Source organism: Blastococcus sp. SYSU DS0828 (assembly GCF_054050975.1).
The window spans coordinates 1-56,383 of the sequence record NZ_JBJHAK010000013.1; the positions used below are offsets into that span (position 1 = coordinate 1).

The window sequence follows — 56,383 nt, forward strand, 5'->3', positions numbered from 1 at the left end:
GCCCAGGACCCCGGGGTCCTGGGCCACCGGTCGTTCAGTCCTTGAGCAGGCCCTCGCGGAGCTTGGCCAGCGTCTGGCTGAGCAGCCGGGAGACGTGCATCTGGGAGATGCCGATGTCGGCGGCGATCTGCGACTGGGTCATGTTGCCGAAGAACCGCAGGATCAGGATCCGCCGCTCCCGGGCCGGGATGGTGGCCAGCAGCGGCTGCAGCGACTCGCGGTACTCCACGCCCTCGAGCGCCGCGTCCTCCTCGCCCAGCGTCGCCGCCAGGGTGGGGGAGTCGTCCTCACCGGAGAGCCGCTCGTCCAGCGAGCTGCTCCGGTACGCGTTGGCGACGGCGAGCCCCTCCAGCACCTCGGCGCGGGGGATGCCCAGATGCTCGGCCAGCTCGCTGGGGGTCGGGGCCCGGCCGTTCTTCTGCGCCAGCTCGCCGACGGCGGCGTTCAGCGACAGGTGCAGCTCCTGCAGCCGGCGCGGTACGCGCACCGACCAGCCCTGGTCGCGGAAGTGCCGCTTGATCTCGCCGGTGATCGTCGGGACGGCGAACGAGAGGAACTCCACGCCCCGTGTCGGGTCGAACCGGTCGATCGCGGCGATCAGCCCGAGCGTGCCGACCTGCAGCAGGTCGTCGAAGGGCTCGCCGCGGTTGCTGAACCGCCGGGCGAAGTGCCGCACCAGGGGCAGGTGCTCCTCGACGAGGATCTCGCGCAGCCGTTCCCGGCGGGGGTCGTCCTTGTCGAGGGTGGCCAGCTCGGCGAACAGCGGCGCCGTGCGCTCGGCCCGGCGCCGGTTCTCCGACAGCGGTGGCGCATCGGGCTCGGGGGCGGCCGGCGGGCCGGGGAGGCCGGGCGCGGGCTCGTCCGGGGTCTCGACCGGCTGCTCGGCCGAGGGGTCGACGGGCGTGCCTTCGGTGGCGTCCAGGGGTTCCTCCTCGATGGAGTCGGCGGCGGCGGCCGACCTGCTCACCGGGCCACCGAGAGGTTCTCGTCGCCCACGCCCGCCGGGTGCTGCCCCGGCAGGTACTTGGCGAGGGCGATCACGGCGACCGGCGAGTCGCTGCCGGTCCCGCCCGGGACCTCGCGCTCGGTGGAGCGCCGGCCCTCGACCGAGTCGACCAGGGCGGCGAGGACCGCCCACCCGAAGCCGTCGGTGGGGACCTCCGTGCCGTCCGCGGTGGGCACCCAGGCGTTGATGTGCAGGCCGGCCCGCGTGGTCTCGAAGACGACCGTCAGCGGCGCGTCCCCCTGGACGATCGTCGACAGGGTGGCGCAGGCCTCGTCGACCGCGAGACGGAGGTCCTCCACCGCGTCGAGGTCGTAGTCCATCCGCATCGCCAGGTCACCGGCCATGGCCCGGACCGCGGGCAGCTGGGTCGCGGTGGTGGGCACCCGCAGCTCCAGTCGCTCCGCACGCCGTCCGTCCTGCGCGAGGGGGGCCCTCGAATCGACCATCCGTCGTCCGCTCCTTCGTTCCCGGCGCACTCGACCTTCGAGCCGCGGTGGTGCCCCGTGCCGGTCGGCCCGGCCACCGGTGGCGGCGCGGACCGGCACCGATCGGTGCACAAGACTGCTGCCTACCCGACCGGCGCCGGCGCCCAAACGTGGCCTGGACCACGGCGTTCGCGTGCCGGGCACGCGGTTGCCGCCACCCGCAGCCTGTTGTTGGCTGGCCCGAGATGAGCACCGGTTCCGGCAGTCTGCCACCCACCGACGACGGCGCCCTGGACGAGGGCTCCGCCGTGCTGCTCGCTGCCATGGAGACGTCGCCCGACGCGCTGTTCTGCCTGGCGGCCGACGCCGCCCGACCGCTGTGGGCCAACGCCCGAGCCCGCGGCCTGGAGGCCCGGCGCGGCGGCCTGCCCGAGGTCTCCGGGCGCCCGCTGGCCGACCTCGTCGAGGCCGCTGCGCGCAGCGGGCACACCGAGACCCTCAGCGGCGCGCTCGGGCCGGAGGGGCCGATGGTGACGGCCACGGTGCGGCCCATGACGGTCGCCGGCGAGCCGGGTGCCTTCGTGGTGATCGAAGCGCTCGCGGCCGACGACGTGCACCGCGCGCAGCAGGCGCTGCTCCCGCCGTCGCTGCCGATGCTCCCCGACGTGGTCCTGTCCGGCAGCTACCACCGGGCCACCGAGCTCTCCGCGGCCGGTGGCGACTGGTACGACGCCGTGCCGCTGGGCAAGGGCCGCGTCGCCCTGGTGGTGGGCGACGCCGTGGGGCACGGGGTGGCCGCGGCCGGCGCGATGAGCCGGCTGCGCGGGGCGATGCGCTCCACGGTGCTCGGCGACCCGGAGCCGGCGGCCGTGCTCGCCGCTCTCGACGCGTTCGCCGCCCAGATGGACGACGTCGAGGGGGCGTCGGTGTTCTACGGCGTCCTCGATGTCGCCACCGGGCGGCTGGTCTACAGCGCGGCCGGTCACCCGGCCCCGCTGGTCGTGCACGCCGACGGGAGCAGCACGTTCCTCGAGGTGACCGCCCGGCCGCCGCTCGGCAGCCTCCCCGGGGCGCCGGCGCCGCTGCACGAGGCCCAGCTCGCCCAGGGCGCGACGCTGGTGCTCTTCTCCAACGGTGTGGTCGCGGGGCTGGACGAGCCACCCGCCGAGGCGCTCGAACGGCTCGGTGCGGCCGCGCGCGAGGCGCTGGACGATCCGGGGGCCCTCGGCGTCGATGCCGCGGCCGGGCTGGCCGGGGCGATCGCCGAGGGCGTGCGCCGGCCGCACGGCTGGCTGGACGACGTCGCCGTCCTGGTCGCCCACCGGCGGGCCACCGCGCACGAGGCCCTCCAGCTGGACCTGCTCGCCGTGCCCTCCGCGCTGCCCGGCGTGCGCCGGCGCCTCAACGCCTGGCTGACCGACCTGGGCATGGGCGAGCAGGACCGGGTGGGTGTCATGGTCGCCGTCGGTGAGGCGTGCGCGAACGCCGCCGAGCACGCCTACCGGGGTACCGAGCCCGGGCCCATGTCGGTGACCGCCCAGGTCGACGTGGACGGGGTGCTCACCGTGACCGTGCGGGACCAGGGCACCTGGCGCCCGCCGGACCGCGACCCGGGTGACCGTGGCCGCGGGCTGCTGATCATGCGCCAGCTCGTCGACGGCGTGACCCTGGCCGAGGACCACGGGACGACGGTCACGCTGAGCTTCCGGCTGCGGCGGACCCCGGACGAGGAGATCGACGCGCACCGCGTCGTCGACGGTGCGGACGTGGTGGTCGAGCGCGAGGGTCCGCGCCCGGTCGTGCGGGCCCGGGGGGCCGTCGACGCCGCGGCCGCGGAACAGCTGCGGATCCGGATGCTGGAGGCCAGTCACGGCGGCGCCACCCCGATGGAGCTCGACCTCTGCGACGTCGGCCTGTTCAGCAGCGCCGCCGTCCGCGTCGTCCTGGCCGTGGCCCGCATCGCCCGGGACGAGTCCTGGCGCCTCGTCGTCCAGGCCCCCGCGGGCGGCGTGACCCGGCACGTGCTGGAGATCAGCGGTCTGGACGGGCTGGTCGAGCTGCGCTGAGGCGTGACTCTCCGTCCCGGGGGGTTTGCGGAGTGCCTGCGGTGCCCATTCCCCGCCCGTGAGACTGCGGCGCAGCGACGTGCACGGGCCCGGCTACCGACGCCGCAGAGCCGGGCGCGGCTTCGCGTACTACGACACCGACGGCAGCCTCATCAAGGACGAGCGGCTGGACCGCATCCGGGCCCTCGCCGTCCCGCCGGCCTGGAGGGACGTCTGGATCTGCCCGTGGCCCAACGGGCACATCCAGGCCACCGGGGTGGACGCCGCCGGGCGGCGGCAGTACCGCTACCACGACGCCTGGCGTGCCCGGCGCGACGCGGAGAAGCACGAGCGGGTGCTGGAGATCGCGCGCCAGCTGCCCGATGTGCGCGACGCGGTGCGGGCCGGGCTGCGCACCCGCGGCCTCACCCGCGAGCGCGTCCTGGCCACCGCCATCCGGCTGCTGGACCTGGGCGCCTTCCGCGTGGGCAGCGAGCAGTACGAGGAGGAGAACGGCACGTTCGGCCTGGCGACCCTGAAACGGGCGCACGTGTCGGTGCGCGGCGAGCGGACCTTCTGCTCCTACCTCGCGAAGGGGGGCATCGAGCGGGAGGTGGAGATCACCGACCGGTCCACGGCGACCGTCGTCCGCCAGCTGCTCGAGCGCCCCGCCGACGCCGGTGAGGACCTGCTCGCCTACCAGACCGAGGACGGCACGTGGCGGGACGTGACGAGCGCGGAGATCAACGCCTACCTCAAGGAGATCAGCGGCGCGGAGATCTCGGCCAAGGACTTCCGCACGTGGACGGCGACGGTGCTGATGGCCGCCGCGCTCGCCGAGGTGCCCCCGCCGACGTCGAAGACGGCCCGCAAGAAGGTCGTCAGCGCCGCCTACAAGCGGGTCAGCGAGCAGCTGGGGAACACCCCCGCCGTCTGCAAGGCCAGCTACGTCGACCCGCGCGTCGTCGACCGGTTCGAGCACGGCGAGACGGTCGCCGAGGCCCTGCGCGACGCCGACGAGGTCCTGTCGTCGGGGGGTGTGGCCGACCGGGACACGCAGAAGGTGCTGGAGGAGGCCGTCTGCCGGCTGCTCTCGGCCTAGTGACGACGGAGGCCCCGCTCCGGTGTGGAGCGGGGCCTCCGGACGAGGTCCTTCTTTAGCGGGCGTCGGCGATGGTGAAGAGGTCGATCAGCCCGGTCACCTCGAGCGGCCGGGTGACGGCGCGGGTCGTGGCGATCAGCCGCAGGGCGACCTCACGGCTGCGGGCGGACTTCTGCGTCTCGACGAGCACGGCGAGACCGGCCGAGCCCAGGAACTGGACACCGGACAGGTCGATCACCAGCTCACGCGGCTGCTGCTCGAGCTGGCTGTCCAGGGTCGAGCGCAGCACGGGAGCGGTGAAGGTGTCCACCTCGCCGACGACCGTGACCGTGACAGCGCCGTCCTCGTCGGTGGAGGTCGAGAGCGTGATCACGTCGTCGAAGGGTGCCTCGGTGCCCTCGGTCGACACGTCGGGCTGCCCCTCGGCGGGCAGGTCGGAAGTGGTCACGGACAGTGGCTCCTCTCGGCGGAACCCGGACGACGGGCCGCCCGGACAATCTACCGCTGCACATCTCCGGGGGCCCGGGCCCCCGGCTCGCGGTGGTCGAATGTGTTGCGTGCCGGACCACCGGCCCAGCACGTCGCGGCTACCTGCTGAACCGCTGACTCAACGTAGACAACCTGCCGCGCGCGCGCCAACCCACCCCCCGGACGGCACCCGAAGGGGCGCCGAGGGGTGGGTCGCTGGTGTGCGGGGGAGCGTCAGCCGTCGGTGACGTGGACGGCGGACTCCTCGGGGCCCTCGCCGCCCACGGGCTGGTCCGCGGTGGCCTCGACGTCGTCTGCGGTGCGGTTGGTGCCGGAGTCGCTCTCGGGCGTGGTCGAGGTGTCCTGCTCCAGCTGCGCGTCGGCCCGCTGCGGGTCCTCGGCGGGGCGGACGTCGGCCGCGTCGTCGGGGAGCTCCCGATCCAGCCGGCCGGCGAGGGACTCGCCCTGGGACTGCTCGAAGGCGGTGGTGCCGAAGTCGACCGTGGCGGTCGCGCTCTCGTTCGGCATCGGCTGGAACTGCGGGTCCTCCTTCCACGCCTGGGTGGGGGAGTCGTCCTGCGCGACGTCCGGGATGCCGTCGTCCGAGGGGAAGATGTCCCGGGCCGTCTGCCCCTCGGTCTGGGTGGTGCCGTCGTACGTACCGGGGTCGGTGCCGTCGTTGGCGGGGTTGGTCATCGGGCCTCCGTTCGTCGGCGGGCGTGCCCGCGCTCTCGCCCCCGGAGGGGCCGTGGGCCGGTCGGGGGACCGGCGTCGTTCCACCGCCCTACCCGGGGGCCGTGCGGCCATGCGCCGGTGTGCGTCGCGGCACTGCCGCCCGTCGGCATGGGAGCGCGCCCGCGGGGTAGCGGGGGACCATGGCGATCGCAGACGAGGTCCAGCGGGTCGGGGCGCCGCTCCGCCGGTGGGTGCGCACCCAGAAGCGCGAGTACACCAACGGGGAACCCAGGCCGCTGGGCGGTGACCTGGGCGCCATGGGCGTGTACGCGGGCGTGGTGGCCGGTGGCGCCGTGGCGGTGCGGGCCGCGGGCAAGCAGCTGCCCGAGCGGATCCCGCTCGGTGACGCCGTCCTGCTCACCATCGCCACCTTCCGGCTGGCCCGCCGCATCGCCAAGGACCCGGTGACCAGTCCGCTCCGCGCGCCGTTCGTGCGCTTCGAGGGCGCCTCGGGGCACGCCGAGGTGGCCGAGGAGGTGCGGGAGCACGGCGGCGTGAAGCACGCCGTCGGTGAGCTGCTCACCTGCCCCTTCTGCCTGGCCCAGTGGGTGGGCACGGCGTTCGTCTTCGGGTACGTGACCGCACCCCGGGCCACCCGGCTGGCCGCGCTGACGATGACGACGGTCGCGGGCTCCGACGTCCTGCAGTTCGTGTACGACTCGATCCAGAACGGTGCCCTGGCCCCGGCCGACGAGGGGGCGGACGAGCAGGGCTGAGGAGCCGGCGGTCCTCCGTCGGGGGGAGCGGCCGCGTCGTTCGCCCTGCCGCGGAGGGCGCTCCGGACCTATCCTGCGATCTTGACCCGGCTCCGGGTCGGGGACGCCCGGCGGAACGGGTGCGAGGGAGGGCGGCATGCGATCGATCTGGCGAGGCGCCGTGTCGTTCGGCCTGGTCAGCATCGGCGTGAAGCTGTACTCGGCCACCGAGGACAAGGACATCCGCTTCCACCAGGTGCACGCGGCCGACGGTGGCCGGGTGAAGTACCGGCGGGTGTGCTCGATCGACGGCGAGGAGCTCGAGTACTCCGACATCGCCAAGGGCTACGAGCTGCCCAGCGGGGAGGTGGTCATCCTCACCGACGAGGACTTCGAGGGGCTGCCGCTCACCACCCGCCGGGAGATCGAGGTGCTGGAGTTCGTCGACCAGTCCGAGATCGACCCGATCATGTTCGAGAAGACGTACTACCTCGAGCCCGACGGTCCCGCGGCGCGTCCCTACGTGCTGCTGCGCGACGCGCTGGAGAACGCCGGCCAGGTGGCGATCACCAAGATCGCGTTGCGGCAGCGGGAGTCGCTGGCGGCGCTGCGGGTGCGCGACGGCGTCCTCGTGCTGCACACCATGCGGTGGCCCGACGAGATCCGCACGCCCGACTTCGCCTTCCTCGACGAGGACATCTCGGTGCGGCCGCAGGAGCTGAAGATGGCCGAGGCCCTCATCGGCTCGATGACCACGGACTTCGACCCGGGTGAGTTCACCGACGACTACCGCGAGGCGATGACCGCCCTGCTGGAGGCGAAGCAGACCGGAGGCGAGGTGGCCCAGCCGGTGGAGACCCCCGACGACGGGGCCGCCGTCGTCGACCTGATGAGCGCGCTCCGGCGCAGCGTCGAGCGCGCCCGGGGCGGCGCGACCGCGGACGAGGAGCCCACGGCGCCGCCGGCGAAGAAGCCGGCGTCGGCGCGGAAGGCCGCGCCCCGCAAGGCCGCCGCCGACAAGGCCGACGCGAAGGCTCCGGCGAAGAAGGCCGCCGCGAAGAAGGCCGCGCCGAAGAAGGCGGCCGGCCCGGCGGAGAAGACGACCGCCCGGGCCGCCGGCGACGACAAGCCGCCGGCCAAGCGGGCCCGCCGCAGCGCCTGAGGTGGTGGCTCCCGAGCCGGCCGACCTCCCGCTGCCGATGCTGGCCGTCCCCGGCGACCTGCCCGCCGACGACGGCGGGTGGGGCTACGAGTTCAAGTGGGACGGCGTGCGTGCCCTGGCCGCGGTGCGGGACGGGCGGCTGACGCTGGCCTCGCGCAAGGGCACGGAGATCACCGTCCGGTATCCGGAGGTCGCCCGGCTGCCCGGCACGCTCACCGGTCGGGACGCCGTCGTCGACGGGGAGATCGTGCTGATGGACGGGCAGGGCCGCCCCGACTTCGGTGCGCTGCAGAACCGGATGCACCGCACCGGTCCCGAGGTGCCGCGGATGGCGGCCGCCGCTCCGGTCAGCTACCTCGTCTTCGACCTGCTGGAGCTCGACGGGCGGGACCTCCGCGGACGCCCGTACGCCGAGCGCCGCTCGCTCCTCGACGAGCTCGACCCGGCCGGGCGCCGTTGGGTGCTCACGCCGTGGTTCCCGGGCCGCGGCGCCGACGTGCAGGCCGCCAGCGAGGAGAACGGGCTGGAGGGGATCGTGGCCAAGCGGCTGGACTCCCCGTACCGCGACGGCGTCCGCAGCCCCGACTGGCGCAAGGTCAAGAACTTCTCCACCCAGTCCGCCGTCGTCGGCGGGTGGCGGCCGGGCCAGGGACGGCGCGCCGGCACCATCGGTTCGCTGCTGGTCGGCGTCCCCGACGACGAGGGGCGGTTGGTCTACGTCGGGCACGTGGGCACCGGGTTCACCGACCAGGGGCTGCGCGACCTGCAGCGGCTGCTCACCCCGCGCCGCACCTCGCCCTTCGCCGGCGCACTGCCGCGCGAGGTCACCCGGGACGCGCGCTGGGTGGAGCCCGACCTCGTCGGCGAGGTCGCCTACGCGGTGTGGACGGCGGACGGGCGGCTCCGGCACCCGGTCTGGCGCGGGGTCCGCGACGACCTGGAGCCCGACGACGTGGTGCGGGAGTCGTGAACGGCCGGCGCCGCGGTAGCGGACCGTGAGCCCCGCCAGGCAGCGGGTGGAGATCGCCGGGCGGCAACTGGCGGTCTCCAACCTGGACAAGGTTCTCTTCCCCGAGGTGGGTTTCACCAAGGCCCAGGTCATCGACTACTACGTGCGGATCGCCCCGGTGCTGCTGCCGCACGTGGCCGGCCGGCCCGTGACCTTCACCCGGTGGCCCGACGGGGTCGAGGGCCCGGCGTTCTTCGAGAAGAACAGCGCGCGGCACGCCCCGGAGTGGGTGCGCCGGGTGACCCTGCCGAGCCCGGGCAGCTCGCGCGGCCGCGAGACGCTGGACATGGTGCTGCTGGCCGACGTCCCCGATCTGGCGTGGGCGGCGAACCTGGCCGCCCTGGAGGTGCACGTCCCGCAGTGGCGGGTGGACGACGACGGGGTGGCGCAGCTGCCCGACCTGCTGGTGCTCGACCTCGACCCGGGCCCGGAGACCGGCATCGCCGAGTGCTGCGAGGTGGCCGAGCGGCTCGGCGTGCGGCTGGAGGCCGACGGCCTGGACCCGGTGGTGAAGACGTCGGGCTCCAAGGGCATGCAGGTGTACGCGCCGATCGAGGTCACCGACCGCGAGCAGCCCAGCCGCTATGCGAAGAAGTTGGCACAGGAGCTGTCGGCCGAGACCCCCGACGACGTCGTCTGGCGGATGGAGAAGGCGCTGCGGCCGGGCAAGGTGCTCGTCGACTGGAGCCAGAACAACCCGGCCAAGACCACCGTCGCCCCGTACTCGCTGCGGGCGCGGGCGGGGGCGACGGTCTCCACGCCGATCGGCTGGGACGAGGTCGACGCGGTCCGCGACGGCTCCCTGGATCCCGCGGCCCTGCGGTTCACCACGGAGCAGGTGCTGGCCCGCGTCGAGGAGTACGGCGACCTCTTCGACGTCGCCGGCGCCCGGCGCGCCCCGCTGCCGGAGGTCTGACCTCGGCCTACTCCCCGGAAGAGGAGCGGCCGGCCGGTGCCGCGGTCCGGTCGATCCACGTGCGCACTGCGGCGCGCGCGTCCTCGACCGAGTAGCGGTGCGGCCAGGTGACCAGCTGGAAGGCCAGCCCCTCGCTGAGCGCCTGGAGCTCCCTGACCGCCGCCTCCCGATGCGGATCGGGCGCGTCGGGGAGCACCAGGCGGACGACGAGGGCGTGCAGGCGGCGCAGGTCGTCGTCGACGGTGTCGGCCACGGCGCGGAAGGACGGGGACACGCGGGCGCGGGCCAGGAAGGCGTAGTAGACCGCGGCCTCCTGTCGGGTCTCCTCCGTCAACGGCATGGCCGCGGTGAGGAGCTGCTCGGCCACCTCTCGAGGCGACCCCTGCGGATCCAGGCGTGCGACGCGCGCGGCCGTGCGCTCCACCACGAGCCGCATCGCGAACAGGTGCAGCGCCTCCTGGCCGTCGAAGAAGGGCGTCACCGCGCCGAGCGACAGCCCTGCCTCCGCGGCCACGCTGCGCACGGTGGCCGCGGCCAGGCCGTCGCGGGCGACGACGCGCCAGAGCGCCTCGGCGATGGTCCGCCGGCGCTCGTCGGGATCCACGGACCGGGGCATGCGCCGATGTTAGTGGAACAGATGTTCCGCTACGCTGCCGGGCATGGCGGACCGCGACCGGAGCCCTGCCGCACGCCGTGAGGCGGGCGCGCTGGCGGCCGCCGCACTGACCCGCGGGCCCGCCGAACTGCTCGACTTCCTCCTGCCGCTGTGGGCGGGCGCCGCCCTCGGGGCCGCCCCGGTGGAGGTCGGCCTGCTCGTGGCGACCGAGCTGGCCGTCTCCGTGGTCGCCAGGCCGCTGGCCGGCGTGCTCGCGGATGCGCGGGAGCGTCGGACCGTCGCCGCCGTCGGCGCGCTGCTGTACGCGCTCTCCACCGCCGGGTACGCGTTCGCCGGCGCGCTTCCCCTCGCGTTCCTGGCCGCGGTGGTCGGCGGAGTGGGAGGTGCGCTGCTGTGGGTGCCGCTGCGCGCCATCGTGGGTGAGCGGCTGGCGGTGGACCCCGCCGTCTTCGCGCGGCTGCTCTCCTGGCAGGAGACCGGCGTCTGGGTGGCCTTCGTGGCCGGGTTGTCGCTGCTGCCGGCGCTGGGCTACCGGGGGCTGTTCCTCGGTTGCGCCGCGGCCTGCCTGGTGGGTGCCGGCTTCCTGTACTCCGCGCCGATCCGGCCGGGCCCGGTGGCCGGTGCCGGGCCGCCTGCCGCCCTGCGGCGCACCGGCCGGAGACTGCGCCCGCTGCTGCTCACCGTCGCGGCCACCATGGCCGCGGAGTCCGCCGTCGGCATCCTGCTGCTCCTGCACCTGCAGCGCGGGCACGGCCTGGAGCCGGTGGAGATCGCGCTGGTCTACCTCCCGGGCGCCGTCGTCATGGGCCTGCTGCCCGGGCCGCTGCACCGCCTCGCCGTGGCGTTCGGCCGCCGCCGGGTGCTGGCGCTGGGATCGGTGGCCAGCGCGCTCTTCGCGGTCGGGTTGTCCTTCGCACCCACCCCGGGCGTGCTGGCGGCGGCGTGGGTCCTGAGCGCGGCGGCCTGGGCGGCGGTCATCCCCGTGCAGCAGGCGGTCGTCGCCGAGGCCGCGGGCGCCGGCATCGGCCGCGGCATGGGCCTGTACGAGGCGGCCGCGCTGGTGGGTGCCGCCGTGGGTGCGGTGCTGGCCGGCGCGCTCTACCAGGGCGGGTCGTGGACGACGGCCTGCCTGGTCCTCGCGCTGCCCAGCCTGGCCGGCGCGGTGCTCGGGCCGTGGGCGGTGGGCCGGCTGGGGGTGCGGGACCGGCCCGTCGCCACCCCGCCGGAGGTGGCGGCGGCTCCCGTGCCCGCCGGCGCACCCGCCGTCCCGGATGCAGCCGCCACCGCACCGGCGGCCGCCGTCGGGGACACCGCCGGGTCCGACGGCCGGACGGCGGGCCGTCGCACGGGCAGTGCGAGCTCCCGCGACCCGCGCCGGCAGCTGTCGCTCCTGGCTGCCCACGCGGTGTTGTTCGTCCTCGTCCAGGTGCTGCTGGCGCTCGTCGACCTCTCCTGGGTGGTCGACGTGGCCTCCGCCGAGCAGGGGTGGGACGCCCTTCTGGGCGGCGCTCGGCCCGGGCTTGAGGGCCTGCCCGGCTTCGTCCACGGGGTGGGCCGGATCTGGGTGATCGTGTTCGCCGTCGACGTCGTCTGGACGGCGTGCACCGTGCTCGCGGCCCTCCGCCGGGGCGGCCCCGACCGCGCCTCGCGCGGGTCTGGGACGATCTAGCACCGTGTCTGCTGCCCGCCCGCTCGACGACCGCACCGCCGACCTGGGACGACTGGTCGTCCGCTGCCCCGACCGGCCGGGGATCGTGGCGGCGATCAGCGGCCTGATGGCCGATGTCGGCGCGAACATCACCGACTCCCAGCAGCACTCCTCCGACCCGAGCGGTGGCACCTTCACCCTGCGCCTGGAGTTCGTGCTGGCCGACCTGGCCGCCCGGCGGGCGGAGCTGGAGCAGCGGCTGGCCGAGCTGACCCGCACGTGGCAGCTCACCTGGCGGCTGGTGGAGGCCGCGCACCGCCCGACCGTCGCGGTCTTCGTCAGCCGCACCGACCACGTGCTGCAGGAGCTCATCTACCGGGTGCGCGCCGGTGACCTGCGGGCCGACATCACCACTGTCATCAGCAACCACCCGGACCTGGAGCCGGTGGCCGCCGCGGCCGGCATCCCGTTCCACCACGTGCCGGTCACCCCGGGCACGAAGGCCGAGGCCGAGGCGCGGGCGCTGGAGATCGTGGGCGACGTCGACCTGGTGGTGCTGGCCCGGTACATGCAGATCGTCTCGCCGGAGTTCTGCGCCCGGTTCCCCGAGCGGCTGATCAACATCCACCACAGCTTCCTGCCGGCCTTCGTGGGCGCGAACCCGTACCAGGCCGCCCACGACCGCGGGGTGAAGCTCATCGGTGCCACCGCGCACTACGTGACCGCGGAGCTGGACGCCGGGCCGATCATCGAGCAGGAGGTCGCCCGCGTCGACCACCGCGCCACGGTGGAGGACATGCGCCGGGTGGGCCGCTACGTCGAGCGGCAGGTGCTCGCGCAGGCGGTGACCTGGCACGTGGAGGACCGCGTCATCGTCGAGGGCGACCGCACCATCGTCTTCGCCTGACCCGCAGGACGATCAGGTCACCTGATCGTTCGGGGTCCTGGCTCAGTGCTGGAAGTGAGCCAGGACCCCTGATGATCAGGTGACCTGATCATCAGGGCCCCCGCAGGGGGACACGTCCGCGATCGTTCACCCGCTTGTCTTGACTCGTTCAAGAAAAGCGCGTTGGATGGTTCTCGATGGAGACGACCTGGGCGCACGAGCTGCGGGAGGCCGGGCTGCGCGTGACGCGGCCCCGCCTGTCGGTGCTGAGCGTGCTGGCCGATCATCCCCACGCCGACGCCGACACGATCGTGACCGGCGCGCGGCAGCTGCACCCCTCGCTGTCCCCCCAGGCCGTGTACGGCGTGCTGAAGGCCCTCGTCTCCACCGGCATCGCCCGCCGGATCGAGCCCGCCGGGGCGCCCGCGCTGTTCGAGCTGCGGGTGGGGGACAACCACCACCACCTGGTCTGCCGCTCGTGCGGCGCGGTCGCCGACGTGGACTGCGTCGTGGGTGCGGCCCCCTGTCTGAGCCCGTCGGACACCGCCGGCTTCGTCGTGGACGAGGCCGAGGTCGTGTTCTGGGGGCTCTGCGCCACCTGTCGGAGCCGTGACCGGGAGGTCGCGGCAGGCACCGACTCCATGCAGGTCGAACACCAGCACCACATCCGAGGAGGAGCAGGAGCATGACCGACGTCGCATCGCAGGGCACGGCGCCCAGCCAGGCCGGCAAGCCGGTCCTGACCAACCGTCAGGGCCACCCGGTCTACGACAACCAGAACCAGCGCACCGTGGGCGCCCGTGGCCCCGCGACCCTGGAGAACTACCAGTTCCTCGAGAAGATCAGCCACTTCGACCGGGAGCGCATCCCGGAGCGCGTGGTGCACGCCCGCGGCGTGACCGCCTACGGCTACTTCGAGGCCGACGGCACCGTCGGTGACGAACCGGTCAGCAAGTACACCCGCGCCAAGCTGTTCCAGGAGAAGGGCAAGCGCACCGACGTCGCGCTGCGCTTCTCCACCGTCGCCGGTGGCCGGGACTCCTCGGAGATGGCGCGCGACCCGCGCGGCTTCGCCGTGAAGTTCTACACCGAGGACGGCAACTGGGACCTCGTCGGCAACAACCTGGGTGTCTTCTTCATCCGGGACGCCATCAAGTTCCCCGACTTCATCCACTCGCAGAAGCCCGACCCGGTCACCTTCGAGGCCAGCGTCGCCGAGCGGGCCTTCGACTTCTTCAGCCAGACCCCCGAGGCCATGCACATGGTCTCGCTGGTCTTCAGCCCCCGCGGCCTGCCGGCCAGCTACCGGCACATGCAGGGCTTCGGCGTGAACACCTACAAGTGGGTCAACGCCCAGGGCGAGACCGTGCTGGTCAAGTACCACTGGCTGCCCAAGCAGGGCGTGAAGTCCTACACCGCCGAGGACGGCGCCAAGATCCAGGCGCAGACCCTGGGTGCCCACACCAAGGACCTCTACGACTCGATCGCCGCCGGCGACTTCCCGTCGTGGGACCTGCACGTGCAGATCATGAGCGACGACGAGCACCCCGAGCTCGACTTCGACCCGCTCGACGACACCAAGGTGTGGCCGGAGGAGGTCTTCCCGCTCCGCAAGGTCGGGACGATGACCCTCAACCGGATGCCGGAGGACTTCTTCTCCGAGAACGAGCAGATCGCCTTCGGTACCGGCGTCCTGGTCGACGGGCTGGACTTCTCCGACGACAAGATGCTGGTCGGCCGGACGTTCTCCTACTCGGACACCCAGCGCTATCGGGTGGGTCCGAACTACCTGCAGCTGCCGGTGAACCGGCCCAAGGTCGAGGTCCGGACCAACCAGCAGGGCGGCCCGATGTCCTACGGCCGCGACATCGTGGGCGACAACCCGCACGTCAACTACGAGCCGTCGATCACCGGCGGCCTGCGTGAGGACACCTACCCCACGCACGACGAGCAGGGCCCGGTCATCACCGGCCGGCTCACCCGCAAGCGGATCCCGCGCACCAACGACTACAAGCAGGCCGGTGAGCGCTACCAGCTCTCCGAGCAGTGGGAGAAGGACGACCTGGTCACCAACCTGGTCGGCGCCCTGCAGCAGTGCCGCCGCGAGATCCAGGAGCGGATGGTCTGGCACTTCTTCATGTGCGACGACGAGTGGGGCCAGCGGGTCGGCGAGGCCCTCGGCATCTCCGCCGACGACGTCCGGGGCCTGGAGCCGCTGCAGACGCAGACCCTGTCCGAGGAGGAGCTGCAGCGCGCGGCCAACCTCGGCAAGAACGGTCCGCGGGACGTGACCGGTCACGTCATGACGCACTGCGTGCCGAACGAGCGCGTGGTCGTCGCCTGACAGGCACCACAGCACCATCGCGGCCCGTCGGCCTTCTGCCGTGCCGAGTCGTCCTGGGACGACGGGGCGTACCGCTCAGTCGCGCTTGCGGTCCTGGTCGGCGAGGAACCGCTCGAACTCGGCGCCGAGCTCCTCGGCGCTGGGCACCTCGCCGGCGCCGCCCAGCAGGTCGGTGCCCTCGCGGGCGGCGGTGAACGAGTCGTACTGCTGCTCCAGGGCGGCGACGACGGCCACGTTGTCCGCCGAGCGGGCGATCTGCGCGTCGACCTCCGAGCGGTGGAGCTCGGCCGCCTCGCGCAGCGACTCGGTGGGCAGGCGCAGCCCGGTGAGCTGCTCCAGGTGCTCGAGCAGCGTGAGCGAGGCGGCGGGGTAAGTGGCCTGCGCGAGGTAGTGGGGGACGTGCGCGGCCACGCCGAAGGCGTCGACCCCGGCCTCGCCCATGCGCAGCTCCAGCAGGGCCGAGACGCTGCCGGGGATGCGCATCTCGCCCCAGTACACCGGATAGGACTCGATGAGCTGCCGTCGTGTGGCGTGGGCGGTGACGGTGACCGGCCGCGTGTGCGGCACCGGCATCGGGATCGCCTGGAGCGCGGCGACGGAGGTGATGCCGAGCCGCTCGACGAGCATGCCGACCGCGGCCACGAACCGTTCCCAGGCGTAGTCGGGCTCGGCGCCGTGGAGGAGCAGGAACGTCTCGCCGGCGTCGTCCTCGACGGCGTAGAGCGCGATCTCCGGGGCGGTGAAGCCCTCGTACCGGTCGGCGTTGAAGGTCATGCGGGGACGTCGGGCCCGGTAGTCGATCAGGCTGTCGGCGTCGAAGCGGGCGATGACCTCGTGCGGCAGCCCGGCCAGCAGATGGGCGCCGGCGAGCGTGCCCGCCGACGCGGCATCGAAGTCTCCGGCGAGGTCGTGCACCAGCACGAGGCCCCGGCGCTCGGCCGGGTCGTCGACGGTCGCCTCGCGGGTGAGGAACGGCTCCGCCGCCGGGAGCAGTTCGACCAGGTCCTCCGGTCGCTGGGCCACGGGGGCACCTCCTGTCGGGTCGTCCGGCGCGAGGCCGGGTCGCGCTGGCCGCTACAGCCGCGCGACGGCCCGCCGCATTCCCGGCGGGCCGTCGCCACCACCCGTCCGGGCGCTCAGCGGGTGGCCGCGTCCTCCTCGCTGGCCTCCGTACTGGTCGCGCCCGTGCCGCGCGGCTGCGTGGCGCTGGGCTCCTGCCCGCCGTCATGACCGGGCGGGTCGGCCTGCTCCCGGGACAGGCGGGCACCGGCCGGGTCGTCGACGATCTGCGCGCGCGTGCCGTCGGGGAGGACCTCGGGGGACTTCCCGTCGAGCTGGTCCCGCGCGTACCGGTAGCAGACGGCGATCAGCGCGGTCACCGGGACGGCGAGGAAGGCGCCGATGATGCCGGCCAGGCTGGCGCCCGCGGTGACGGCCAGGATCACCACGGCGGCGTGCAGGTTGAGCCCGCGGCCCTGCAGGATCGGCTGCAGGACGTTGCCCTCGATCTGCTGCACGAGGATCACGATGCCCAGCACGATCAGCGCCGTGGTGAAGCCCTGGTCGACCAGCGCGATCAGCACCGCGAAACCGCCGGCGACGAACGCACCGATGATGGGGACGAACGCGCCGAAGAAGGTCAGCACCGCCAGCGGCAGCACCAGCGGGACGTCGAGGATCCACAGGCCCAGGCCGATGAACAACGCGTCGGCGAACCCGACGATGGCCTGCTGGCGGATGAACTCCGAGAGCGTCGACCACGTCTTGTAGGAGAGCGCGGCCACGTGCGGGGCGGCCGGCTGGCCCGTCTGCGCGGCGAGCCACGGCACCCAGCGGGGGCCGTCCTTGAGGAAGAAGAAGGTCAGCACGAGCGCCAGCACCAGGTTGATCAGCAGGCCGCCGATCGCGGTGGCGCCGGTCACGGCGTAGCCGGCGATGTTCTGGGCGTTGCCCTGGATCGTGTTGATCGCCTGGTCGACGGCGCTGCCGATCTGCTCCTCGCCTAGGTTGAACGGCGGCCCGGTCAGCCAGTCCTGCAGCTGCTCCAGGCCGACGCTGACGCCTTCGGCGAGCTCCTCGACCTGGCCCACGACGGGAGGGGCGATGAGCGCGATGATCCCGCCGAAGGCGGCGAAGAAGGTGAGCAGGACGGTGATCGCGGCCGGCGCGGCCGGCCAGCCGTGGTTGCGCAGGAACCGGGTCGGCGGCCACAGCACGGTGGTGAACAGCAGGCCCAGGACGACCGGCAGCAGGATGACCCAGAGCTTGCCCAGGACGTAGCCGAGCACGATCACCCCGCCGACGATGAGCAGCAGCTCGCCCGAGGCGATGGCCAGCCGTCGGCTCGCCCGCTGGAGGCGCTCGCCCCGCTCGGTGGTCGGCACCGGCGCGTGCGTGGCCGGCACGACCCCGGCGGAGGGGGTGGGCTCGTCCGGCTCGACGTCGTCGGCCGTCTCGTCCGGTGGCGGCTCGGTGCGACCGGGCAAGCGGATCCTCATGCTGCGATCTCAACACAGATGCACGCACCTGACCGGGCGGGAAACGATCATCACACCCGCGTCGTAGCGTGCAGGCATGCCGAAGATCGCGACCACCGACCGGGTCGACCGGGCGTCCCTCGTGGAGTTCCTCCGCCCCCGGCACCGTGCGGTGCTGCTTACCCGACGGCGGGAGGGTGGGGTCCAGCTCTCGCCGGTCACCTGCGGGGTCGACGCCGAGGGCCGCGTCGTCGTGTCCACGTACCCACAGCGGGCCAAGGTCGCCAACGCGCGACGCGACCCGTCGGTCTCCCTGTGCGTCCTCTCCGACGAGTGGGACGGCCCCTGGGTGCAGCTGGACGGCGAGGCCGAGGTGCTCCAGCTGCCCGAGGCGCTGGAGCCGCTGGTCGACTACTACCGGTCGATCAGCGGGGAGCACCCCGACTGGGCGGAGTACCGCGCGGCCATGGCGCGGCAGGGCAAGGCGCTGCTGCGCATCACCGTCACCGGCTGGGGGCCGATCGCCACCGGGGGGTTCCCGGCCGATGTGGCCGACAAGCTCTGATCCTTGCTTCATCCAGAGAAAGGTGTAAGGCTTTCGCGGTGCCGTACGTGCTGACCATCGACCAACGGGCCAGCCGGCGGGGGCCCGACCGGGTCGGCGACGTCCTGGCGCAGCTCAACGCCGACGTCCCCACCGTCCTGGCCTTCGAACGGACGGCGGGGGACGAGTTCCAGGGCGTCCTCGGCGAGCCCGACGCCGCCGTCGACGTCGCCCTGCGCCTCGTCCGGCTGGGCGGCTGGAGCATCGGCATCGGTGCGGGGGCGGTCCAGGAGCCGCTGCCGGCCAGCACCCGGGCCGCTGCCGGGCCGGCCTTCCTCTGCGCCCGCCGGGCCGTCGACGCGGCCAAGCAGCGGCCGGTGCGGCTGGCCGTGCGCGGGGCGGTCCCGGCCGACGCCGGCGACGCACAGGCGGTGCTCGGTGCGCTGGCGGTGCTGGTGGGCCGGCGTAGCGAGCAGGCGTGGGAGGCGATCGAGCTGGTCGAGGCCGGACGGACCCAGGCCGAGGCGGCCGCAGCCCTCGGCGTCTCGCGGCAGGCGGTGGGCCAGCGCCTGGCTGCCGCCTCGTGGGAGCTGGAGCGCGAGCTGCGGCCGACGGCCGCCCGGCTCCTGGCGAGGGCGGCCGGATGACCACCGCGGTCCTGCTGCTCCTCGGGCTGGCCGGGTTGGCCGGCCTGGTCCTGTCCTTCCGCGGCGAGCGGACGCCCGGCGCCGCCGGCGCGATCGCCCTGGTGGTAGCGCTGGCTGTCGCCGCCGCCTTCGCCTGGCCGGCCGAGAGCAGCGGTGGCCCGGCGCAGGCCGGCGCCCTGCTCGCCGCGTTGGCGGCGGTCACCGGTGGGGGACCGGTGGCGACGGCGGTGCTGCACGCCGCCGACCCGGCCGCCGCCGGGGTGTCCGGGGGCCCGCAGGATCCCGACATCCTCCGCGGCGGGGCATGGATCGGCGTCCTCGAGCGGGGGGCGATCGCGAGCACGCTGCTGGTCGGCTGGCCCGAGGGGCTCGCCGTCGTCCTCGCGATCAAGGGGCTGGGGCGGTTCTCCGAACTGCGCGCGCCGGCGGCCGCCGAGCGGTTCATCGTGGGCACCCTGGCGAGCGGGCTGTGGGCCGCCGGCTGCGTGGGGGTCGCGGTCCTGCTCCGCGGCTGAGCGCACCCCGTCGTCCCCCCGGGGTGACGGGAACGGAGGCTCCGTGCCGATCGTCGGACCGCACGTGACGAGTGCGGCCCGCGGGCGCGTCGACCGGCTGCTGGCCGTCCTGGCGGTCACGCTCGCGCTCGGTGGCTGCGGAGGCGAGGTCGTCCGGGCCGGGGGAGCGACCGTTCTCGTCGCCGAGCGCGCAGAGGCGGGCATGGACGCGCTCGGCGGCGGCCGGCTGGAGGTCGTCGGCGGCTGCCTCGGGGCGAGCGGCTACGTCATCGTGTGGCCGCACGGCACCGAGGTCGTCGAGGACGATCCCCTGACCGTCAGCATCCCGGGCCACGGCACCGCCGCGCTCGGCGACCAGGTCGAGGTGAGCGGCGGTTTCGTGCTCGAGCACTCGTCCGGAACGGTCGAACCGGGCCCGCACGAGGTCGCCGGTGTCACGGTCCCCGCGGAGTGCGCGGAGCACGACGTCTTCCTCGCCCACTGAGCGGCCCGCTGCTGCGTGCAGCGCCCGCCCAGCGGGGGAGCGGCGGGACGGCGAGGATGGCGGTCGGCCACCGTCGGCCACCGTCGGCCGGTGCGACCCGGCGCCGGCCTCCGGCGGGTGAGGACGCCGGCCACCCACGGCCGGGAGCTGGACGGAGGAACACCACATGTGCCACGACCACGACAGCCGTCCGCCCGCCCCGCCGCGCAGCGGGCCGGTGCGCGAACGCGCCACGACCACGCTCACCGCCGCTGACGGCGCCTGCTTCACGGCCGCCACCGCGCTGCCCGCGGAGCCCGCGCGCGCGGGGGTGGTCGTGCTCCCCGACATCCGGGGCCTGCACCCGTACTACGTCGCCCTGGCCGAGCGGTTCGCCGAGGCGGGGCTGGCGGCGGTCGCGATCGACTGGTTCGGGCGCACCGCCGGCGTCTGCGCCGACGGCGTCGGCCCGAGGACTTCGACTGGCAGGCGCACATCCCGCGCACGACGCCGGAGGGGATCGACGCCGACGTCGCCGCCGCGATCGACCACCTGCGCGAGCGGGCCGGCGCGGAGCTGCCGGTGGTCACGGTCGGCTTCTGCTTCGGCGGCAGCCACTCGTGGCGGCTGGCCGGTGGAGACCTCGACCTGGCCGGCTGCGCCGGCTTCTACGGCCGCCCGTCGCTGGTGGGGGACGCCGCCGACCGGGCGCGGCTGCCCACGGTGATGCTGGTCGCCGGCGCCGACAGCGTGACGCCGGTGCCGGAGCAGCGGGCCCTGGCCGACCGGCTGCGCGCGGCCGGGGCAGAGGTCGACCTCGTCGTCTACGAGGGCGCGCCGCACTCGTTCTTCGACCGGTCGCACGACGCCTGGGCAGAGGCCTGCCGCGACGCCTGGGCGCACGTCCTGTCGCTCACCGACCGCGTCGCCCGGCCGTGACGAGGCCGGCGTGGGGACCGCTGCCCGGCAGCACCGTACGGGTGCGGCCGGCGACGGCAGCCGACCTCCCGGCCCTGGTGGTGCTGCTGGCCGACGACCCGATCGGCGGGGCACGTGAGCGGGCCGCGGACCTGGCGCCGTACCGGGCGGCGTTCCGACGGATCGAGCGCGATCCGGCGCAGCTGCTGGTGACGGCCGCGGACGGCGACGCGGTCGTCGGCACCCTGCAGCTCTCGGTCATCCCGGGCCTGTCCCGCGGAGGAGCCCTGCGCGCGCAGATCGAGAGCGTGCGCGTGCGGCCGGACCGGCGCGGCACGGGCCTCGGGACGGCACTGTTCGGGTGGGCGATCGCGGAGGCGGGCCGCCAGGGGTGCGCGCTGGTGCAGCTGACCACCGATCTCGCCCGCCGCGAGGCGCACCGGTTCTACGAACGGCTGGGCTTCGTCCACTCGCACGCGGGCTACAAGCTGGCGCTCTGACGTGCCCGGCACAGGATCTGGCGCACGACGGCGGACTTCCCCTCGGCGTAGTGGTTCATGTCCGCCCACCGCCGGGTGGCGAGGTCCCGCTTGGTCCGCTCGTACAGCTGCCGGTCGGCCGCGGAGCGGAGCAGCCGGTCACGGAAGAGCAGGTGGTCGGTGACGGCCGGGTCGCCGGTCGCGCGCACGTGCAGGTGCACGTCCCGGGCCGGGGTGCGGAGCATCCGGTGCCCCGGCTCGACCACGCGCAGAGCGAATCCTGCTGCCCGCAGGGCAGGGACGTAGGCGTCGTCGTCCGCGACGTCGGGAACGGTGACCAGCACGTCCACCACCGGCTTGGCGGCCAGCCCGGGAACCGCCGTGCTCCCGATGTGGAGGACGTCGACCACCCGGTCACCGAGGACGGCCAGAACCTCGTCGCGGACCTGGCGGAAGCGGGCCGCCCAGGCCCGGTGGTCCTCCTGGAGCACGATCACCGCGGGTTCGGGTGCGCCCACCAGCACCGACTCCAGGTGCGAGTCGGCCGCCACGACGGTCAGCGTAGTGCCGGCGGAGACGGGCCGGGCCGCGTCCGGGGCGTCCGGGACGGCGGGGACGGACTGGCCTGCGGAGCCGTCGGCCGCTCGTCTCCTACCCTGGGTCGGGTGAGCGGCCAGCCGATCGATCCCGGAGTCATCGAACTCGCCGGACGGGTCTTCGACCTCGCCCGCGGCGGGCACACCGAGGAGCTCGTGGCGTACGTGGACGCCGGCGTCCCGGTGAACCTCACCAACGACAAGGGCGACACCCTGCTCATCCTCGCCGCCTACCACGGGCACAGCGGCACGGTCGCCGCCCTGCTGGAGCGTGGCGCCGACCACGGCCGGGCCAACGACCGCGGCCAGACGGCCCTGGCCGCGGCGGTCTTCAAGCAGTCGGCCGAGACCGTGCAGCGGCTGCTCGCGGCCGGGGCCGATCCGGACGCGGGTGGCCCCAGCGCCCGCGAGACGGCGGCGTTCTTCGACCTGCCGGCCATGACCGCGCTGCTGGCCGCCCGCGACTGACCGGCGGGTCGGCGGAGCCGGTGCGCCCGGGCGCGACCGAGGGGGAGGCGGGCATGCCAGCACGAGATGACCTGCCGGAGACGGGGCCGCTGCCGCTGATCCGGCCGGACCGGCAGGACGCGGCACCGGCCGGCGCGCCGGAGCCGGCCGGGCCCGACCCGGCGGCGGTGGTCCCGGCACCGGAGCCCGGGCTGCCGCGCTGGCTGCTCCTGGTGGGCGGTGCCGCCGCCGCCACCATCGCCATCGCCGGGTTGCAGGCGATCGCCTGGCTCGTGGCGCCGGTGTTCCTGGCCCTCGTCGTCGTCATCGCCCTGACCCCGGTGCAGGGGTGGCTGCGCCGCATCGGCGTGCCGCGCTGGCTGGCCACCACCGTGCTGCTGCTGCTCGTGTGGACGGTGCTGCTGGCGTTCGTCGCGCTGCTGGTGGCCGCCGTCGCCCAGTTCGCCGCGCTGCTGCCCGACTACGCCGACCGGGCGCAGCTGCTGATCAACGACGTGGTCGCCGACCTCAACAGCCGGGGGATCGTCTCCGGTCAGCTGTCGGACCTCGTCGAGCAGATCGACTACGGCTCGCTGGTGGGGCTGGCCACCGACCTGCTGAGCCGGCTCACGGATGCGGCGACCACCCTGCTGCTCCTGCTGTCGGCGCTGGTCTTCATGGGCATCGAGAGCAGCGGCTTCGGCAGGCGGCTGGCCCTCATCGGCGCCGAGCGCCCCCACCTGCCGGTGGCGCTGCGGCTGTTCACCCGGGGCACCCGCAGCTACCTGCTGGTGAGCACGGTGTTCGGGGCGATCGTCGCGATCGGCGACACGATCGCCCTGGCGCTGCTGGACGTGCCGGCCGCCCCGCTGTGGGGGCTGCTCGCCTTCATCACCAACTACGTGCCCAACATCGGGTTCGTCCTGGGGGTCGCGCCGCCCGCCGTGCTCGGGCTGCTCGCCGGCGGCTGGGGCGACTTCATCGCGATCCTGGTCGTCTACTCGCTGCTGAACTTCGTCGTCCAGACCCTGATCCAGCCCCGCTTCGTCGGTGACTCGGTGGGCCTGTCGATGACGGTGACGTTCGTGGCCCTGCTCTTCTGGGGCTGGGTCCTCGGCGCGCTGGGCGCGCTGCTCGCCATCCCGCTGACGCTGCTGGTCAAGGCCCTGCTGGTCGACGTCGATCCCCGGGGCCACTGGCTGGACGCCCTGCTGCGGGAGGAGCCGCGCGCCCCGCGCACGATGCGGGCCCGGCGGCGCATGGCCGACCGGCACGCCGCCCTGGCGTCCATGCGGCGGCTGCACCACCACCCGCACCGCCGGTCGTCCGCCGCCGAGGCGGAGGAGACCGACGACGCGGCGGCCACCCCGGCGGGCCGGGGCTGACCGGGCAGGAGCTGGTCGTGCTGGCCGGTCTGCAGGGCAGCGGGAAGAGCACCTGGATCGCCCGCCACCTGGCCGGCAGCCACGTCGTCGTCAGCAAGGACCAGTGGCCGAACGCCCGGCGCCGGGAGGCGCGCCAGCAGCGGGTCGTCGCCGAGCTCCTGGCCGCGGGGCGCAGCGTCGTCGTCGACAACACCAACCCCTCACCGGCGGAGCGCGCACCGCTCGTCACCCTCGCCCGCGAGGCCGGCGTGCCCGTGCGCGCGGTGTGGCTGGACACGCCCCTGGAGGTCTGCCTGGCCCGCAACGACGCCCGTACCGGTCGGGCCCGCGTGCCACTGGTGGGCGTCCACGCCACCCGGGCGCGGTTCGTGCCGCCGTCGGTCGCCGAGGGGTTCGACCGGGTCGACGTCGTCCGGGCGGGTGCGCAGGACCCGGCACCGGACCTTGTGACCGTGGCCGCAACCGGCGGCCGTAACGTGTCGGGCGCAGCCCGCCGCGGACCGGGGCCCTCCGCCCCGGTACCGCCGGCATCCGAGACGAAGGGAACTCACATGAGCGAGGCAGGCACCACGGGCGCGTCCCGCGTGGCCATCGTGACCGGCGCGGCCCGCGGCATCGGCGCGGCGACCGCCCAGCGGCTGGCGCAGGACGGATTCGCCGTCGCGGTCCTCGACCTGGACGAGGGCTCGGCCAAGGGCACCGCCGAGGCGATCGAGGCCGCCGGCGGCCGGGCGCTGGCCGTCGGCGCCGACGTGAGCGACTCCGCGCAGGTCGAGGCCGCCGTCGAGCGGATCGCGACGGAGCTGGGCCCGCCGACCGTCCTGGTCAACAACGCCGGTGTGCTCCGCGACAACATGCTGTTCAAGATGAGCGACTCCGACTGGGACATCGTCATGAACGTGCACCTGCGGGGCGCCTTCCTCATGACCCGCGCCGCGCAGAAGCACATGATCGACCAGAAGTGGGGTCGGATCGTCAACCTGTCCAGCACCTCCGCGCTGGGCAACCGCGGCCAGGCGAACTACTCGACGGCGAAGGCCGGTCTGCAGGGCTTCACGAAGACCCTCGCGATCGAGCTGGGCAAGTTCGGCGTCACCGCCAACGCCATCGCCCCGGGCTTCATCGAGACGGACATGACCAAGGCGACCGCCGACCGCATGGGCATCCCGTTCGACGACTTCATCAAGGGCGCGGCCTCGCAGATCCCGGTGGCCCGCACGGGCAAGCCGGAGGACATCGCCCACCTGGTGTCCTTCTTCGTCAGCGAGGGCGCCGGCTTCGTCTCCGGCCAGGTCGTCTACGCCGCCGGCGGCCCGAAGGCCTGAGCGGACCCCTCTGCCCCCCACCGCTCGCTCCGCTCGCAGTGGGGCCCTGCAGAGGGGCCGTTCCATCCGCTCAGCAGGGGCCGGGCAGCCGCACCGGCTGCCCGGCCCCGCGCCGCTTCTCCCCATCGCCGAGGAGGCGTCATGGTCGACGACGACAAGGTCCTGGTGGAGCGCCGCGGCGCCGTCCAGGTGATCACCATCAACCGGCCGTCGGCGCGCAACGCCCTCGACGCCGACGTCGCCCGGGCGGTCGCGGCCGCGGTCGACGAGCTGGACGCCGACGGCGGCCTGCGAGCGGGGGTGCTCACCGGCTCGGGCGGCACCTTCTCGGCCGGGATGGACCTCAAGGCGTTCCTGCGTGGGGAGAGCCCCGCGATCCCCGGTCGCGGGCTGTGCGGCATCACCCGCACCCCGCCGCGCAAGCCGCTGCTGGCCGCTGTCGAGGGCTGGGCGCTGGCCGGCGGCTTCGAGCTGGTGCTCGCCTGCGACCTGGTGGTGGCGGGCCGGGGCGCCCGGTTCGGGGTGCCGGAGGTGAAGCGCTCGCTCGTCGCGGCCGGCGGGGCCGCACTCCTGCTGCCGCAGCGGGTGCCCCGCGCGGTCGCGCTGGAGCTGCTGCTGACCGGTGAGCCGGTCGACGCGGAGCGCGCGGCCGCGGTCGGCCTGGTGAACCGCGTGGTCGAGGACGGCTCGGCGGTCGCGGAGGCCGTCGCCCTGGCGGAGGTGATCGCCGCGAACGGTCCGCTGGCGGTGGCAGCCACCAAGCAGGTCGTGCAGCAGGCGCCGGGGTGGGCGCCGGACGAGGCCTGGACGCGGCACGACGAGCTCGTCGCGCCGGTGTTCGCCTCCGAGGACGCCCGGGAGGGTTCCGCGGCCTTCGCGGAGCGCCGGCCCCCGGTCTGGCGCGGTCGCTGACCGAGCCCGGCCCGGCATAGCCGGCCTCCCGGTCCTGTTGGACCCGGTGTGGCCCGCACTCCTCTCCGCCTGGTCGTCCTCGGCGACTCGCTCGCCTCCGGTACCGGGGCCGCCCGCCCCTCCGACGCCCTGGGGCCGCGGCTGACCCGCGTGCTGACCGACGACGGGTTCGACGTCGAACTGCACGTCATGGCCGTCCCCGGCGCCGTCTCGGCCGGGCTGGCCGACCAGGCGCGCCGGGCCCAGCCGCTCTCCGCCGACCTCGCCGTCGTCGTCATCGGTGCCAACGACCTCGCCCGGTTCGTGCCGGTCGAGCAGGCCGCGAGCGCGCTCGCGGCCGCGGTGACCGCGCTCCGCGCGGGCGGCACCGACGTCGTGGTGGTCCCGGCGCCGGACATGTCGATGGTCCCGTTCGTGCCGCCCGCGCTGCGGGCGCTGGTCCGGGGAGCCTGCGCGGTCCTCCAGCGGCGGCAGTCGCAGGTGGCCACCACCGGCGGTGCCACGGTGGCGCCGGTCGCCGCCGAGGTGGCGCGCGCCTTCTCGGCCGACCCGGCGCTGTTCTCCGCCGACCGGTTCCACCCGTCCTCGGCCGGCTACGCGGCCATCGCCGCGGTGCTCGCGCCCCACGTGCTGGCCGCGGCCCGCGCCCGGCGGGACGGCGCCGCGGCCTGAGCGCTCACGCGCCGACCGGTGCCCGGACGAGCCGGGCCGCCACCGGCTCCACGAACCGGGTGAGCAGCGGACCGGTCACCGCGAGCAGCAGCACGTAGCCGGTGGCGACCGGCCCGACCGCGGGGATCCCCGCGCCGACCGCCAGCCCCGCGATCACGATCGAGAACTCGCCGCGGGCCACCAGCGCGGTGCCGGCCCGCAGCCGGCCGGGGACGGCCACGCCGTCCCGCTTCGCGGCGAACCAGCCGGTGCCGATCTTCGTGACGGTGGTGACCGCGGCCAGCGCGAGGGCGGCGGGCAGCACCGGCAGGATGGCGCCCGGATCGGTGGCCAGGCCGAACGCGACGAAGAAGGTGGCGGCGAACAGGTCGCGGAGGGGGCCGAGGATGGCACGGGCCCGCTCGGCGAAGGACGCCGGCAGCGCCAGCCCGACCAGGAACGCCCCGACCGCCGCCGAGGCCCCCAGCGCCTGCGCAGCGCCGGCGACCAGCAGCGTCAGCCCGATCAGCCGGAGCATCACCTGCTCGTCGTCGTCGTGGGTGAGCCACCGGCCCAGCCGCGGGCCGTGCCGCTGCGCCGCGAGGAGCACCACGAGCACCGCGCCGACGGCCAGCCCGACCCCGGCCGCGGCCGACATCGGCCCCTGGCCGGCGAGGGCCACCACGAGCAGCGGCAGGAACAGCGCCATCGCGAGGTCCTCGAGCACCAGCACCGAGAGCACCGCCGGGGTCTCCCGGTTGGCCAACCGCCCCAGGTCGCCGAGCAGCCGCGCGATGATCCCCGACGACGAGATGTAGGTGACCCCGCCCAGGGCGAGCGCCCCCTCCCAGGGCAGCCCCAGCAGCAGCCCGGCGACGAACCCCGGTGGGCCGTTGAGCACCAGGTCCACCAGCCCCGAGGGCGCGTGCCGGCGGAACGACGCGAACAGCTCGGTGGCGGAGAACTCCAGGCCGAGGGTGAGCAGCAGCAGGACGACGCCGATCTCCGCGGCCGCCTCCAGGAACGGCGCGGCGTTCTCCACCGGCACCAGGCCACCCTCGCCCAGCGCGAGTGCGGCCAGGAGGATGAACGGGATGGGGGAGAGGCCCAGGCGCCGGGCCAGCAGCCCGAGCGCGGAGAGGCCGAGGAACAACAGCCCCAGCTCGAGCAGCAGGGCGGCGACGTGATCCACCGCGGGCTACTCGTGGCCCGCGATCCGCCGGTCCAGCTGCTCCAGCCCGGCCGAGGAGCCGATGGCGACCAGCACGTCGCCGGCGGACAACCGGTCAGCGGGTGACGGGGAGGGGACCACGTCGGCGCCGCGGACGATGGCGACCACCGAGCAGCCGGTCAGCGTGCGGGCCCGGGTGTCGCCCAGGCTCCGGCCCGCGTACGGGGAGCCCTCCCGCACGGTGATCCGGGCCGACTCCAGCCCGGGCACCTCGCGGGAGAGGTCGGCGAACCGCTGGGTCAGCCGGGGGGCGCCCAGCACCTCGGCGAGGGCGTCGACCTCCTCCGGGTCCAGCCGGAACGTCTCCCGTGCGCGGTCGGGATCGCGCCGGTCGAACACCGCGATCTCCGCGCCGCCCTCCCGCTGCACGACGATGCCCAGCACCTGACCCGACCGGGTGTGCATCTGGTAGCGGACACCCACACCGGGCAGCAGCGTCTCCTCGAGCTCCACCGGGGCATCGTCGCAGACCCGGATCAGGCCAGTCGCTCCGCCAGCAGCTCGGCGAGGTGCCGTCCGCGCCGCCCGGCGAGCTGGTCGAGCTGCGTGCGGCAGGAGAACCCGTCGGCCAGCACGACGGCGTCCTCGGGCAGGTCGCGGACGGCGGGCAGCAGCTGCTGCTCGGCCACCGCCACCGAGACGTCGTGGTGCCCGCGCTCGACGCCCCAGTTGCCGGCCAGCCCGCAGCAACCGCCGAGCCGGTTCATCCGGGCGCCCGCGTCCTGCAGGAGACGGGCGTCGGCGGACCAGCCGAGCACCGACGCGTGGTGGCAGTGCGGCTGGGCGACGATCTCCAGGCCGTCCAGCGACGGCGGCGTCCAGCCCGGGGTGCTCGCCAGGAGCTCGGCGAGCGTGCGGGTGGCGGCGGCGACCTGCTCGGCCTCCGCGCCGCCGACCAGCTCCAGCGCCTCGCTGCGGAGCACGGCGGTGCAGGAGGGCTCGATGCCGACGATCGGCACGCCCGCCGCCGCGAGCGGGGCGAGCGTTCGCACGGTGCCGCCGAGGATCCCCTTGGCCTTGTCGAGCTGGCCGGTGGTGATCCACGTGAGCCCGCAGCAGGTGTCGGCGCCGGGCACCTCGACGCGGTAGCCGGCGGCCGTCAGCACCCGGGCGGTCGCGGCGGCGACCTCCGGGGCGAAGTGGTCGGTGAAGGAGTCGACCCACAGCGCCACCGGGGCGCCGTCGCCCTGGAGCGGCTGGTCGGCCCACTGCTGCCGGAAGGTGCGCGCGGCGAACTGCGGCACCGACCGGCGCTGGTCGATGCCCGCCCCCCACTTGGCCACCGAGCCCACGAGCGCGGAGCCGAGCATCGCGTTGACCAGGCGCGGGGCCCGGGCCACGAGGTCCGACCAGAACGGCAGCCGGCCCAGCGTGTAGTGGGCGCGCGGCCGCAGCCGGCGCCGGTACGACTGGTGCAGCACCTCGGCCTTGTAGGAGGCCATGTCCACGCCGGTGGGGCAGTCCGACGAGCAGCCCTTGCAGGACAGGCAGAGGTCCAGCGCCTCGTGCACCTCCGGTGCCCGCCAGTCCTTCACCGGCCCACCGGGGGCGAGCATCTCCTGCAGGACCCGGGCGCGGCCGCGGGTGGTGTCCTTCTCCTCCCGCGTCGCCGGCCAGGACGGGCACATGACCCCGCCGGAGGACTGCAGGTCGGCCCGGCACTTGCCGACGCCGGTGCAGCGGTGCACCGCGGCGGAGAAGTCGCCGCCGTCGTGCCGGTAGGCCAGCGCCAGGGGGCGGCGGGAGGTCGAGACCAGCGGCGGGGCAGCGGCGATCCGGACGTCCTCGTCGAGCGGTGCCGGGCGCACCAGCACGCCCGGGTTGAGCACGTCGTCGGGGTCGAACACCGCCTTGACGCGGGCGAAGAGGTCCAGGGCGGCGGGGGAGTACATGTGCGGCAGCAGCTCGCTGCGCGCCCGCCCGTCGCCGTGCTCCCCGGACAGCGAACCGCCGTAGCCGGCGACCAGCCGGGCGGCGTCCTCGACGAACGACCGGTACGCCGACCGGCCGCGGTCGGGCCCCTCCCCGAACGGGAAGTCGATGCGCACGTGCACGCAGCCGTCGCCGAAGTGGCCGTAGGGCACGCCCTGCAGCCCGTGGCCGACGAGCAGCGCCTCGAAGCCGCGCAGGTACTCCCCGAGCCGCTCCACCGGGACGGCGGCGTCCTCCCAGCCGGCGTGCGCGGGCCGGCCGTCGGAGGTGCGGTTGGCCAGCCCCGCGCCGTCCTCGCGGATCCGCCAGATCGCCGCGGCGTGGGCCGGGTCGGTGACGACGAGGGAGTCCAGGGCGCCGGCGTCGGCCAGCACCCCCTGCGCCTTGCCCTGCACCTCGGCCACGGTGTCGCCGGTCAGCTCCACGATCAGCCACCCGTCGCCGCGCGGCAGCTCGGGGACGACGGCGGCGGGCACGTCGCGCAGCCGCTGCACGATCCGCTGGTCGAGCCCCTCGACCGCGGTGGGCTCGTGGGGGAGCAGGCCGGGGGTGGCGTCGGCGGCGTCGGCCATGCTCGGGTAGCCCAGCACCACCAGCCCCCGGACGGGAGCGTCGGCGACCAGCCGCACGGTGGCGCCAAGGACGACGGCGAGCGTCCCCTCGCTGCCGACCAGCGCCCGGGCCACGTCGAAGCCGCGCTCGGGCAGCAGGTGCTCCAGCGAGTAGCCCGACACCTGCCGGCCGAAGGTGCCGAGCTCGGTGCGCACGGTCGCGAGGTGCCCGGCGACGAGCCGGTGCAGGTCCTCGAGCACGCCCGGCGCGGGCCCGGTGACCGGACCGAGCCGGAGCCGCTCACCGGTGCCGGTGACGACGTCCAGCCCCACCACGTTGTCCGACGTCCGGCCGTAGCCCAGCGCCCGGGACCCGCAGGCGTTGTTGCCGATCATCCCGCCGATCGTGCAGCGGTTGTGCGTGCTGGGGTCCGGGCCGAACCGCAGCCCGTGCGGGCGCGCGGCGGTCTGCAGCGCGGCCTGGACCACGCCGGGGTCCACCGTCGCCGTCCGGGCCTCCGGGTCGATCGCGTGCACCCGCGACAGGTACCGGCTGGTGTCCAGCACGACGCCGGTGCCCACGGCGTTGCCCGCGATCGACGTGCCCGCGCCGCGGGCGGTCAGCGGCACCCCGAGCGAGCGGCACACCTCGAGCGCCGCCACGATCTCGTCGGGGTGCTGCGGCCGCACCACGGCCCGGGGGAGGACGCGGTACAGCGACGCGTCGGAGGAGTAGAGGGCGCGGGCCAGCCCCGAGTCGTCGACGTCGCCGATGCCGGCGCGCCGCAGCTCGGCCACCACCGACCGGCCGTCGTCGGTGCCCGTCGTCGTGGGGGCCGGTGCGCTCATGGTGCCGAGTCTCGCTCCCGCGTCCGGGGCGGGCGCGTCCACCCCCCTCCCGGCACCCGGGGACGGGGGGGGGGGGGGGGGGGGGGGGGGGGGGGGGGGGGGGGGGGGGGGGGGGGGGGGGGGGGGGGGGGGGGGGGGGGGGGGGGGGGGGGGGGGCCCGGCGCCGCCCCCCCCCCCCCCCCCCCCCCCCCCCCCCCCCCCCCCCCCCCCCCCCCCCCCCCCCCCCCCCCCCCCCCCCCCCCCCCCCCCCCCCCCCCCCCCCCCCCCCCCCCCCCCCCGGCCGGTGGTCCTGCGGAGGGGTCAGGACGTCGGCGGCTCGTCCTCGCCCGACTCCTCGGCGGCGTCGGCCTCCTCCTTGGTCTTGTGCACCGCGCCGTCGGCATGCTCGGGCGGGCCGTAGACCGTGTAGAGCACCAGCGGGTTCTCGCCGGTGTTCAGGAAGTTGTGCTTCGTGCCGGCGGGGACGACGACCAGGTCGCCCTGCGCGACGTTCTTCTCGTTGCCCGAGATGACGGCCTTACCGATGCCGCTGACGAAGGTGAGGATCTGGTCGATGTCCTCGTGCGTCTCCTCGCCGATCTCCCCACCCGGCGGGATGGTCATGATGACCAGCTGGGTGTTCTTGCCGGTCCACAGGACCCGGCGGAAGTCGGGGCTCTTCTCGGCCTCGGTCGCGATCGTGTAATGGATGACGGACGCCACGGGCGGCGCTCCTCTCGTCTCGGGGACGGACGGCTGCGGTCGGCCGCCCGCGGAGGCCGCCGACCGACGACGTGGTCCTCCTGCCCTGTCCGGCCCGCGAGTAGTCGTCCCGTCCCGGCGGTGTGGATCACGCCCGCGGGGCCGGCACCACGCCGTCGGCGGTCATCGCGGGGACCGCGCGGGCGCGGTGCAGCCGGGTCAGCCCCACCCCCACGAGCAGCAGGGCGGTCAGCAGGGCCGTGGAGACCAGGGAGAGCAGCGTCAACCGGCCGGCGGCGGCGAGGGCCGAGACCACGACCGTCTCGAGGACGGCGGCCGACCACACCGCGACGCCGGCGAGCCGGTCGGCCGCGGCGATCCCGGAGAACAGCAGCAGCTGGGCGAGCGCCAGCAGCGTGCCCAGCGCCGCGAAGAGCCATGTGGCGCTCCCGAGCTCGTCGCCGTAGGCCGCACCCCCGATCAGCGGGAGGGCAGCTCCGCCCAGGGCGGCGGTGCCGGCCGTCAGCAGCGCGCCGACGGCCGCCACGGCGGCCAGCGCCGAAGGCAGCACCGCGTGCCGGCCGGCGGCGTCGCCCAGCCGGGGGAGCAGGACCACGCCGACGCCCTGCGGCAGCCAGAACGCGACCTTGGCGATGATCGAGGCGACGGCGTACTCACCCGTCGTCGCGCCGGGCAGGTGGTGGCGGGCCAGCAGCACGTCGAGGTTGAGCAGCACCACCAGGCCGAGCAACGCGCCGGCCGCCCGCAGCGACGCGGCGAGGGGCCGGCCCAGGCCGCGCACCAGCCCCGGTCGGCCCGCGGCCACCCAGCCGCCGAGCGCGGCGAGGGCCGCCCCGGCGGTCATGCCGGCGAGCGCGCCCGACGAGCTGCCGCCGATGAGCAACCCGGCGAGCCCACCGCTCAGCTTACCCGCGCCGAAGGCCACCGTCAGGACGGCCAGCCGGCGGAACCGCCCCGCGCCCTGCAGCAGCCCCTGGTACCCCACGACCATGGTCTGCGGGAGGAGCAGCAGCGCCAGCCACACCGCGGCGCCGGCGGTGGGGAGGTGCAGGAGGGCCACCAGCAGGGGTGCGAGCGCCAGCGCTCCGGCGCTGACGCCCAGGCCCACGGCCAGGGCGGTGCTGTGCAACCGGCCGGTCGTCCGCGGGTCGCCCGCGCGTCCGCCGAGGACCAGCGCGGCGGTGGTCTGGACCCCGGTGCCCGGCACCGCGCCGACGAGCACGACGCCCAGCAGCGCGGCGAGCTCCCCGTAGGCGGCGGGGGCGAGCAGCCGGGCGGCGAGCACGGTGAACACGTAGGCGAGCGCGTTGGCGCCCAGGAATGCCACGGTCACCAGGGCCGCCGAGCCGAGCGCACGGGGTGACCGCGCCGCCGGGCCGACGTCCCGCCGGCGATTGCTCGATCCCAGTGCGCTCACCCCCATACTCTGCGCTCGTCCGCCGGGAGCCCGGCGTGCCGGCTGTCGGGACGGAGGTGCGAGCGCACGTGGACCAGCGATGGGCCCGGCCCGACGCATCGCCGTGGCCCGCGCGGGTGCTCGCGCTGGCCGTGGCCCTGCTCGTGACCGGTCCGGCGCTCGCCCCCGGCTTCGTCCTCCTCCGTGACATGGTGTTCGTACCGAGGCAGGATCTCGACCTGGACGCCCTGGGCCTCGGTGGTTCCCTGCCGCGCGCCGTGCCGGTGGACGCCGTCATGGGTCTGCTGACGGCCGTCGTGCCCGGGGACGTGGTGCAGAAGGCGGTCCTCCTGGGCACGGTCTTCGCCGCCGTCCTCGGCGCCGCGCGGCTGGTTCCGCCGGGTGCCGACGGCCGGCGCGGAGTCGCGGCCGCCGTCGCGGGGCTGGTGTACGGGTGGAGCCCCTACCTCGCCGAGCGGCTGCTCATGGGGCACTGGGCGCTGCTGCTCGCCTACGCCGCGCTGCCCTGGATCGCCCGGGCGTCGCTGCGGGTGCGCGAGCGCCTGCCGGGCGCCCTGCCCCGGCTTCTGCTGGTCTGCGCGCCGGCGGCGCTCACCCCGACGGGCGCCCTGCTGGCCGCCGGCCTCGTGCTCGTGCTGGTCGGTCGCGAGCGGCTGCTCGTGGCCGGGAGCGGGGTCCTGGTGCTCTCCCTGCCGTGGATCGTGGCCGGCGCGCTGCACCCCGCGGGCGGCGCCTCCGATCCCGCGGGCGTGGGCGCCTTCGCCGCGCGCCCGGAGGGCTGGGGCGGAACGCTGCTGTCGGTGCTCGGGACCGGCGGCATCTGGAACGCCGGCGCGGTCCCCGGCAGCCGCACCTCGGTGCTCGTCCCGCTGCTCACCCTGGTGCTGCTGGCCGTGGCCGCGGTCGGCTGGACCACCCGGGAGGCGCTGACCGGGCCCGCGCGCCGGCTGCTGCTGCTCGCCGCAGCCGGCGTGGTGCTGGCCTGTGCCGGCGCCGTCCCCGGCCTCGCCGACCTGTTCGAGTGGGTGGTGCGGACGGTGCCGGGCGCCGGGCTGCTGCGGGACGGGCAGAAGTGGGCGGCGTGGTGGGCGCTGGCCCTGGCCGTCGGTACCGGGCTCGGCGCCCGCCGCCTCGCCGCGGCGGTCACGGCGCGGAGCGGTTCGCCGGGCCTGGGCGGGGTCGCCGTCGCGGCCGTGCTGGCGCTCCCGCTGGTCGCCCTGCCGGACCTGGCCTGGGGCGCCGGGGGCCGGCTGCAGCCGGTCAGCTACCCGGCCGACTGGGAACGGGTCCGCGAGCGGTTGTCGGCCGAGGACGCCACCGGCGACGTCCTCGTGCTGCCCTTCGGCAGCTACCGGGCGTTCGAGTGGAACGCGGGCCGGCCGCTGCTGGATCCGGCGCCTCGCTGGCTGCCTCGCCCGACCGTCACCGACGACGAGCTCGTGGTCGGTGGCCGGGCGGTGGCGGGGGAGGACCAGCGGGCGCGCGCGGTGGCCGCGGCCGTCGACGACCCGCGGGCGCTCGCCGACCTCGGCATCGGTTGGGTGCTCGTCGAACGGGGCACCCCCGGCCGCCCCGTGCCCGCCGCCGTGATCGGGTTGCCGCTGGTGGTGGACGGTCCCGATCTCCGGCTGCACCGGGTGCCCGGCGCCCGGCCGGCGCCCGAGCCGTCCTCCGTCCGGGTGACGGCGGTGGTGGCCGCTCACGCGGTGGCGCTCGGGGTCTGCGTGGGCTCGCTGTTGTGGATCTTCGCCGGGACATCTAGCGTGACGGGCCGTCGTCGACTCCTGCGGAAGCGAGCCCCCCGATGAAGACCCTCATCGCCGTCGTGATCGCCCTCGGTGGCGGGGCCGGTCTCGCCGTCGCCGCCGTTGCCGGTGTCTCCGCCGCGGTCGACCCCGACAACTCCCTCGAGCAGGCCGGCCAGCAGGTCGACGTCCTCGACTACGGCGCGCGCTGACCGCCTGACAGCGACAGCTGCCGACAGCACGTCGGCGAAGCCCTTCACGCTCGCGTCCCAGCTGTACCCCGCTGCGTGTCGGGCGGCGGCCTCGCCCATCCGGCGGCGGGTCGCCTCGCCCGCGAGCAGTCGCTCCACGGCCTCGACCATCTCGTCGAGGTCGTCGACGAGCACCCCCGTCCGACCGTCGACCACCGACTCCCGCAGGCCACCGGCCGACCGGTACCCCACCGTCGGCACCCGGTGCGCCCCGGCCTCGGTCACCACCAGGCCCCAGCCCTCCTTGACCGACGGGCACAGGTGCACCCAGGCCCGGGCCAGCTCCTCGTGCTTGACCTGCTCGTCGAGGTAGCCGTGGAAGTCCACGAGCTCGCGGACACCGAGCCGCTCCGCCGCGGCCCGCAGCTCGTCGCCCCACCATCCCTCACCGATGACGGACAGCCGCAGGTCCGGCCACCGCGGACGCAGCCTGGCCACCACCTCGAGGGCGTGCTCCACCCGCTTGTGCGGGACGAGGCGGCACAGCACCACCAGCCTGGGCGTGGGGGAGGGCCGGGACGTCACCGGCGGCGGCTCCTCGACACCGTTGGGCACGACGGCGATCCGGTCGGCCGCCACGCCCAGCCCGACGAGCTCGGCGGCCGTGGCCCGGGAGACGGCGATGTACGGGGACCGGCGGTACACCGCCGGGGCCACCCGGGACTCCAGCCACCAGCCGAGCGCACCGCCGAACCGCCCGAACACGATGGGCCACTGCTCGCGGTGCACGTGGTGCACGAGGTTGAGCACCGGGGCCCGGGTCACCAGCGTGCTGGCGAACGGCAGGCCGTTCTGCACGTCGACCACCAGTCGGGGCCGGTGCCGCCGGACGAACGCGAGGGCGTGGGGGTACACCGAGAACCGTCCGCCGCGGCGCACCACCCGGACGCCGTTGAGCGTCTCCTCGGCCGGGGCCCGCTCGTGGGCCGCGCAGAACAGCGTGACGCGCAGGCCCGTGGCCGCGAGCCCCTCCGCCATGCGGTGGACGTACCGTTCGGAGCCCCCGCCCTCGGGGTGGCTCAGGTCCCGCCAGTTGACGAAGAGGACGTCGATCGCCGTTGATCGCATGGGCACCGCGGGAGAGTACCCGCCGGTACCAGGCTTTCGGCCAGTCCCTTCACCGAGAGGATGGGGTGCTACAGGAATGGCGCGCACCGCCACGTTCGCCCGGTCGATCACACTTTTCCGGGCATTTCTCCGGGAGCAGTCCGACCCGGACCTGTTCTACGGAACGCTGGCCCGGGACTCCGTGCGGCAGCTCGCGGAGCACGTCGACCTGCGGGGGAGGGCCGTGCTCGACGTCGGCGGCGGCCCGGGGTACTTCGCCCGGGAGTTCCGGGCGGCCGGGGCCCGTTACACGGGGCTGGAGCCCGACGCCGGCGAGCTCGTCGCCCGGGGGGAGCCGGAGCCCGGCACGGTCCGCGGGAGCGGCGAGGCGCTGCCGATCCGCACCGGCAGCGTGGACGTCTGCTACTCGTCGAACGTGCTGGAGCACGTCGCGCACCCCTGGACCATGACGGCCGAGATGGTCCGCGTGACGAGGCCCGGGGGAACGATCTTCCTCTCCTTCACCCCCTGGTGGTCCCCGCACGGCGGCCACGAGACCGGGCCCTGGCACTACCTGGGCGGGCACCGGGCGCGACGCCGGTACCGGCGCCGCGAGGGCCGGGAGCCGAAGAACCGGTTCGGCGAGTCGCTGTTCCCGGTGTCCGTGGGGGCCGCGCTGCGGTGGGCGCGGCGCTGCCCGGACGTCGACGTCGTCACGACCTACCCGCGGTACCACCCGTGGTGGGCGCGCTGGGTCGTGGCGGTGCCACTGCTGCGGGAGGTCGTCTGCTGGAACCTCGTCGTGGTGATGCGCCGCCGGTGAGCCACGCCGCCGCGGAGCGGTTCCCCGAACCGCACCAGTGCGATCCGCCGCCCCGGTACCCGGGGTTACCTGCGTCCGAGTCGCCCGACCGGGTGAGGAGGGGGTGGGCCTGGTACGGCGCGGTATCCGCCAGCCGGTTGGGCGTGGTACTGCCTCGTATCGGCTGGTCTTTGCCTTTTGGCTACCCGCCAGTAGTGTTGCCGCGCCGCGATGCCAGTGGAGCTGTCGCGCCGATGCAGAGGAGCCAACCGCATGCGAGGACGCGTCATCGGGCTGATCTTGCTGGGTGCGGGGGCGTTCCTGATCGCCGCGGCGCTCTCCGTGCGGCTGATCCTGGCGCCCACCATGGTGAAGCTGCCGCTGGACCAGACGGCGGAGCCCACCGCCTCCGGTAGCGGCGTGAGCTTCTTCGACCTGGGCGAGATGCGGCAGTTGCGGGGTCTGGAGGCGGAGGTCCAGCAGCGCGTGCAGGGCGAACCGGACTCCGCGGATGCCGGCGACGGCGTCGCCGTCTGGAGCTTCGGGTCGACGGTGAACGGTACCGACGGGACGCTGCTCAACGCCTCCACCTACCGGGTCTGCCTGGACCGCACCGAGGCCGTGGCCGTCGACTGCGACTCCGACCACGTCGACGACGACCGCAGCAAGGACGTCGAAGGGCTCACCCTCACGTTCCCCTTCGGCACCGAGCAGCGCGACTACGAGTTGTTCAACCCCACCACGGGCAAGGCGTTCCCCGCCCGCTTCGAGGGCGTCGAGGAGCTGGAGGGGCTCGAGGTCTACAAGTTCGTCACGACGGTGCCCGAGACCGTGATCCGGGAGACCGAGGTCCCCGGCGCGCTCGTGGGTGACCCCGACGCGGGCACCGTCGAGGCCCAGGTGGTCTACAGCAACGAGCGGACCGTCTGGGTCGAGCCGACCAGCGGCGTCGTCGTGACGGCGTCCGAGTCGCCGAACACGGTGCTGCGCGGGCCCGACGGCACCACCGGCGTGACGATGCTGGCCGGCACCTTCAGCGGCACGGAGGAAACCATCGCCGACGGGGTGCAGCGCGCCGAGGACAACCGCAGCCAGATCACCCTCATCCAGCAGACCGTTCCCCTGGTGCTCGGAGGGGTGGGTCTGGTCCTGCTCGTGGGCGGGGCCGTCCTCGTGGCCCGGGACCGGCGCAGCGGCCGGCCGGCGCACGCCGACGGCGGTCCGCGGGCGGCCACCGGCCACTGACCGGCCGGGGAGGGGGTGCCCCCTCCGGAGGTGCACCCATGGCCACGACCCTCGCGCGCGAGCCCGCCGGATCCCGTCCGGCGGGCTCCGCGCGTTCCCCGGTGCCCGTGCCGCCGGCCGTCCGCAGCGGTGGCAGCAGCCTCGTGTGGCGCGTCCGGCTGGCCGCCGTGTGCGCTGCCCTGACCGCGCTCGCGCTGACGCAGTCGTCCGGCCGCCTGGTCCCCGACACCAAGGTCGACCTCTACGTCGACCCCGCGGGTTTCCTGTCCCGGGCGCTGCAGCTGTGGGAGCCCGAAGGGTTCGCGGGCCAGGTGCAGAACCAGGCCTACGGCTACCTGTTCCCCATGGGGCCGTTCTTCGTCCTCGGCCAGGGCGCCGGCATCCCCCTGTGGTTGGTCCAGCGGCTCTGGTGGGCGGTGCTCCTGTGCACCGCCTTCCTGGGCGTGGTGTTCCTGGCCCGCCGGCTGGGGATCGGCACGCCGGCCACCGCGCTGCTGGCCGGGCTGGCCTATGCGCTCGCGCCCCGGATGGTCTCCCTCGTGGGCTCGGTCAGCATCGAGGTGCTCCCGATGGCGCTCGCGCCGTGGGTGCTGCTGCCCCTCGTCGGGGCCGCCGGGCACGGCTCGGCACGCCGCGCGGCAGCGCTCTCGGGCCTCGCGGTGTTCTGCGTCGGCGGGGTCAACGCGGTGGCCACCGCTGCCGTCCTGCCGCTGCCGGTGCTCTACCTCCTCACCCGCCAGCCGGGCCCCTTCCGCCGGCGGCTGGCGGCCTGGTGGGTGGCCGCCGTGGCGCTCGCGTCCAGCTGGTGGGCCGTCCCCCTGCTGCTCCTGGGTCGGTACAGCCCGCCGTTCCTCGACTACATCGAGACGGCCGCGACCACCACGGCCCCGACGGATCTGACGACGATCCTGCGCGGGGCCTCCCACTGGGTCCCCTACCTCGCCACGCCCACCGGTCCCTACTGGCCGTCGGGCTGGGCGCTGGCGCGGGACGCGTTACCCGTCGCCGCCACGGTGGTCCTGGCCGCCGCCGGGCTGTTCGCGCTGACCCGCAGGGGCCTGCCGGAGCGGACCTGGCTGGTGCTCGGGCTGCTCGCCGGGGTCGCCCTCGTCTCGCTCGGTCATCTCGCGGCCGTCGACGGGCTGCTCGCCGGCCGGCTGCACGATGCCCTGGACGGCGTGCTGGCCCCGCTCCGCAACGTGCACAAGTTCGAACCCGTCCTCCGGTTGCCGCTGGTCCTCGGGCTGGCCCACCTGCTCGCCGTGCTGCTCCGTCGGGCGCGCGAGCACCGGACGGCCCGGTCCGGGCGCCCGGCCTGGTGGGGGCGGGCGGGCCGCGAAGGGGCGCGCGCCGCCCTCGCGCTGCTCGCCCTGGCGCTCCTCGCCACCACCTCGCCCGCGCTGGCCGACCGAATCCCCGCGCAGGGGGCCTTCGTGGCGATCCCCTCCTACTGGCAGGAGACCGCCGACTACCTCGCGGACGCGCAGCCCAGCGGGCGGGCACTGCTGGTGCCGGGGTCGTCGTTCGCCACCTACGCGTGGGGGTCCACCGGCGACGAGCCCCTGCAGGCCCTGGCGGAGTCCCCCTGGGAGGTGCGCAGCGCGATCCCGCTGACCCCGCCCGCGCACATCCGCCTCCTCGACGCGGTGGAGGAGCGGCTGGCCCGCGGCGCGGGGTCCGCGGGGCTGACCCGGTTCCTCGCCCGCGCCGGCATCTCGCACCTGGTGCTGCGCAACGACCTCGACGCCGGCCCGGCCGGTGCCACCCGTCCTGCGCTCGTGCGCCAGGCGCTGCGCGACTCCCCGGGCATCGAGCTGGTCGCCGAGTTCGGACCGGACCACCCCGCGGAGATGCCGGTCGCGGGCACGCGCTTCGACGCCGGACTCCAGGAGCCCAGCCCGGCGGTGCAGATCTTCACCGTGAGCGACCCGGCGCCGACGGCCTGGACCGCGCCGCTGTCCGACGCGGTCACCGTGCACGGCGGTCCGGATGCGGTGCTGGCGCTGGAGGAGCAGGAGCTGATCGAGGGCCGGCCGGCGGTGCTCGCGGGCGCCGACGTCGCGGGGGCAACCGGCGCGACCATGGTCAGTGACGCACTGGTCCGGCGGGAACGCACCTTCGGTCGGCTGACCGGCGCCGAGTCGGCGGGGCTCTCCCCGGACGATCCGCTCCGGCTGGCCGGCGTGGCGACCGACTACCCGGTGGCGGGGCCGGCCCTCAGCACCGTCCGGTACAGCGGGGGTACACCGAGCGCGGGGAGCTCCGCCTCGGACCCCGGCACCAGCGGCGGCGCCCGACCCGACGCCTCGCCGTGGGCGGCGGTGGACGGCGATCCGCGGACGGCGTGGCGCCCTGCCGACGACGCGACGGAGCCGGGGGCCCTGTGGTGGCGGCTGGAGACCGATGCGGAGTTCCTCGCCGGCACCGTCACCGTCACGCTGGATCCGTCGGCCGCGGAGCTGCCGCACCGGATCCGGCTCACCACCGACGCCGGCGCCTTCGACGTGGCAGTGCAGGACACCGACCAGCCGCAGCAGCTGCCCCTGCCACCGGGGCGCACGACCTCGCTGACCATCGCTCCCTCCGGGGGAGCGGCCGGGGTCCTCGCGCTGGCCGAAGTCGAGCTGCCCGGCGTCGCGGTGAGCCGCACCGTCGTCACGCCGGAACCGGCCGGGCAGGTCGACGTGTACGCGTTCGACACCTCCGGTCCGGGCCGCGCCGGCTGCCTCGTGGCCGCGGACGGCCCTCGCTGCGCGGCCGCGCTGCCCACCGGGGCGGAGGAGCCGCAGGGGCTGGACCGGGCCTTCACCGTGACCCGGCCGGCCGCCTACGAGCTGTCCGTGACGGCGGTGCCGCGGCCGGGCCCCGCGCTCGACGCGCTCCTCGCCCGGATCCGGGGGACCGACGTGGCGGTGACGGCGAGCAGCAGCGCCGTCGAGGATCCCCGAGGCAGCGCCGCGGCCGCCGTGGACGGCGATCCGGGCACCGCGTGGCTCGCCGATCGCGCTGACGGGACCCCCTCGCTCGAGCTCCGGTGGAGCGAACCCCGCACGGTCGACTCGGTGCGGATCGTCACGCGTGCCGGTCTGGCGGCTGCGGTCCCGACCGCGGTGACGATCGACGCCGGCGGCGGCCTGCCCGCGCTCCTCGCCCTCGACGACGACGGCAGCGTCCGGTTCGCCCCGATCACCACCGACCGGCTGCTGGTCGGCCTCCGGCGGCCGCTCGAACTGTCGTCGTTCGACCCCTACAGCCGCACGACCGAGCGGCTCGGCATCGGCGTCAGCGAACTGCAGGTGGGCGAGCCGAATCCTGCGCCGGAACTCGAGGCGCCGGTCGTGGTCCCGTGCGCGGAGGGGCCCGTGGTCACCGTGGACGGGACGACGTTCCGCACCTCCGCCCGCACCACCGTCGGCGCGCTCGCCTCGTTGCAGCCGCTGCAGCTCTCGGTCTGCGGGGACGAGGGGACCGTGAGCCTCGCCGGCGGCGAGCACCGGCTGGTCGCTCCCGGCACCGACCTGCTGACCGTCGACACGGCGACGCTGACGAGGTCCGGCGCCCCCGCGGACGGGATCGACCGGCGGCCGGCCGATGTGGTCCGCTGGGACGCCGAGCACCGCCGGGTCGAGGTCGGCGCCCGTGGCGAGAGCACGCTCCTCGTGGTGCCGGAGAACACCAACCCGGGCTGGAGCGCGACCCTCGATGGGCGGCCCCTGGAGAAGGTGGCGGTGGACGGGTGGCAGCAGGGGTACGTGCTGCCACCGGGCCCGGCCGGGACGGTCGCCCTCGATTTCGGTCCCGGTTCCGCCTACCGGACGGCGCTCGGGGTCGGGGCGGGTGCCGTGCTCCTGCTCGGTGCGCTCGCGGCTCTGCCCGCGCGCCCCCGCAGGGCCCGCACCGAGCGCGGCGGGAGCCGGGCTGCGGCAGCCGTGCTCGTGCTCGCGGCGGTGGCGGGCATCGCGCTGGTCGGTGGGCCGGTGGGGATCGGTGCGCTGGCGGTCGCCTACGTCGCCGGTCGCTGCGCCGGACGGCACCGCCACCTGGTCCTCGGCGGGGCGGCCGCCGGCGCGCTGGCCGTGTCGGGTGCGCTCCTGCTGCTCGCCCCCGGCAGCACGTCGACGGTGCGCCAGGTGTGCGCGCTGGTCGCCGTTGCCGCCGTCGTCGCCGGGGTGCTGCCCGACCCGCCGCGGTGGATCCGTACGGCGCCGGTCGGCGGCCGCCACCGGGAGGGGTGAGCCCAGGTCAGCCGCGCGTCGCCCCCGCCGGCGGGGTCGGTCCGGCGGGGATGCCGGCCGCGTGGCCGCCCGCGCCCGTGCCGGCGCCGTCCGCCCGGGCGCCCGGGCGGTCGGGGACGAGGTTGCGCCCGCGCAGCACGAGCGGTCGCTCGATCACGCGGTAGACCACCGCGGCGACCGCGACGGCGACGAGCCACGTCACCGGAAGCACGACCACGAGCGGGTGGGTGAAGACGTCCCACAGGACGATCAGCAGCGGCATGTGGAAGAGGAACAGCCCGTAGGAGCGCTCACCCAGCCAGTCCAGCGGGCGGCTGGCGAGGAAGCGGCGTCCCCGGCCCGCCGTCTGGTCGCCGAACACCAGCGGCCAGACCGCCAGCGCGGCGACGCCCGTGTAGAGCACGTGCTTGGTGATCCCCTGTCCGGGCGTCAGCGCCGAGGAGAGGTCGACGGGCCCGGTGAACGGCCCGGCCGCCACCCAGAACAGCGCCGCGGCCGCGCCCCAGCACGTCCACGGGCTGCCGCCCAGCTCGTGCGCCCAGCGGACCGGCGCCCAGTCGGGCGAGGCCACGGAGAGCACCGCGATCGCCATGCCCGCCCCGAACCACGACGCGTAGGCCGGCAGCCACAGCGTCAGCGAACCGAGCAGGTACGGGTCCGAGGCCGCCCAGGCGAACCAGGCGAAACCCAGGAGGGAGGCCACGGCCAGCGCGGCCAGCAGGAGCCCGGGTCGCCACCGACCGCCGCTGAGCCGGAGCAGCCCGGCGACGATCAGGGGGAGCAGGACGTAGAAGGAGACCTCGGTGCACAGGCTCCAGGCGTGGTCCAGGCCGTCGGCGTGCCAGCTGCGCGAGTAGATCTGGGTGAGGGTGAGGAAGCGCAACCAGTCACCGCCGCCCATCTCCCGGTTCCCGGGGAGGAACAGCATGGCCAGGACGACGCACACCCAGTACGCCGGCAGGATGCGCAGCGCCCGTCGCCACAGGAAGGCGGCGGTGCGTGGCGCCGGACGCCCCTCCGCCGCGGCGCGGAAGAGCGGCTGGGAGAGCAGGAAGCCCGAGAGCGCGAAGAACACCGCGACGCCGACGTCCAGCCGGGCCAGGGCGTAGCCACCGGTGTCGGCGGTGTACGAGCCGGTCCAGAAGGCCGCGTGCGTGGTGACCACGGCGGTGGCCGCGAGCGCGCGGAGGCCGTTGAGCGCCGGATAGCGCACGGTCAGTTCCCGCCGGGGGTGAGGGCCAGGGGCTGTCCGACGGCCACCGACGCGACGCACAGCGGGGCCTGGGGGTCGGCCACCTCGATGACGACGCTGTCGACGGGGCCGCTCACCTGCACGAACAGGTTGTGGACCCCCGCCTCCGCGAGGCCGGCACCCACGGTGTCCCCGGCCCGCACGGTCACCAGGTTCCCCACCCCGGCGAAGTAGGCGATCTGCACCAGCCACCGGCCGTCGGGCGTCCCCCGCGGCAGCTGTACCTCGGCCGGTTCCTCCCCGGCGGGCCAGCCGCAGTCCGGGGTGGGCCCGGAGCCGGACGTGCTCACGGGGTCGACGACGGCCAGCTGGCCGTGGCCCTGGTCGTCCAGGGCCACCACCTCGTCGACGACCTGCCCCTCGGCCAGGAAGGGTGGGAGCCGGGGGAGGCCGGCCAGGACGACCGACGCGCGGTTGGCCGGCGCCAGCCGCTCGGGGACGACGTGCTCGGGCACCGGGGCATCGGCGAGGACGAGGTCGACGCGCCCGGTCAGCGCCCCCTTGGCGTTGTCGACGAAGTCGCGGCCGGCGTTGGTCGACCAGTGCCGGGCGAAGCCGGCGGTCGAGAGCACGGCCCCGGCGAGGAGGGCCGAGGCGACCCCCAGTGCGACTCCGGTGCGCGTGAGCCGAGCCGTTGCCTCGGCCGTCCGGCCGCGGGTGGTCCAGGCCCGTCGGATCAGGACGGTGGGTGCCTCCCGGACCGGCAGGAAGGCGAGCCCGACCGCCAGCGCCGCCACGAGGGCCGTGGTGGCCGGCGGAACCAGGTCGGCCGCCACCGCACCCGCCGTGGCGCCGGAGGACGCGGCGCCGATCACGGCGGTGACGACGACCACCGCGGCGAGCAGCCAGGCGCGCAGCGCCCCCCGGCGGACCAGCACGGACGCGAAGACCACCACGGCCAGGGCCACGGGGGCGCCCCAGACGAGGCCGACCGGCGGGTCGGGCGTGGCCAGCGGCGCCAGCACGGTCTCCCAGCGCCAGGGGCCGCCGACGAGACCGGGGAGCACCGTGTGCGCGAGGACGCCGGGCAGCGTGCGGAGGCCTTCGCCCAGGGCGGCCCCGTCGACGAGCGGGTCATCGGAGAGGAGCAGGCGCGCGCCGAGGCCGACGGCCACGGCGGCGGCGTGGGCCGCCCAGGCGATCCGCCACCGGGCGAGGGTGCGCAGCCTGGCCCGCAGCGGGCCGGTGGTCGCCCAGAGCACGGTGCCGGCCAGGAGCAGCAGCGGCACCAGCGCGGCCTCCACGGCGAACAACACCCCGGCCGCGACGGCCAGCGCGCTGGTGAGGGCCCGTGCGGGCGAGCCCGAGCGCAGGAAGTGCACGTGCCCGCGGACGGCGACGAGGAGGGCCAGCTGGAGCGGGAGCTGCACCACGGCCGCGCTCCACCACGTCCCGCCCACGAGCGTGAGCGAGCTGGTCAGGTAGACCGTCAGCGGGAGCAGCACCGTCGGCCGGCGGCCGAACAGCTCGACCAGCAGCCGGTACAGGAGGAGGTCCACGAGCAGCTGCCCGAGGAGCTCGAGCCCCACCAGCGCCGGCCAGGACAGCGGGGCGATGGCCGCGACGCCCCGGGCCAGGCCCACGGCGCCGGGAGGTCCGGGGACGTCGACCGGCAGGCCGGCGGCCACCGCGGCCGCGAGGAAGTCCGGCCCGGTGAGCCAGCCGCTCGCCGCGGCCCAGCCCCGGAGGGCGAGGTGCCCGGCGATGAGCACGGCCGCGACCACCGGGACGACGGTCGCCCGGTCGATGCGCAGCTGCACGACGGCGGTCCCCGGACGCGACGGTGCCTCCGCAGGCGCGCCGGCGTCGACGCGCGGGGGTGCGCTCATGGGGCTCCGTCCACTGTGACCCGGGTTCCGGGGCAGCGTAGACAGCGCGGCTACCGGGCGGTAGTACCCGCCGGTACCACCTCGGACACCGCTAGGGACGGCGCTCGAGCAGCCCGACCACCGTCGCCGTGGCGGCGTCGACGTCCTCGGACAGCTGCGCGGCCTCCCCGCGTTCCACCCGTGCCAGCATCAGCTCGTTGACGCCGCCCACTGCGGCGAGCACCAGTTCCCGACCGACCGGGCGCACCTCGTCGGGATGGTCCTGCGCCAGCCCGCCGGCCACTTCGCAGATGAGGTCGACGTACTGGTCGAACACCTGCCGGCGCAGCGCCCGGGCCCGCGGGCCGGCCGCCTGCACCTCGACCAGCGCCGCCCAGGCGACGGCCGGCCCGGCGGCGAGCGTCTCCAGGTAGGCGCCGATGCCCGCGCGCAGCCGGCCGCGCCAGGGGAGCCCGGCCGCGTGCGCCTGCTCCTGCGCCCGGCGCACCGTGTCGAGCACCTTCTCGTTGGCCCGGCTGTAGAGCTCGAGGAGGCACTCCTCCTTGTCGCGGAAGTGGGCGTAGACGATCGTCTTCGACACCCGGCCCTCGCGCGCGATGTCGGAGATCGTGGTGGCCTGGTACCCCTTCTCCGCCATGCAGGTGGCCAGGGCCCAGAGGATCCGTCCGCGGCGGTGACCGTCGTCCACGGAGGGATCGTCGGTGGGGTCGACCAAGGGGTCCATCGGCTCGCAAGAGTAGTGCGCCGGGAGGGTCCGGTGAGGGAACTCACCGGCCCGGCGTGGAATGGCCGACCGCGTTGCGGTGTCCTGTCCAGGTGACCTCCGTCCCGGCCGCCCGCCCGTCGGCCCGCGCCTACGCGATGTGGCTGGTCGGGCTGCTGGCGTACGCCGTCGCCGTCTTCCACCGGTCCTCGCTCGGCGTGGCGGCGGTGGAGGCGCAGGAACGGTTCTCGGCCGGGGCGTCGGCGGTGTCGCTGTTCCTCGTGCTGCAGCTGGCCGTCTACGCGGCGCTGCAGGTGCCGGTGGGCGTGGCGCTGGACCGGTTCGGATCCCGCCGGATGATCCTGGCCGGGGCCGTGACGATGGCCGGAGGCCAGCTCCTGCTCGCGCTGGCCACCGACGTGCCGACGGCCGTCGCCGCCCGGGTGCTGGTGGGCGCGGGGGACGCGATGACCTTCATCAGCGTGCTGCGCATCGTCGCCCTGTGGTTCCCCGGGACGTCGGCGCCGCTGATCACCCAGCTCACCGGCATCCTCGGGCAGATCGGATCGGTCGCCGCGGCGTACCCGCTCGTGACGCTGCTGCACGCCACCTCGTGGACGGCGACGTTCCTCGGTGCCGCAGCGACCGGCGCGCTCGTCGTCGTGCTCGTGGCAGCAGCGCTGCGGGACGCCCCGCCCGGCACGGTCCGCCCGGTGGCGCCACCGGTGGCGGAGCTCCGCCGCGGGCTGGTCGACACCTGGCGGGAGCCTGGAACCCGGATCGGCCTCTACACGCACCTGGTCACCCAGTTCTCCGGCACCGTGTTCGCACTGCTCTGGGGCTATCCGTTCCTGGTGGTCGGGCAAGGGCTCGCGCCCGGCACGGCGGCCGGCCTGCTCACCCTCCTGGTGCTGGTCGGGATGGGCGTCGGGCCGGTGCTGGGCAAGCTGTGCGCCCGCTGGCCGCTGCGCCGCTCGGTGCTCGTCTTCGGCATCCTGACCGCCACCGCCACGATCTGGACCGTCGTCCTGCTGTGGCCCGGGCGTGCCCCGCTGTGGCTGCTGGTCGTGCTCGTGGCGGTGCTCGGCACCAACGGTCCCGGCTCGATGATCGGGTTCGACTACGCCCGCACGGAGAACCCGGTCGAGCGGCAGGGCAGCGCCAGCGGTGTGGTCAACGTCGGCGGGTTCGTCGCCTCGCTCCTGACGATCCTGGCCGTCGGGGCGGTGCTGGACCTGCTCACCCCCGGCGCGTCCACCGACTACGACCTGGACGCCTTCCGGGCGGCGTTCGCCGTGCAGTACCTGTTCTGGGCGATCGGCCTGGCCGGGGTGGTCCGGCACCGTCGGGAGCTCCGCTCGCGGCTGGCCCGGGACGGCGTGGTCCTGGTACCGCTGCACGCCGCCGTCCGCGTCCGGCTGCGCTCGGCCGGGCGCTCCGCGCAGCGGCCGGGGGCGGGGCGGGACCGGAGCCGGCGGCCCGGGAACCGGTAGCGTCCGCCGTCCGGGTCATGAGATCGGTGGGTGCGATGAGCTTCGACCAGGTGCGCAGGGACTGGACGACCCTGGGGGCGGAGGACCCGCTCTGGGCCGTCCACGTGGCCGCGGACAAGCGTGGTGGGCGGTGGGACGCCGACGCCTTCCTCGAGCTCGGCCGCCGGGACGTCGGGGTCGCGCGCGAGCAGCTGGCCGGGCTCGGGCTACCCACCACGTGGGACCGCGTCCTGGACTTCGGCTGCGGTGCCGGCCGGCTGAGCCAGGCGCTCGCGGAGCACGCGCGCGAGGTGGTGGGCCTCGACGTCTCCGCGCCGATGCTGGAGACCGCTCGCCGCCTGGACCGCAGCGGCGGACGCGTCCGCTTCGTGCTCGGGGAGGACCCCGACCTGCGGGCCTTCCCGGACGAATCGTTCGACCTCGTCTACACCGAGCGGGTCCTCCAGCACCTGCCGCGCCCGGTTCTCGAGACGTACCTGGCGGAGTTCGCCCGCGTGCTGCGCCCCGGAGGCGTGGCCGTGGTGCACTGCACCACCCGGCCGATGTGGACCCTGCGTGGTGTCGTGTGGCGGGTGGCGCCGGCGCCGCTGGTGCGGTGGGCGCAGCGGCGCCTGCTCGGCTACCCCGCACCGATGCGGATGACCGGGGTGCCCGAGCGGCGGGTGGCCGACCTGGTCGCGGTGCACGGGGCGGAGGTTCTGGACGCCGCCCCGGTCGACGAGCCCGCGACGCACTGGCGGGCACGGCGCTACGTCGTCCGGCGCCGCCCCGCCGGAGGTGCGCCCGCCGGCTGAGATCGGCGGCCGCCCGGAGCCGCGAGCGGTTGCCACGCCGTGCGCGGTGCGGGCACGATGCGGCCAACGGAGGGGCCGGTCAGGGGGGTGTTCGTGGACGTCGTGGTCGGGCTGGACTCGGGCACCACCGCGACGAAGGCGGTCACCGCGGGCACCGACGGCCGCATCCGCGACGTCGCCAGCGTGGCCTACCCGCTCCTCGTGCCGGCCCCCGGCCGGGCCGAGCTCGACGCCGTGCGCCTGGCCGCGGCGGCCGTCGAGGCGCTGGGCGAGGTCGCCGCCCTGGCCCGGGACCGGGGGGACTCGGTCGTCGCCGTCTCGCTCAGCGCGGCGATGCACGGCCTGGTGCCCATGGACGACGAGGGGAGCCCGCTCGGCCCGGTGGTGACCTGGGCCGACGACCGCGCGGCGCAGTGGGCCCAGGCGCTGGTCGCCGACGGCCGCGCCCCGGACCTGCACGCCCGCACCGGCACCCCCGTGCACGCGATGTCCCCGCTGGTCAAGCTGTCGTGGGAACGGGCCGAGGACGCCGACCGGGTGGCCGGGGTGCCCCGCTGGGGCGGGGTGAAGGAGCTGGTGGTGGCCGCCCTGTGCGGCGGGGGGCACGTGGTCGACCGGTCCTGTGCGTCGGCCACCGGGCTCTACGACCTCCGCGCCGGGCGGTGGGACGAGGAGGCGCTGAGCATCGCCGGCGTCCGCCCCCGCCAGCTCGGCGAGGTGCTGCCGACGACGGCGGTGCTGCCCGGCCTGCGCCCGGAGGTGGCCGCCGCCACGGGGCTGCCGCCCGGTCTGCCCGTGGTGATCGGCGCCTCCGACGGGGTGCTGGCCAACCTGGGTGTCGGCGCGGTGAGCCCGGATGTCGCCGCGGTCTCGCTGGGCACGAGCGGGGCCATGCGCGTCGTCGTCCCCCGCCCGACGGTCGACCCGGGGCGCCGGTTGTTCTGCTACGCCCTCACCGACGACGCCTGGGTGGTCGGCGGCGCCATCAACAACGGCGGGTCGGTGGTGCGCTGGGCCGCCCAGGCGCTGGCCGCCGGCCCCGAGGACGCCGAGGGCCCCGCGGGCGAGGCCGCCGACGACCTCGACGCGCAGCTGCTCGAGGAGGCTGCCGCGGTTGCGGTCGGCAGTTCGGGCCTGCTGTGCCTGCCCTACTTCCTCGGCGAGCGGGCGCCCTGGTGGCGGTCGGGGATGCGGGGGGCCTACCTGGGGCTGCGGCGCGAGCACCGCCGGGCGCACCTGGTGCGCGCCGCCGTCGAGGGCGTCTGCCAGCAGCTGGCGCTGGTGCGGGACGCCTTCGCCGCGACGGACGTGCCGGTGCGGGAGGTCCGGGCGACCGGCGGCGCGGTGGCCTCCCCGCTCTGGATCCGGACGCTCGCGGCGGCCCTCGACCTGCCGGTGCGGGTGGCCGACTCCCCGGAGGGCACCGGCCTGGGCGCCTGCCTGCTGGGGTGGCACGCGCTCGGGGAGCTGCCCGACCTCGGTGCCGCCACCGCGCTGGTCGCCGTGCACGAGCCGGTGCTGCCGGACCCCGACGCCGTCGCCGTGTACCGGCGGCTGCGCCCCCTCGTCGACCGGTCCACCACGGCCCTGGCCGACGTCCTGACCACGCTCGACGCCCTGGACGAAGCCCCGAACCCCCCGACCTGAGCCTCGTGGAGGAGCCATGCCCGACGCAGAACCGGCGCTGAGCGCCGGAGTGCTGCTGCTGATCGCCGCGATCGCGGTCGGCGTCCTGCTCTTCCTGATCATGAAGGTGAAGCTGCACGCCTTCCTGGCCCTGATCCTGGTCAGCCTGGCGGTGGCGCTGGCGGCACAGGTGCCGCTGGAGGACGTGGTCACCACCATGACCGCCGGTTTCGGCTCCACGCTGGCCAGCGTCGCGCTGCTCGTGGGGATCGGGGCGATGCTGGGCCGGCTCTTCGAGCACAGCGGCGGCGCCCAGGTGCTCGCCGACAGCCTGATCAAGCGCTTCGGCGAGCAGCGGGCACCGCTGGCCCTCGGCATCGCCGCGCTGCTGTTCGGCTTCCCGATCTTCTTCGACGCCGGGCTCGTCGTCTTCCTGCCCATCGTGTTCACCGTGGCCCGCCGGCTGGGGGGTTCGCTGCTCACCTACGGGCTGCCGGTGGCCGGTGCGTTCGCCGTCATGCACGCCTTCGTGCCGCCGCACCCGGGCCCGGTCGCCGCGGCCGGGCTGATCGGTGCCGACATCGGCCTGGTGCTCGTCTTCGGCCTGCTCATCGGCGTCCCGACGTGGTTCCTGGGCAGCTACCTGTTCGGGCTCTGGGCCGGGCGCCGGTTCGAGCTCCCCGTCCCGACCATCCTGGCCGGGGAGCCGAAGACGGCGGACGACGCCCCGGACCCGTCGGTCGAGGGCAGCTCGCCCGGGATCGCCACCGGCGGGCGGGCCGCCACCGGGACGGCGACCCGGCCCGCACCGCCGCGGTTCGCCACCGTGATCTCGGTGCTGCTCCTCCCGATGCTGCTGATCTTCCTCAACACCGGCCTGACCACGCTCGCCGCCGAGGGGATCGTGGACGAGGAGTCGGCGGTGGTCCGCTGGGGTCAGCTGATCGGGGCGACGCCGATCGCGCTGCTGATCACCGTGCTGCTGGCCATGTGGGTGCTGGGTCGGCGCCGCGGCGACAGCGGCGCAGAGGTCGAGTCGGTGCTCAACAGCGCGCTCGGGCCGGTCTGCGCGATCATCCTGATCACCGGCGCCGGCGGCATGTTCGGCGGCGTGCTGCGCGCCAGCGGCATCGGCACCGCGCTGGCCGACGTCCTCGGCGACATCGGCCTGCCGGTCATCGTGGCGGCGTTCGTCGTCTCCGCTCTGATCCGGGTGGCGCAGGGCTCGGCCACGGTCGCGCTGACGACCGCGGCCGGCCTGATCGCCCCCGTGGTGGCGGCCACCGACGGGCTCAGCTCCGTGGACCTCGCGCTGATCGTCATCGCTATCGCCGGTGGTGCGACGGTGCTCTCGCACGTCAACGACTCGGGCTTCTGGCTGGTCAGCCGGTTCTTCCAGATGGACGAGAAGACCACCCTGAAGACCTGGACGGTGATGGAGACGCTGCTGGGCACGATCGGTTTCGTGCTGGCGCTGGTGCTCAGCATCTTCCTCTGACCGTGGCGCCTCCGACGGACGAGCTGTCGGGCCGGGCCGACCGTGGCAGGGTGGAGGAATGACGCTCGCCTCGCGCGCCGCCGCGGCCGGCCTCTCCGCCCTGGCAGCCGTCGCCGCCCGTGACCTGATGCAGCGCGAGCACTCGCTGCTGCGCAACTTCCCGGTGATCGGCCATGCGCGCTACCTGATCGAGTCGATCGGGCCGGAGCTGCGCCAGTACCTCGTGGCCGGCAACAACGAGGAGCGGCCCTTCACCCGCGACCAGCGGCGCTGGGTCTACGCCTCCAGCAAGCAGGAGAACAACTACTTCGGCTTCGGCACCGACAACGACCTCGAGTTCACCGCCGGCTACCCGGTGATCAAGCACGCCACCTTCGGGGTCTCCGTGCCGGCCACCGACGTGCACACCGGGCAGGGCGTCGCCCTCCCCTGCGCCAAGGTGCTGGGTGCCGCGCGGGGCCGGGCGGGGGCGTTCCGGCCCGAATCGGTGGTCAACATCTCCGCGATGAGCTTCGGCTCGCTGTCGGGTCCGGCGATCGAGGCGCTCAACCGCGGTGCCGCGCTGGCCGGTTGCCTGCACAACACCGGCGAGGGCGGCATCTCGCGGCACCACCGGCACGGCGGCGACCTGGTCTTCCAGATCGGGACGGCGTACTTCGGCTGCCGCGACGAGCACGGGCGGTTCGACCTGGACCGGCTCAAGGCCCTCGTGGCCTCCGCGCCGGTGCGGGCGCTGGAGATCAAGCTCAGCCAGGGCGCCAAACCGGGCCTCGGGGGAGTGCTGCCGGCGGCGAAGGTGTCGGCCGAGATCGCGGAGGCGCGCGGCGTCCGGGAGGGCGTCGACTGCATCAGCCCGTCCCGGCACGCGGAGTTCTCCGATCCCGACAGCCTGCTGGACTGGGTGGAGCTGCTGGCCGCCGAGACCGGCCTGCCGGTCGGCATCAAGTCCGCGGTCGGGGACCTCTCCTTCTGGGAGGAGCTGACCGACCTGATGGCGTCCACCGGCCGGGGCGTCGACTTCGTGACCATCGACGGTGGCGAGGGCGGTACGGGCGCCGCGCCGCTCATCTTCACCGACACGGTCTCGCTGCCGTTCCAGGTGGGCTTCGCCCGGGTCTACTCGGTCTTCGCGCGCAAGGGGCTGCACGACTCGGTCGTCTTCATCGGGGCCGGCAAGCTCGGCCTCCCGGACAACGCGACCGTCGCCTTCGCGCTGGGCTGCGACATGGTGAACGTCGGCCGGGAGGCGATGCTGGCCATCGGCTGCATCCAGGCGCAGAAGTGCCACACCGACACGTGCCCCACCGGCGTCGCCACGCAGAACGCCTGGCTGGTGCGCGGCCTGGACCCGGAGCTGAAGTCCGTCCGGGCCGGCAACTACGTGCGCACCCTGCGCCGCGACCTGCTCAAGGTCGCCGAGGCGTGCGGCGTACCCCACCCGGGGCTCATCGAGACCGACTCGGTCGAGATCCTCACCGGGCGCACCGCCTCGAGCCCGCTCGCGTCGGTCTACGGGTACGAGCCGGGCTGGGGGCTGCCCTCGGCCGCCGACCGCGCGGCGATCACGGCGATCATGTGCGGGCATGGCGAGCAGGGCGGCACCGCACCGCCGTCCGAGGACGCCGTCGGCTGAGTGAGGGCCCCGCGCTCCGACGCGTCGCCGGCCCGACGCCGATGGCGCCGAGGTCGAGGAGTGGGCCGGCCCCGGCCGGGGAAGACCAGGGAGCACCCGCACCCGACACCGGTCGGCCGTCCGGAGGAGAGCCCATGAACCGCACGTCCCTGCCCAACCGTCGCTGGCGTTCGGCCGCGGCGGGGATCGCCCTCGCGGCCGCGGCGTTCACCACGACCGCCTGCGGCGCCGAGGAGCCCGCCGAGGAGGGCGGCATCGTCGAGCAGGAGGAAGGCGGCGGCGAGGGCGAGCAGGAGGAGGGCGAGGAGGAGGACGACTGACCCGGCGGGCCGGCCGCCCCGCCGGCGGGCCTCAGCTGCCGCGGAGCAGGTCCTCGAACGAGGTCGTCGGGTCGGCGAAGGGATCCGCCGGAACGGCCGGGGGGCGGCCGGCGACCAGGTCGGCGAGCTCGCCTGCCGCGCGGCGCACCCGGCCGGAGAGGCCGGGGCCGGCGTCGGTGCCGCCCGCCCAGTCCTCGGGCGCGGCGAAGACCGCGGTCGGGACCACCGTCGCGCGCAGGTAGGCGAAGAGCGGGCGCATCGCGTGCTCGAGCGCCAGCGAGTGCCGGGCCGTGCCCGCCGTCGCCCCCAGCAGCACGGGCCTGCCGGTGAGGGCGTCCTTGTCCAGCACGTCGACGAAGGTCTTGAACAGCCCGCTGTAGGACGCCGAGAAGATCGGGGTCACGGCGATGAGCCCGTCGGCCCCGGTCACCGTGTCGACCGCGCGGCGGAGCCCCTCGTTCGCGAAGCCGGTCAGCAGGTTGTCGGCGAGGTCGCGGGCGTGCTCGCGCAGCTCGACGACCTCGACGGTCGCGGTGATGCCGCGGTCGGCCAGCGCGGCTTGCGTGGCCGCGGTCAGCCGGTCGGCCAGCAGCCGGGTCGACGACGGGTTGCTCAGCCCGGCGCTGACGACGGCGAGGGTGCGCGTGCTCATCGGACCTCGATCTCCTCACGGGCCTGGCCCGTGACGCTGTCGCCATCGGCGTGCACGGTGGCGTCCTTCGCCCCGCCGGCCGCGGCGACGCGGGAGGCGTGGGTGGGGGCGTCCGGCACGTGCGCCGGCTTGAGAGCGGCGAACTCGCGGCGCAGCACCGGCACGACCTCCTCGCCGAGGATGTCCAGCTGCTCCAGCACCGTCTTCAGGGGCAGGCCGGCGTGGTCGATGAGGAACAGCTGCCGCTGGTAGTCCCCGACGTAGTCGCGGAAGCCCAGCGTGCGCTCGATCACCTGCTGCGGGCTGCCCACGGTCAGCGGCGTCTGGGTGCTGAACTCCTCGAGCGACGGGCCGTGGCCGTAGACCGGGGCGTTGTCGAAGTAGGGGCGGAACTCGTCCACCGCGTCCTGGCTGTTCTTGCGCATGAACACCTGCCCGCCCAGGCCCACGATCGCCTGGTCGGCGCTGCCGTGGCCGTAGTGCTCGAAGCGGCGGCGGTAGAACTCCACCATCCGCTGGGTGTGCTCCGCCGGCCAGAAGATGTGGTTGTGGAAGAAGCCGTCGCCGTAGTACGCGGCCTGCTCGGCGATCTGCGGGGAGCGGATCGAGCCGTGCCACACGAACGGCGGGACGCCGTCCAGGGGCCGGGGCGTGGAGGTGAAGCCCTGGAGCGGGGTGCGGAACCGCCCCTGCCAGTCGACGACGTCTTCGGTCCAGAGCCGGCGCAGCAGCGCGTAGTTCTCCACCGCCAGCTCGATCCCGTTGCGGATGTCCTGCCCGAACCACGGGTAGACCGGTCCGGTGTTGCCGCGGCCCATCATGAGGTCGACCCGGCCGTCGGCCAGGTGCTGCAGCATCGCGTAGTCCTCGGCGATCTTCACCGGGTCGTTCGTGGTGATCAGCGTCGTCGACGTCGACAGCTGCAGCCTCTGCGTCCGCGCCGCGATCCACGCCAGCGTGGTCGTGGGGGAGGAGGAGAAGAACGGCGGGTTGTGGTGCTCGCCGAGGGCGAAGACGTCGAGCCCGACCTCCTCGGCCTTCTGGGCGATGGTCAGCACCGCCTTCAGCCGCTCCGCCTCGGTGGGGGTGCGGCCGGTCGTGGGGTCGGTGGTGATGTCGCTGACGGTGAAGACGCCGAACTGCATCTCGATCTCCAAACTGGTTGAGAGTGCAATCATCTCAGCCGGGTCAACGCGGCGTACCGCGGCTCTATGCCCGGTCGCCCCTCCGGGTGGCCAGCGCCGGTGAAAGCGATCTGTAACCGATCCGGCACGCCCTGCCGTGGCGCCACCGGGGTGCCCGCGACACGGGTCACGGAGCAATCACGGCCGCCCGCGCGCCGTGTGGCCCTCTGGCAGATTCCGCTTCACCTACTTCCCAGGGGGGCCATCCGGATGCTCCGGCGTGTCGAGTTCGTCGCCAACCGTGCCCAGGACGAGGGGGTGCCGCCGGACGGGAGCGCTCCGCGGCCCTCGCAGCCGGCGAGCGATCTGGAGGCCTTGCTGGACCACCGGCCCACCTTCCGGGGCTCCGTGCGTGGCTACGACCGGCTCCAGGTCGACAACTACGTCGCCTGGGCCGAGGGCGAGCTCGCCGCCGCGCACCGCGAGCGCGAGCACCTGCTGGACCGGGTCGTCGCCTGCGGCACCGAGCTGGAGATCTCCCGGCGGCTGCTCGCCGAGCAGCCGGTCGGTCGGGACCGTCCGGTGGTCAGCGCACGGGTGGGGGAGGTGCTGCGGCTGGCCGAGGACCAGGCGGCGCAGGTGCTGGACGCCGCCGAGGCCGAGGCGGCGCAGCTGCGGGCCGATGCCCGCCTGGAGGCCGACGCCCGGCTGCGCAAGGCGCACGAGATCAAGGAGCTGGCCATCGACGTCGCCGACCAGCTCCGCGTGAACGCGCAGCGGGACCGGGCCGAGGGTGCAGCCGTCCTGGAGAAGGCCCGCGCCGACGCCGAGGAGCTGCTGCGCGCCGCGGCGGCCGAGCGGGACCGGCTGGCCGCCGAGGCCGCGGCGGAGCGGGACCGGCTGGCCGCCGAGGCCGCGGCGGAGCGGGACCGGCTGGCCGCCGAGGCCGCGGCGGAGCGGGAGCGCGTCGCGGAGCAGGCCCGGCGCGACCGGGCCGCTGCCGAGGAGGCGGCCGGCGCCCGCCTGGCCGCGGTGC

Annotated in this window: 51 protein-coding genes (1 of these 51 cut by a window edge); 32 read left to right on the top strand and 19 right to left on the bottom strand. The window is 75.2% G+C overall.

All coding sequences use genetic code 11. The features are described from left to right. Positions 1–34: 34 nt before the first annotated feature. Complete coding sequence (locus ACI79Q_RS11955) at positions 35–967, bottom strand: RNA polymerase sigma factor SigF (RefSeq protein WP_456590487.1); 933 nt, start codon at positions 965–967, stop codon at positions 35–37. After that, the gene (locus ACI79Q_RS11960) at positions 964–1,452 is read right to left on the bottom strand and encodes an ATP-binding protein (RefSeq protein ID WP_456590486.1); all 489 of its coding nucleotides are present in this window, start codon (positions 1,450–1,452) and stop codon (positions 964–966) included. Before ACI79Q_RS11960 ends, ACI79Q_RS11955 begins: the two co-directional genes overlap by 4 nt. Before the next feature lie 224 nt (positions 1,453–1,676). Here ACI79Q_RS11960 and ACI79Q_RS11965 point away from each other — a divergent pair, with 224 nt between their 5' ends. Together ACI79Q_RS11965 and ACI79Q_RS11970 are read left to right on the top strand one after the other, a co-directional pair. Beyond that, positions 1,677–3,497 (top strand): ATP-binding SpoIIE family protein phosphatase, encoded by a 1,821-nt coding sequence (locus tag ACI79Q_RS11965; RefSeq protein ID WP_456614746.1) that lies wholly within the window; start codon positions 1,677–1,679, stop codon positions 3,495–3,497. Positions 3,498–3,555: 58 nt separating this feature from the next. After that, positions 3,556–4,578 carry a DNA topoisomerase IB gene (locus ACI79Q_RS11970; RefSeq protein ID WP_456590484.1) on the top strand — a complete coding sequence of 341 codons (1,023 nt, stop codon included), beginning with the start codon at positions 3,556–3,558 and terminating at the stop codon, positions 4,576–4,578. A 55-nt stretch (positions 4,579–4,633) separates the two neighbouring features. Here the strand turns inward: ACI79Q_RS11970 and ACI79Q_RS11975 are convergent, their stop codons facing one another. Together ACI79Q_RS11975 and ACI79Q_RS11980 are read right to left on the bottom strand one after the other, a co-directional pair. Then, a complete protein-coding gene (locus tag ACI79Q_RS11975; protein ID WP_091933845.1) occupies positions 4,634–5,026 on the bottom strand; it encodes an STAS domain-containing protein in 393 nt (130 codons plus the stop codon). A gap of 254 nt (positions 5,027–5,280) precedes the next feature. Further along, complete coding sequence (locus ACI79Q_RS11980) at positions 5,281–5,742, bottom strand: hypothetical protein (RefSeq protein WP_456613464.1); 462 nt, start codon at positions 5,740–5,742, stop codon at positions 5,281–5,283. Between the two features lie 179 nt (positions 5,743–5,921). On the opposite strand from ACI79Q_RS11980, the gene ACI79Q_RS11985 reads away from it, so the two are divergent. The 4 genes from ACI79Q_RS11985 (at position 5,922) to ligD (ACI79Q_RS12000) (ending at position 9,563) form a co-directional block, all read left to right on the top strand. Continuing rightward, the gene (locus ACI79Q_RS11985; protein ID WP_456614747.1) at positions 5,922–6,497 is read left to right on the top strand and encodes a DUF1360 domain-containing protein; all 576 of its coding nucleotides are present in this window, start codon (positions 5,922–5,924) and stop codon (positions 6,495–6,497) included. Positions 6,498–6,633: 136 nt separating this feature from the next. Further along, positions 6,634–7,638, top strand: coding sequence for a non-homologous end joining protein Ku (ku, locus tag ACI79Q_RS11990; protein ID WP_456590481.1), 1,005 nt, complete (start codon positions 6,634–6,636; stop codon positions 7,636–7,638). 4 nt (positions 7,639–7,642) lie between these two features. Further along, positions 7,643–8,608, top strand: a complete 966-nt coding sequence (gene ligD / locus ACI79Q_RS11995) for a non-homologous end-joining DNA ligase (RefSeq protein WP_456614748.1) — start codon at positions 7,643–7,645, stop codon at positions 8,606–8,608. 25 nt (positions 8,609–8,633) lie between these two features. Next, on the top strand, positions 8,634–9,563 hold the full coding sequence (gene ligD / locus ACI79Q_RS12000) for a non-homologous end-joining DNA ligase (protein WP_456590479.1): 930 nt from the start codon (positions 8,634–8,636) through the stop codon (positions 9,561–9,563). 7 nt (positions 9,564–9,570) lie between these two features. On the opposite strand, the gene ACI79Q_RS12005 is transcribed toward ligD (ACI79Q_RS12000), so the two are convergent. Then, a complete protein-coding gene (locus ACI79Q_RS12005; RefSeq protein ID WP_456600602.1) occupies positions 9,571–10,179 on the bottom strand; it encodes a TetR/AcrR family transcriptional regulator in 609 nt (202 codons plus the stop codon). Positions 10,180–10,222: 43 nt separating this feature from the next. On the opposite strand from ACI79Q_RS12005, the gene ACI79Q_RS12010 reads away from it, so the two are divergent. The 4 genes from ACI79Q_RS12010 to ACI79Q_RS12025 all read left to right on the top strand — a co-directional run bounded on the left by ACI79Q_RS12010 (position 10,223) and on the right by ACI79Q_RS12025 (position 15,057). After that, on the top strand, positions 10,223–11,848 hold the full coding sequence (locus ACI79Q_RS12010; protein WP_456614749.1) for an MFS transporter: 1,626 nt from the start codon (positions 10,223–10,225) through the stop codon (positions 11,846–11,848). Between the two features lie 4 nt (positions 11,849–11,852). Then, a complete protein-coding gene (gene purU, locus ACI79Q_RS12015; protein WP_456590476.1) occupies positions 11,853–12,734 on the top strand; it encodes a formyltetrahydrofolate deformylase in 882 nt (293 codons plus the stop codon). A gap of 176 nt (positions 12,735–12,910) precedes the next feature. After that, the gene (locus ACI79Q_RS12020) at positions 12,911–13,402 is read left to right on the top strand and encodes a Fur family transcriptional regulator (RefSeq protein WP_456598317.1); all 492 of its coding nucleotides are present in this window, start codon (positions 12,911–12,913) and stop codon (positions 13,400–13,402) included. After that, the gene (locus ACI79Q_RS12025) at positions 13,399–15,057 is read left to right on the top strand and encodes a catalase (protein ID WP_456590474.1); all 1,659 of its coding nucleotides are present in this window, start codon (positions 13,399–13,401) and stop codon (positions 15,055–15,057) included. Before ACI79Q_RS12020 ends, ACI79Q_RS12025 begins: the two co-directional genes overlap by 4 nt. Positions 15,058–15,132: 75 nt before the next feature. Here the strand turns inward: ACI79Q_RS12025 and ACI79Q_RS12030 are convergent, their stop codons facing one another. Continuing rightward, positions 15,133–16,080 carry a proteasome assembly chaperone family protein gene (locus tag ACI79Q_RS12030; protein ID WP_456614750.1) on the bottom strand — a complete coding sequence of 316 codons (948 nt, stop codon included), beginning with the start codon at positions 16,078–16,080 and terminating at the stop codon, positions 15,133–15,135. A gap of 113 nt (positions 16,081–16,193) precedes the next feature. Beyond that, complete coding sequence (locus tag ACI79Q_RS12035; RefSeq protein WP_456590472.1) at positions 16,194–17,555, bottom strand: AI-2E family transporter; 1,362 nt, start codon at positions 17,553–17,555, stop codon at positions 16,194–16,196. A gap of 76 nt (positions 17,556–17,631) precedes the next feature. Here ACI79Q_RS12035 and ACI79Q_RS12040 point away from each other — a divergent pair, with 76 nt between their 5' ends. From ACI79Q_RS12040 to ACI79Q_RS12065, 6 genes are all read left to right on the top strand, one after another. Next, on the top strand, positions 17,632–18,099 hold the full coding sequence (locus tag ACI79Q_RS12040; protein ID WP_456598419.1) for a PPOX class F420-dependent oxidoreductase: 468 nt from the start codon (positions 17,632–17,634) through the stop codon (positions 18,097–18,099). 38 nt (positions 18,100–18,137) lie between these two features. Then, a complete protein-coding gene (locus ACI79Q_RS12045; protein WP_456590470.1) occupies positions 18,138–18,725 on the top strand; it encodes a hypothetical protein in 588 nt (195 codons plus the stop codon). After that, positions 18,722–19,240 carry a hypothetical protein gene (locus tag ACI79Q_RS12050; protein WP_456590469.1) on the top strand — a complete coding sequence of 173 codons (519 nt, stop codon included), beginning with the start codon at positions 18,722–18,724 and terminating at the stop codon, positions 19,238–19,240. The genes ACI79Q_RS12045 and ACI79Q_RS12050 overlap by 4 nt, the downstream gene beginning before the upstream one ends. A 43-nt stretch (positions 19,241–19,283) precedes the next feature. Beyond that, positions 19,284–19,724 carry a hypothetical protein gene (locus tag ACI79Q_RS12055; protein ID WP_456590468.1) on the top strand — a complete coding sequence of 147 codons (441 nt, stop codon included), beginning with the start codon at positions 19,284–19,286 and terminating at the stop codon, positions 19,722–19,724. Positions 19,725–20,222: 498 nt separating this feature from the next. Further along, complete coding sequence (locus ACI79Q_RS12060; RefSeq protein WP_456614781.1) at positions 20,223–20,642, top strand: dienelactone hydrolase family protein; 420 nt, start codon at positions 20,223–20,225, stop codon at positions 20,640–20,642. Between the two features lie 41 nt (positions 20,643–20,683). Next, the gene (locus ACI79Q_RS12065; RefSeq protein WP_456590466.1) at positions 20,684–21,121 is read left to right on the top strand and encodes an N-acetyltransferase family protein; all 438 of its coding nucleotides are present in this window, start codon (positions 20,684–20,686) and stop codon (positions 21,119–21,121) included. On the opposite strand, the gene ACI79Q_RS12070 is transcribed toward ACI79Q_RS12065, so the two are convergent. Continuing rightward, on the bottom strand, positions 21,103–21,651 hold the full coding sequence (locus tag ACI79Q_RS12070; protein WP_456600599.1) for a GrpB family protein: 549 nt from the start codon (positions 21,649–21,651) through the stop codon (positions 21,103–21,105). The genes ACI79Q_RS12065 and ACI79Q_RS12070 overlap by 19 nt on opposite strands. Before the next feature lie 114 nt (positions 21,652–21,765). On the opposite strand from ACI79Q_RS12070, the gene ACI79Q_RS12075 reads away from it, so the two are divergent. The 5 genes from ACI79Q_RS12075 to ACI79Q_RS12095 all read left to right on the top strand — a co-directional run bounded on the left by ACI79Q_RS12075 (position 21,766) and on the right by ACI79Q_RS12095 (position 26,437). Then, complete coding sequence (locus ACI79Q_RS12075) at positions 21,766–22,164, top strand: ankyrin repeat domain-containing protein (protein ID WP_456590464.1); 399 nt, start codon at positions 21,766–21,768, stop codon at positions 22,162–22,164. A 53-nt stretch (positions 22,165–22,217) separates the two neighbouring features. Continuing rightward, the gene (locus tag ACI79Q_RS12080; protein ID WP_456590463.1) at positions 22,218–23,528 is read left to right on the top strand and encodes an AI-2E family transporter; all 1,311 of its coding nucleotides are present in this window, start codon (positions 22,218–22,220) and stop codon (positions 23,526–23,528) included. 17 nt (positions 23,529–23,545) lie between these two features. Next, positions 23,546–24,853: a 3-oxoacyl-ACP reductase FabG gene (fabG, locus tag ACI79Q_RS12085; RefSeq protein ID WP_456590462.1), complete on the top strand. Its 1,308-nt coding sequence runs from the start codon at positions 23,546–23,548 to the stop codon at positions 24,851–24,853. Between the two features lie 141 nt (positions 24,854–24,994). Continuing rightward, complete coding sequence (locus tag ACI79Q_RS12090; protein ID WP_456600598.1) at positions 24,995–25,765, top strand: crotonase/enoyl-CoA hydratase family protein; 771 nt, start codon at positions 24,995–24,997, stop codon at positions 25,763–25,765. A gap of 48 nt (positions 25,766–25,813) precedes the next feature. After that, positions 25,814–26,437: a GDSL-type esterase/lipase family protein gene (locus tag ACI79Q_RS12095; RefSeq protein ID WP_456590460.1), complete on the top strand. Its 624-nt coding sequence runs from the start codon at positions 25,814–25,816 to the stop codon at positions 26,435–26,437. A gap of 4 nt (positions 26,438–26,441) precedes the next feature. On the opposite strand, the gene ACI79Q_RS12100 is transcribed toward ACI79Q_RS12095, so the two are convergent. The 5 genes from ACI79Q_RS12100 to ACI79Q_RS12120 form a co-directional block, all read right to left on the bottom strand. Then, complete coding sequence (locus ACI79Q_RS12100; RefSeq protein WP_456590459.1) at positions 26,442–27,608, bottom strand: cation:proton antiporter; 1,167 nt, start codon at positions 27,606–27,608, stop codon at positions 26,442–26,444. A gap of 6 nt (positions 27,609–27,614) precedes the next feature. After that, on the bottom strand, positions 27,615–28,100 hold the full coding sequence (locus ACI79Q_RS12105) for a cation:proton antiporter regulatory subunit (RefSeq protein WP_456614751.1): 486 nt from the start codon (positions 28,098–28,100) through the stop codon (positions 27,615–27,617). Between the two features lie 23 nt (positions 28,101–28,123). Continuing rightward, a complete protein-coding gene (locus ACI79Q_RS12110) occupies positions 28,124–30,979 on the bottom strand; it encodes an FAD-binding and (Fe-S)-binding domain-containing protein (protein WP_456614752.1) in 2,856 nt (951 codons plus the stop codon). Positions 30,980–31,279: 300 nt separating this feature from the next. Next, entirely contained in the window at positions 31,280–31,681 is a 402-nt protein-coding gene (locus ACI79Q_RS12115; RefSeq protein WP_456590736.1) for a cupin domain-containing protein, read from the bottom strand. A 127-nt stretch (positions 31,682–31,808) separates the two neighbouring features. After that, entirely contained in the window at positions 31,809–33,098 is a 1,290-nt protein-coding gene (locus ACI79Q_RS12120) for a hypothetical protein (RefSeq protein ID WP_456590735.1), read from the bottom strand. A 68-nt stretch (positions 33,099–33,166) separates the two neighbouring features. On the opposite strand from ACI79Q_RS12120, the gene ACI79Q_RS12125 reads away from it, so the two are divergent. After that, complete coding sequence (locus ACI79Q_RS12125; protein ID WP_456590734.1) at positions 33,167–34,906, top strand: hypothetical protein; 1,740 nt, start codon at positions 33,167–33,169, stop codon at positions 34,904–34,906. On the opposite strand, the gene ACI79Q_RS12130 is transcribed toward ACI79Q_RS12125, so the two are convergent. After that, positions 34,798–36,162 carry a glycosyltransferase family 4 protein gene (locus tag ACI79Q_RS12130; protein ID WP_456590737.1) on the bottom strand — a complete coding sequence of 455 codons (1,365 nt, stop codon included), beginning with the start codon at positions 36,160–36,162 and terminating at the stop codon, positions 34,798–34,800. The genes ACI79Q_RS12125 and ACI79Q_RS12130 overlap by 109 nt on opposite strands. A 76-nt stretch (positions 36,163–36,238) precedes the next feature. Here ACI79Q_RS12130 and ACI79Q_RS12135 point away from each other — a divergent pair, with 76 nt between their 5' ends. The 3 genes from ACI79Q_RS12135 (at position 36,239) to ACI79Q_RS12145 (ending at position 42,423) form a co-directional block, all read left to right on the top strand. After that, on the top strand, positions 36,239–36,964 hold the full coding sequence (locus ACI79Q_RS12135) for a class I SAM-dependent methyltransferase (RefSeq protein ID WP_456590733.1): 726 nt from the start codon (positions 36,239–36,241) through the stop codon (positions 36,962–36,964). 252 nt (positions 36,965–37,216) lie between these two features. After that, on the top strand, positions 37,217–38,188 hold the full coding sequence (locus ACI79Q_RS12140; RefSeq protein ID WP_456614753.1) for a DUF3068 domain-containing protein: 972 nt from the start codon (positions 37,217–37,219) through the stop codon (positions 38,186–38,188). 38 nt (positions 38,189–38,226) lie between these two features. Then, positions 38,227–42,423, top strand: a complete 4,197-nt coding sequence (locus tag ACI79Q_RS12145) for an alpha-(1->3)-arabinofuranosyltransferase domain-containing protein (protein WP_456614754.1) — start codon at positions 38,227–38,229, stop codon at positions 42,421–42,423. 7 nt (positions 42,424–42,430) lie between these two features. On the opposite strand, the gene ACI79Q_RS12150 is transcribed toward ACI79Q_RS12145, so the two are convergent. The 3 genes from ACI79Q_RS12150 to ACI79Q_RS12160 form a co-directional block, all read right to left on the bottom strand. Further along, positions 42,431–43,636 carry an acyltransferase family protein gene (locus tag ACI79Q_RS12150; RefSeq protein WP_456614755.1) on the bottom strand — a complete coding sequence of 402 codons (1,206 nt, stop codon included), beginning with the start codon at positions 43,634–43,636 and terminating at the stop codon, positions 42,431–42,433. Between the two features lie 2 nt (positions 43,637–43,638). Continuing rightward, positions 43,639–45,504 carry a hypothetical protein gene (locus ACI79Q_RS12155; RefSeq protein ID WP_456614756.1) on the bottom strand — a complete coding sequence of 622 codons (1,866 nt, stop codon included), beginning with the start codon at positions 45,502–45,504 and terminating at the stop codon, positions 43,639–43,641. A gap of 91 nt (positions 45,505–45,595) precedes the next feature. Then, positions 45,596–46,228: a TetR/AcrR family transcriptional regulator gene (locus ACI79Q_RS12160; protein ID WP_456613656.1), complete on the bottom strand. Its 633-nt coding sequence runs from the start codon at positions 46,226–46,228 to the stop codon at positions 45,596–45,598. Between the two features lie 92 nt (positions 46,229–46,320). On the opposite strand from ACI79Q_RS12160, the gene ACI79Q_RS12165 reads away from it, so the two are divergent. From ACI79Q_RS12165 to ACI79Q_RS12190, 6 genes are all read left to right on the top strand, one after another. Next, complete coding sequence (locus ACI79Q_RS12165; RefSeq protein WP_456590727.1) at positions 46,321–47,700, top strand: MFS transporter; 1,380 nt, start codon at positions 46,321–46,323, stop codon at positions 47,698–47,700. Positions 47,701–47,717: 17 nt separating this feature from the next. Continuing rightward, positions 47,718–48,494 (top strand): class I SAM-dependent methyltransferase, encoded by a 777-nt coding sequence (locus ACI79Q_RS12170; protein ID WP_456598162.1) that lies wholly within the window; start codon positions 47,718–47,720, stop codon positions 48,492–48,494. Positions 48,495–48,587: 93 nt separating this feature from the next. Next, positions 48,588–50,141, top strand: coding sequence for a gluconokinase (locus ACI79Q_RS12175; RefSeq protein ID WP_456590725.1), 1,554 nt, complete (start codon positions 48,588–48,590; stop codon positions 50,139–50,141). Between the two features lie 16 nt (positions 50,142–50,157). After that, on the top strand, positions 50,158–51,618 hold the full coding sequence (locus tag ACI79Q_RS12180) for a GntP family permease (RefSeq protein WP_456590724.1): 1,461 nt from the start codon (positions 50,158–50,160) through the stop codon (positions 51,616–51,618). Between the two features lie 58 nt (positions 51,619–51,676). After that, complete coding sequence (locus ACI79Q_RS12185) at positions 51,677–53,251, top strand: FMN-binding glutamate synthase family protein (RefSeq protein ID WP_456590723.1); 1,575 nt, start codon at positions 51,677–51,679, stop codon at positions 53,249–53,251. Between the two features lie 134 nt (positions 53,252–53,385). Further along, positions 53,386–53,571, top strand: a complete 186-nt coding sequence (locus tag ACI79Q_RS12190; protein ID WP_456590722.1) for a hypothetical protein — start codon at positions 53,386–53,388, stop codon at positions 53,569–53,571. A gap of 31 nt (positions 53,572–53,602) precedes the next feature. Here the strand turns inward: ACI79Q_RS12190 and ACI79Q_RS12195 are convergent, their stop codons facing one another. After that, positions 53,603–54,223 (bottom strand): FMN reductase, encoded by a 621-nt coding sequence (locus tag ACI79Q_RS12195; protein WP_456590721.1) that lies wholly within the window; start codon positions 54,221–54,223, stop codon positions 53,603–53,605. Continuing rightward, entirely contained in the window at positions 54,220–55,401 is a 1,182-nt protein-coding gene (locus ACI79Q_RS12200; RefSeq protein ID WP_456590720.1) for an LLM class flavin-dependent oxidoreductase, read from the bottom strand. The genes ACI79Q_RS12195 and ACI79Q_RS12200 overlap by 4 nt, the downstream gene beginning before the upstream one ends. Before the next feature lie 216 nt (positions 55,402–55,617). Here ACI79Q_RS12200 and ACI79Q_RS12205 point away from each other — a divergent pair, with 216 nt between their 5' ends. Next, positions 55,618–56,383 carry the 5' portion of a DivIVA domain-containing protein gene (locus tag ACI79Q_RS12205; RefSeq protein ID WP_456590719.1) on the top strand. 158 nt of this gene lie beyond the right edge of the window, so only the first 766 of its 924 coding nucleotides appear in the window; its start codon is at positions 55,618–55,620; its stop codon lies beyond the right edge, outside the window.

Bases quoted from the DNA above. Each gene is read 5' to 3' on its own strand.
- ACI79Q_RS11960 (WP_456590486.1), bottom strand. From the start codon at position 1,452: ATGGTCGATTCGAGGGCCCCCCTCGCGCAGGACGGACGGCGTGCGGAG.
- ACI79Q_RS11965 (WP_456614746.1), top strand. From the start codon at position 1,677: ATGAGCACCGGTTCCGGCAGTCTGCCACCCACCGACGACGGCGCCCTG.
- ACI79Q_RS11980 (WP_456613464.1), bottom strand. From the start codon at position 5,742: ATGACCAACCCCGCCAACGACGGCACCGACCCCGGTACGTACGACGGC.
- ACI79Q_RS11985 (WP_456614747.1), top strand. From the start codon at position 5,922: ATGGCGATCGCAGACGAGGTCCAGCGGGTCGGGGCGCCGCTCCGCCGG.
- ku (WP_456590481.1), top strand. From the start codon at position 6,634: ATGCGATCGATCTGGCGAGGCGCCGTGTCGTTCGGCCTGGTCAGCATC.
- ACI79Q_RS12005 (WP_456600602.1), bottom strand. From the start codon at position 10,179: ATGCCCCGGTCCGTGGATCCCGACGAGCGCCGGCGGACCATCGCCGAG.
- ACI79Q_RS12010 (WP_456614749.1), top strand. From the start codon at position 10,223: ATGGCGGACCGCGACCGGAGCCCTGCCGCACGCCGTGAGGCGGGCGCG.
- ACI79Q_RS12020 (WP_456598317.1), top strand. From the start codon at position 12,911: ATGGAGACGACCTGGGCGCACGAGCTGCGGGAGGCCGGGCTGCGCGTG.
- ACI79Q_RS12025 (WP_456590474.1), top strand. From the start codon at position 13,399: ATGACCGACGTCGCATCGCAGGGCACGGCGCCCAGCCAGGCCGGCAAG.
- ACI79Q_RS12035 (WP_456590472.1), bottom strand. From the start codon at position 17,555: ATGAGGATCCGCTTGCCCGGTCGCACCGAGCCGCCACCGGACGAGACG.
- ACI79Q_RS12040 (WP_456598419.1), top strand. From the start codon at position 17,632: ATGCCGAAGATCGCGACCACCGACCGGGTCGACCGGGCGTCCCTCGTG.
- ACI79Q_RS12050 (WP_456590469.1), top strand. From the start codon at position 18,722: ATGACCACCGCGGTCCTGCTGCTCCTCGGGCTGGCCGGGTTGGCCGGC.
- ACI79Q_RS12080 (WP_456590463.1), top strand. From the start codon at position 22,218: ATGCCAGCACGAGATGACCTGCCGGAGACGGGGCCGCTGCCGCTGATC.
- ACI79Q_RS12090 (WP_456600598.1), top strand. From the start codon at position 24,995: ATGGTCGACGACGACAAGGTCCTGGTGGAGCGCCGCGGCGCCGTCCAG.
- ACI79Q_RS12110 (WP_456614752.1), bottom strand. From the start codon at position 30,979: ATGAGCGCACCGGCCCCCACGACGACGGGCACCGACGACGGCCGGTCG.
- ACI79Q_RS12130 (WP_456590737.1), bottom strand. From the start codon at position 36,162: ATGCGATCAACGGCGATCGACGTCCTCTTCGTCAACTGGCGGGACCTG.
- ACI79Q_RS12135 (WP_456590733.1), top strand. From the start codon at position 36,239: ATGGCGCGCACCGCCACGTTCGCCCGGTCGATCACACTTTTCCGGGCA.
- ACI79Q_RS12140 (WP_456614753.1), top strand. From the start codon at position 37,217: ATGCGAGGACGCGTCATCGGGCTGATCTTGCTGGGTGCGGGGGCGTTC.
- ACI79Q_RS12145 (WP_456614754.1), top strand. From the start codon at position 38,227: ATGGCCACGACCCTCGCGCGCGAGCCCGCCGGATCCCGTCCGGCGGGC.
- ACI79Q_RS12155 (WP_456614756.1), bottom strand. From the start codon at position 45,504: ATGAGCGCACCCCCGCGCGTCGACGCCGGCGCGCCTGCGGAGGCACCG.
- ACI79Q_RS12160 (WP_456613656.1), bottom strand. From the start codon at position 46,228: ATGGACCCCTTGGTCGACCCCACCGACGATCCCTCCGTGGACGACGGT.
- ACI79Q_RS12170 (WP_456598162.1), top strand. From the start codon at position 47,718: ATGAGATCGGTGGGTGCGATGAGCTTCGACCAGGTGCGCAGGGACTGG.
- ACI79Q_RS12180 (WP_456590724.1), top strand. From the start codon at position 50,158: ATGCCCGACGCAGAACCGGCGCTGAGCGCCGGAGTGCTGCTGCTGATC.
- ACI79Q_RS12185 (WP_456590723.1), top strand. From the start codon at position 51,677: ATGACGCTCGCCTCGCGCGCCGCCGCGGCCGGCCTCTCCGCCCTGGCA.
- ACI79Q_RS12190 (WP_456590722.1), top strand. From the start codon at position 53,386: ATGAACCGCACGTCCCTGCCCAACCGTCGCTGGCGTTCGGCCGCGGCG.
- ACI79Q_RS12195 (WP_456590721.1), bottom strand. From the start codon at position 54,223: ATGAGCACGCGCACCCTCGCCGTCGTCAGCGCCGGGCTGAGCAACCCG.
- ACI79Q_RS12200 (WP_456590720.1), bottom strand. From the start codon at position 55,401: ATGATTGCACTCTCAACCAGTTTGGAGATCGAGATGCAGTTCGGCGTC.